General features: G+C 61.9%; 51 protein-coding genes and 3 tRNA genes (1 of these 54 only partly in view). 29 read left to right on the top strand and 25 right to left on the bottom strand.

Going from position 1 to position 56,862, the window contains the following annotated elements; all coding sequences use genetic code 11:
- From NKJ77_RS09450 to NKJ77_RS09440, 3 genes are all read right to left on the bottom strand, one after another.
- Positions 1-261 carry the 5' portion of a hypothetical protein gene (locus tag NKJ77_RS09450; RefSeq protein WP_023689055.1) on the bottom strand. The gene continues 51 nt to the left of window position 1, outside the view, so only the first 261 of its 312 coding nucleotides appear in the window; it begins with the start codon at positions 259-261; its stop codon lies beyond the left edge, outside the window.
- Between the two features lie 179 nt (positions 262-440).
- Positions 441-517, bottom strand: a tRNA-Pro gene (locus tag NKJ77_RS09445).
- A gap of 51 nt (positions 518-568) precedes the next feature.
- A complete protein-coding gene (locus NKJ77_RS09440) occupies positions 569-1,753 on the bottom strand; it encodes a flavin-containing monooxygenase (RefSeq protein WP_352535017.1) in 1,185 nt (394 codons plus the stop codon).
- 173 nt (positions 1,754-1,926) lie between these two features.
- On the opposite strand from NKJ77_RS09440, the gene NKJ77_RS09435 reads away from it, so the two are divergent.
- Together NKJ77_RS09435 and NKJ77_RS09430 are read left to right on the top strand one after the other, a co-directional pair.
- Complete coding sequence (locus NKJ77_RS09435) at positions 1,927-2,232, top strand: ETC complex I subunit (protein WP_023670294.1); 306 nt, start codon at positions 1,927-1,929, stop codon at positions 2,230-2,232.
- Between the two features lie 60 nt (positions 2,233-2,292).
- Positions 2,293-2,369, top strand: a tRNA-Arg gene (locus NKJ77_RS09430).
- A gap of 20 nt (positions 2,370-2,389) precedes the next feature.
- On the opposite strand, the gene NKJ77_RS09425 is transcribed toward NKJ77_RS09430, so the two are convergent.
- A tRNA-Cys gene (locus NKJ77_RS09425) sits at positions 2,390-2,463 on the bottom strand.
- A gap of 130 nt (positions 2,464-2,593) precedes the next feature.
- Between NKJ77_RS09425 and NKJ77_RS09420 the strand changes: the two genes are divergently transcribed.
- Both NKJ77_RS09420 and NKJ77_RS09415 read left to right on the top strand, forming a co-directional pair.
- A complete protein-coding gene (locus tag NKJ77_RS09420; protein WP_352535015.1) occupies positions 2,594-2,929 on the top strand; it encodes an antibiotic biosynthesis monooxygenase family protein in 336 nt (111 codons plus the stop codon).
- Positions 2,929-3,819 (top strand): alpha/beta fold hydrolase, encoded by an 891-nt coding sequence (locus NKJ77_RS09415; protein ID WP_023831112.1) that lies wholly within the window; start codon positions 2,929-2,931, stop codon positions 3,817-3,819. The genes NKJ77_RS09420 and NKJ77_RS09415 overlap by 1 nt, the downstream gene beginning before the upstream one ends.
- 45 nt (positions 3,820-3,864) lie before the next feature.
- Here the strand turns inward: NKJ77_RS09415 and NKJ77_RS09410 are convergent, their stop codons facing one another.
- The 6 genes from NKJ77_RS09410 to NKJ77_RS09385 form a co-directional block, all read right to left on the bottom strand.
- Positions 3,865-4,479, bottom strand: a complete 615-nt coding sequence (locus tag NKJ77_RS09410) for a LysE family translocator (protein WP_352535012.1) — start codon at positions 4,477-4,479, stop codon at positions 3,865-3,867.
- A gap of 107 nt (positions 4,480-4,586) precedes the next feature.
- Positions 4,587-5,393 (bottom strand): ABC transporter permease, encoded by an 807-nt coding sequence (locus NKJ77_RS09405; RefSeq protein WP_023831110.1) that lies wholly within the window; start codon positions 5,391-5,393, stop codon positions 4,587-4,589.
- On the bottom strand, positions 5,393-6,226 hold the full coding sequence (locus tag NKJ77_RS09400) for an ABC transporter permease (RefSeq protein WP_023670301.1): 834 nt from the start codon (positions 6,224-6,226) through the stop codon (positions 5,393-5,395). The genes NKJ77_RS09405 and NKJ77_RS09400 overlap by 1 nt, the downstream gene beginning before the upstream one ends.
- A gap of 21 nt (positions 6,227-6,247) precedes the next feature.
- Positions 6,248-7,363 (bottom strand): ABC transporter substrate-binding protein, encoded by a 1,116-nt coding sequence (locus NKJ77_RS09395; RefSeq protein WP_023831109.1) that lies wholly within the window; start codon positions 7,361-7,363, stop codon positions 6,248-6,250.
- An 82-nt stretch (positions 7,364-7,445) separates the two neighbouring features.
- Positions 7,446-8,537: an ABC transporter ATP-binding protein gene (locus tag NKJ77_RS09390; protein ID WP_023701872.1), complete on the bottom strand. Its 1,092-nt coding sequence runs from the start codon at positions 8,535-8,537 to the stop codon at positions 7,446-7,448.
- A 103-nt stretch (positions 8,538-8,640) separates the two neighbouring features.
- Positions 8,641-9,537 carry a LysR substrate-binding domain-containing protein gene (locus NKJ77_RS09385; RefSeq protein ID WP_023684774.1) on the bottom strand — a complete coding sequence of 299 codons (897 nt, stop codon included), beginning with the start codon at positions 9,535-9,537 and terminating at the stop codon, positions 8,641-8,643.
- An 83-nt stretch (positions 9,538-9,620) separates the two neighbouring features.
- On the opposite strand from NKJ77_RS09385, the gene NKJ77_RS09380 reads away from it, so the two are divergent.
- Entirely contained in the window at positions 9,621-11,246 is a 1,626-nt protein-coding gene (locus NKJ77_RS09380; protein ID WP_352535009.1) for a zinc-binding metallopeptidase family protein, read from the top strand.
- Positions 11,243-12,175, top strand: a complete 933-nt coding sequence (locus tag NKJ77_RS09375; protein ID WP_023693913.1) for a dimethylarginine dimethylaminohydrolase family protein — start codon at positions 11,243-11,245, stop codon at positions 12,173-12,175. The genes NKJ77_RS09380 and NKJ77_RS09375 overlap by 4 nt, the downstream gene beginning before the upstream one ends.
- A 324-nt stretch (positions 12,176-12,499) precedes the next feature.
- Here NKJ77_RS09375 and NKJ77_RS09370 read toward each other — a convergent pair whose 3' ends face one another.
- The 3 genes from NKJ77_RS09370 to NKJ77_RS09360 form a co-directional block, all read right to left on the bottom strand.
- Entirely contained in the window at positions 12,500-12,661 is a 162-nt protein-coding gene (locus tag NKJ77_RS09370; protein WP_023831106.1) for an FCD domain-containing protein, read from the bottom strand.
- A gap of 237 nt (positions 12,662-12,898) precedes the next feature.
- Complete coding sequence (locus tag NKJ77_RS09365; RefSeq protein ID WP_023684778.1) at positions 12,899-13,321, bottom strand: hypothetical protein; 423 nt, start codon at positions 13,319-13,321, stop codon at positions 12,899-12,901.
- 128 nt (positions 13,322-13,449) lie between these two features.
- Positions 13,450-14,001: a cytochrome c gene (locus tag NKJ77_RS09360; RefSeq protein ID WP_245266103.1), complete on the bottom strand. Its 552-nt coding sequence runs from the start codon at positions 13,999-14,001 to the stop codon at positions 13,450-13,452.
- 560 nt (positions 14,002-14,561) lie between these two features.
- Between NKJ77_RS09360 and NKJ77_RS09355 the strand changes: the two genes are divergently transcribed.
- From NKJ77_RS09355 to NKJ77_RS09315, 9 genes are all read left to right on the top strand, one after another.
- Positions 14,562-16,046, top strand: a complete 1,485-nt coding sequence (locus NKJ77_RS09355; protein WP_023831105.1) for a tlde1 domain-containing protein — start codon at positions 14,562-14,564, stop codon at positions 16,044-16,046.
- A gap of 184 nt (positions 16,047-16,230) precedes the next feature.
- Entirely contained in the window at positions 16,231-17,016 is a 786-nt protein-coding gene (locus NKJ77_RS09350; RefSeq protein WP_023831104.1) for a ThuA domain-containing protein, read from the top strand.
- 103 nt (positions 17,017-17,119) lie between these two features.
- Complete coding sequence (locus NKJ77_RS09345; RefSeq protein WP_023831103.1) at positions 17,120-18,178, top strand: Gfo/Idh/MocA family protein; 1,059 nt, start codon at positions 17,120-17,122, stop codon at positions 18,176-18,178.
- Between the two features lie 21 nt (positions 18,179-18,199).
- A complete protein-coding gene (locus NKJ77_RS09340; protein WP_023689042.1) occupies positions 18,200-18,601 on the top strand; it encodes a GFA family protein in 402 nt (133 codons plus the stop codon).
- Between the two features lie 196 nt (positions 18,602-18,797).
- The gene (locus tag NKJ77_RS09335; RefSeq protein ID WP_023670314.1) at positions 18,798-19,463 is read left to right on the top strand and encodes a hypothetical protein; all 666 of its coding nucleotides are present in this window, start codon (positions 18,798-18,800) and stop codon (positions 19,461-19,463) included.
- A 7-nt stretch (positions 19,464-19,470) separates the two neighbouring features.
- Positions 19,471-22,149, top strand: coding sequence for an OmpA family protein (locus tag NKJ77_RS09330; RefSeq protein ID WP_352535005.1), 2,679 nt, complete (start codon positions 19,471-19,473; stop codon positions 22,147-22,149).
- A gap of 11 nt (positions 22,150-22,160) precedes the next feature.
- Positions 22,161-22,655: a Rab family GTPase gene (locus tag NKJ77_RS09325; RefSeq protein ID WP_023670316.1), complete on the top strand. Its 495-nt coding sequence runs from the start codon at positions 22,161-22,163 to the stop codon at positions 22,653-22,655.
- A gap of 3 nt (positions 22,656-22,658) precedes the next feature.
- Positions 22,659-23,729, top strand: a complete 1,071-nt coding sequence (locus NKJ77_RS09320; protein WP_023831101.1) for an adenylate/guanylate cyclase domain-containing protein — start codon at positions 22,659-22,661, stop codon at positions 23,727-23,729.
- A 144-nt stretch (positions 23,730-23,873) separates the two neighbouring features.
- On the top strand, positions 23,874-24,941 hold the full coding sequence (locus tag NKJ77_RS09315) for a cyclic nucleotide-gated potassium channel (RefSeq protein ID WP_023684786.1): 1,068 nt from the start codon (positions 23,874-23,876) through the stop codon (positions 24,939-24,941).
- Between the two features lie 208 nt (positions 24,942-25,149).
- Here NKJ77_RS09315 and NKJ77_RS09310 read toward each other — a convergent pair whose 3' ends face one another.
- From NKJ77_RS09310 to NKJ77_RS09280, 7 genes are all read right to left on the bottom strand, one after another.
- Positions 25,150-25,878: an amino acid ABC transporter ATP-binding protein gene (locus NKJ77_RS09310; RefSeq protein ID WP_023670319.1), complete on the bottom strand. Its 729-nt coding sequence runs from the start codon at positions 25,876-25,878 to the stop codon at positions 25,150-25,152.
- Positions 25,879-25,948: 70 nt separating this feature from the next.
- A complete protein-coding gene (locus NKJ77_RS09305; protein ID WP_023684787.1) occupies positions 25,949-26,623 on the bottom strand; it encodes an amino acid ABC transporter permease in 675 nt (224 codons plus the stop codon).
- The gene (locus NKJ77_RS09300) at positions 26,620-27,297 is read right to left on the bottom strand and encodes an amino acid ABC transporter permease (RefSeq protein ID WP_023831100.1); all 678 of its coding nucleotides are present in this window, start codon (positions 27,295-27,297) and stop codon (positions 26,620-26,622) included. The genes NKJ77_RS09305 and NKJ77_RS09300 overlap by 4 nt, the downstream gene beginning before the upstream one ends.
- Before the next feature lie 164 nt (positions 27,298-27,461).
- On the bottom strand, positions 27,462-28,250 hold the full coding sequence (locus NKJ77_RS09295; protein ID WP_352535002.1) for an ABC transporter substrate-binding protein: 789 nt from the start codon (positions 28,248-28,250) through the stop codon (positions 27,462-27,464).
- 108 nt (positions 28,251-28,358) lie between these two features.
- Positions 28,359-29,522 (bottom strand): saccharopine dehydrogenase family protein, encoded by a 1,164-nt coding sequence (locus tag NKJ77_RS09290; protein ID WP_023831099.1) that lies wholly within the window; start codon positions 29,520-29,522, stop codon positions 28,359-28,361.
- Positions 29,519-30,028 (bottom strand): Lrp/AsnC family transcriptional regulator, encoded by a 510-nt coding sequence (locus tag NKJ77_RS09285; protein ID WP_023670324.1) that lies wholly within the window; start codon positions 30,026-30,028, stop codon positions 29,519-29,521. The genes NKJ77_RS09290 and NKJ77_RS09285 overlap by 4 nt, the downstream gene beginning before the upstream one ends.
- Before the next feature lie 102 nt (positions 30,029-30,130).
- Positions 30,131-30,862: a 3-keto-5-aminohexanoate cleavage protein gene (locus NKJ77_RS09280; RefSeq protein ID WP_023689036.1), complete on the bottom strand. Its 732-nt coding sequence runs from the start codon at positions 30,860-30,862 to the stop codon at positions 30,131-30,133.
- A 201-nt stretch (positions 30,863-31,063) separates the two neighbouring features.
- Here NKJ77_RS09280 and NKJ77_RS09275 point away from each other — a divergent pair, with 201 nt between their 5' ends.
- A complete protein-coding gene (locus NKJ77_RS09275) occupies positions 31,064-31,486 on the top strand; it encodes an OsmC family protein (protein ID WP_352535000.1) in 423 nt (140 codons plus the stop codon).
- A gap of 47 nt (positions 31,487-31,533) precedes the next feature.
- Positions 31,534-32,073 carry a carboxymuconolactone decarboxylase family protein gene (locus NKJ77_RS09270; protein WP_352534998.1) on the top strand — a complete coding sequence of 180 codons (540 nt, stop codon included), beginning with the start codon at positions 31,534-31,536 and terminating at the stop codon, positions 32,071-32,073.
- A gap of 46 nt (positions 32,074-32,119) precedes the next feature.
- Here the strand turns inward: NKJ77_RS09270 and NKJ77_RS09265 are convergent, their stop codons facing one another.
- A complete protein-coding gene (locus tag NKJ77_RS09265; protein ID WP_352534996.1) occupies positions 32,120-32,578 on the bottom strand; it encodes a hypothetical protein in 459 nt (152 codons plus the stop codon).
- 65 nt (positions 32,579-32,643) lie between these two features.
- Here NKJ77_RS09265 and NKJ77_RS09260 point away from each other — a divergent pair, with 65 nt between their 5' ends.
- Together NKJ77_RS09260 and NKJ77_RS09255 are read left to right on the top strand one after the other, a co-directional pair.
- Entirely contained in the window at positions 32,644-33,387 is a 744-nt protein-coding gene (locus tag NKJ77_RS09260) for a 2OG-Fe(II) oxygenase (RefSeq protein WP_352534994.1), read from the top strand.
- A gap of 378 nt (positions 33,388-33,765) precedes the next feature.
- Entirely contained in the window at positions 33,766-35,388 is a 1,623-nt protein-coding gene (locus NKJ77_RS09255; RefSeq protein WP_352534992.1) for an ABC-F family ATP-binding cassette domain-containing protein, read from the top strand.
- 45 nt (positions 35,389-35,433) lie between these two features.
- Here NKJ77_RS09255 and NKJ77_RS09250 read toward each other — a convergent pair whose 3' ends face one another.
- From NKJ77_RS09250 to NKJ77_RS09240, 3 genes are all read right to left on the bottom strand, one after another.
- Entirely contained in the window at positions 35,434-38,055 is a 2,622-nt protein-coding gene (locus NKJ77_RS09250; RefSeq protein WP_352534990.1) for a bifunctional diguanylate cyclase/phosphodiesterase, read from the bottom strand.
- A gap of 262 nt (positions 38,056-38,317) precedes the next feature.
- Complete coding sequence (locus NKJ77_RS09245; protein ID WP_023693888.1) at positions 38,318-39,211, bottom strand: hypothetical protein; 894 nt, start codon at positions 39,209-39,211, stop codon at positions 38,318-38,320.
- 244 nt (positions 39,212-39,455) lie between these two features.
- Complete coding sequence (locus NKJ77_RS09240; RefSeq protein WP_352534988.1) at positions 39,456-41,102, bottom strand: acyl-CoA synthetase; 1,647 nt, start codon at positions 41,100-41,102, stop codon at positions 39,456-39,458.
- 198 nt (positions 41,103-41,300) lie between these two features.
- Here NKJ77_RS09240 and NKJ77_RS09235 point away from each other — a divergent pair, with 198 nt between their 5' ends.
- The 4 genes from NKJ77_RS09235 (at position 41,301) to NKJ77_RS09220 (ending at position 47,570) form a co-directional block, all read left to right on the top strand.
- The gene (locus tag NKJ77_RS09235; protein ID WP_352534986.1) at positions 41,301-42,422 is read left to right on the top strand and encodes a KamA family radical SAM protein; all 1,122 of its coding nucleotides are present in this window, start codon (positions 41,301-41,303) and stop codon (positions 42,420-42,422) included.
- A 150-nt stretch (positions 42,423-42,572) separates the two neighbouring features.
- Positions 42,573-46,382: a methionine synthase gene (gene metH, locus NKJ77_RS09230; RefSeq protein ID WP_352534984.1), complete on the top strand. Its 3,810-nt coding sequence runs from the start codon at positions 42,573-42,575 to the stop codon at positions 46,380-46,382.
- A gap of 192 nt (positions 46,383-46,574) precedes the next feature.
- A complete protein-coding gene (locus NKJ77_RS09225) occupies positions 46,575-47,165 on the top strand; it encodes a BA14K family protein (protein ID WP_023701844.1) in 591 nt (196 codons plus the stop codon).
- Between the two features lie 87 nt (positions 47,166-47,252).
- Positions 47,253-47,570 carry a DUF2934 domain-containing protein gene (locus tag NKJ77_RS09220; protein ID WP_352534981.1) on the top strand — a complete coding sequence of 106 codons (318 nt, stop codon included), beginning with the start codon at positions 47,253-47,255 and terminating at the stop codon, positions 47,568-47,570.
- A 218-nt stretch (positions 47,571-47,788) separates the two neighbouring features.
- Here NKJ77_RS09220 and NKJ77_RS09215 read toward each other — a convergent pair whose 3' ends face one another.
- Positions 47,789-52,360 carry an NACHT domain-containing protein gene (locus tag NKJ77_RS09215; RefSeq protein ID WP_352534979.1) on the bottom strand — a complete coding sequence of 1,524 codons (4,572 nt, stop codon included), beginning with the start codon at positions 52,358-52,360 and terminating at the stop codon, positions 47,789-47,791.
- A 273-nt stretch (positions 52,361-52,633) separates the two neighbouring features.
- Here NKJ77_RS09215 and minC point away from each other — a divergent pair, with 273 nt between their 5' ends.
- From minC to NKJ77_RS09185, 6 genes are all read left to right on the top strand, one after another.
- On the top strand, positions 52,634-53,461 hold the full coding sequence (gene minC, locus NKJ77_RS09210) for a septum site-determining protein MinC (protein ID WP_352534977.1): 828 nt from the start codon (positions 52,634-52,636) through the stop codon (positions 53,459-53,461).
- A 49-nt stretch (positions 53,462-53,510) separates the two neighbouring features.
- Positions 53,511-54,326 (top strand): septum site-determining protein MinD, encoded by an 816-nt coding sequence (minD, locus tag NKJ77_RS09205; protein WP_023670342.1) that lies wholly within the window; start codon positions 53,511-53,513, stop codon positions 54,324-54,326.
- Positions 54,323-54,595, top strand: coding sequence for a cell division topological specificity factor MinE (gene minE / locus NKJ77_RS09200; RefSeq protein ID WP_023684809.1), 273 nt, complete (start codon positions 54,323-54,325; stop codon positions 54,593-54,595). Before minD ends, minE begins: the two co-directional genes overlap by 4 nt.
- 337 nt (positions 54,596-54,932) lie before the next feature.
- On the top strand, positions 54,933-55,364 hold the full coding sequence (locus tag NKJ77_RS09195; protein WP_050588166.1) for an ArsR/SmtB family transcription factor: 432 nt from the start codon (positions 54,933-54,935) through the stop codon (positions 55,362-55,364).
- Positions 55,361-55,897 carry an SRPBCC family protein gene (locus tag NKJ77_RS09190; protein WP_023749880.1) on the top strand — a complete coding sequence of 179 codons (537 nt, stop codon included), beginning with the start codon at positions 55,361-55,363 and terminating at the stop codon, positions 55,895-55,897. Before NKJ77_RS09195 ends, NKJ77_RS09190 begins: the two co-directional genes overlap by 4 nt.
- A 165-nt stretch (positions 55,898-56,062) precedes the next feature.
- The gene (locus NKJ77_RS09185) at positions 56,063-56,644 is read left to right on the top strand and encodes a dihydrofolate reductase family protein (RefSeq protein ID WP_031209893.1); all 582 of its coding nucleotides are present in this window, start codon (positions 56,063-56,065) and stop codon (positions 56,642-56,644) included.
- Positions 56,645-56,862: the final 218 nt, after the last annotated feature.

The following is a 56,862-nucleotide window of genomic DNA, read 5'->3' as shown; positions in this document are numbered from 1 at the left end:
CCTGACCAGTTCGATATGGCAGCGGTGATGGCGATGGTGGCGCCGCCATTGGCCATCCTGGTTGTCGCTGTAGTCGTCGCCATAGTCGTCGCTATAGTCTTTGTGGCGCTGGTGATGGCGAAGAATCTGTATATCGCCATCGTCGGACGAATATTGATCGTCGTCATCGGACTGGATAGTCAGACTGGCGGCTTGCGCCGGTGCGATCAAAGCCGCCGTTCCGGCGAACGCGATCATCGAGGCGATGAGAAGGGTTTTCATTGTTTGCTCCTTGGGTTGAACATACACAACTCTCGGAGCGAACTGGTGTTCCAATGTAGGGTCCGATCGGCGAGCGGCTGCTGCTTGGGCAATGCGTGCCGCCATGCGCTACCGGCGAGGCAGCCATTGGCGACCTTAGGAGTGATACCTTGGGCAAGGACTGGCTTTGTGGGAAAAAATGGTCGGAGTGGAGAGATTCGAACTCCCGACCCTCTGGTCCCAAACCAGATGCGCTACCAGGCTGCGCTACACTCCGAGGCCCTGCGGCGTATACGGTTCCGGACCCTGTCGCGCAACCCCTAAAACATCAAACGGGGCTTGGCGGTATGCGCTCCCGCGCAATCCTGGCTGCGATCGCCTTGGCCTGGATGCGAGCATTGGCGAAACAGCCGCGGATGCTCGGCCGCATGCCGGTGAACCACAGGCCCGGCAGTTTCGGGTCGCTGTTGGCGCCGTTGAACAGCGGCACGCCTTTTTCGTCGAGCACGCCGAGCTTGCCCAACATGGCCTCGAGCCCGGTGCGGTAGCCGGTCGCGGCGATGACGATATCGGGCTGGATCGTCGCGCCATTGTCGAAAACGACCGTGTCTCGGGTAAATTCCCTCAGGGTTGGCAGCACGATGATCCTGCGGTCCTTGATGGCATCGACGGCGCCGTCATCGGTGGCGATGGCGGTATAATCCGACGCCAGCCGGCTTGCGCCGCCCGAAGGCGTCGGCGGCAGGCCGTAGGCCGTGAGGTCGCCGAAGGCCCATCGCTGCGTCGCCGCCATCACCGCATCGGCGAGCTTGAACGGCAGCCGCGCCAGGATCGGCGAGAACCGGTGGACGGCGATCTGGCCGAGGCGCTTGGGCAGCAGTGCCGGACCGTTGCGCGCGGACAGCCAGATCTGTCCCGCGTCGGCTGCCGCTAGGTGATTGAGCACGTCGAAGCCGGAATTGCCGGCGCCGACGACCAGCACTTTCTTGCCCGCATAGGCCTTGGCGTTACCGAATGCGGCCGAATGGATAATGCGTCCGGCAAAGGCCTTCATGCCTTTCCAGGCCGGGATGAAGGGCTGCCGGTCGCGCCCGGTGGCGATGACGACATGGCGCGCCAGCCGCGGCCCGGCACTGGTCCGCACAAGCCAGTGGTCGCCCTCGAAGCCAATCTCCTCGACCGCGATGCCGAACTCGACCGGCAGCCGGTGCATGGCGTGGAATTCGTTCAAATGGCCGATGATGGTGTTTCGGTGCGGAAAGGCAGGGGTGCCGGCAGGAAAGGAAACGCCCGGCAGCGCCGAAAGGTCGCGATGCGTGTTGAGATGCAGTCGCTCGTGCCGCCCGTGCCATGGCTCGGCCAGCCGGACTTCCTTTTCCAACACCATCACAGGCACGCCGGTCTTGAGCAGCGCATGGGCTGCGGTCAAGCCGGCTGCCCCGGCGCCGATCACGATCGCGCCGTCGAAAATCGCTTGGCTGTCGGCCTCGGCGTGCAAAATCCCTGCGTCCATGCCTCTTTGTGTCGCCATCATGACCATGACTTTTGATGCTACGCCAGTGTATCGGGCCGATGCCGCTGCCGAAGCGGCCTGGTTGCAGGCCGCTTCGGCCTTGCCGTCGGCAGTGTTGCACAGTATTGACTGAAATAAGGCGGCGCTACCGCCAACGCAGCTACGAGGTGCCCATGTCCGCGCGAATTTTCAGCCCAGCCAAAACCGCGATGCAGTCCGGCAAGGCCAAGACCGGCCATTGGGTGCTGGAATTCGATCCCGCCCAACGCAAGAAGATCGACCCGCTGATGGGCTACACCACATCGGGCGACATGCTGAGCCAGATCAGGCTGACCTTCGACACCAGGGAAGAAGCGGTGGCCTATGCCGAAAAGCAGGGGCTGGCCTTCCGTGTCGAGGAGCCGAAAGAGACCAAGCGCCGGCAGATTTCCTATGCGGAAAATTTCCGCTATGACCGCAGGATACCCTGGACGCATTGACCGGCGGTCAGCGCCTGGCACATAGACACCAGCCGGCCAAGATATCAAATGCCGGCCAGCGGTCCCGTAGCTCAGCTGGATAGAGCACCGGCCTTCTAAGCCGATGGTCACAGGTTCGAATCCTGTCGGGATCGCCAACAACTTCAAAGAGATAGTGTGGAGGCCTGAGTGGGAATTGAACCCACTACGTCGGTTTTGCAGACCGATGCGTCACCGTCCCGCCCTCAAACCATGGCTCCTTGTGCATTGACCGCGACAGCTAGTCAACTTGGCCGGCCTCTGCTCGCAGGTTCGGACCGCGATCCGGCTGCCACCAGTCGAGATGTTCGGAACGCGGCTCGCGTTCAGGCGTTTGTTGCTGATGGCACCGACAACCCCGACCATTGCGCGCATCTGGCGCGGCAGGACCTTGCCCGACAAGGCCGACGCCTATGAGCGCTACAATTACGAGGCTGGTATCAAGCCGCTGATGGAGAAAGCGCTGGGCGTGCAGACTTTTCGCGAGGACACGCCGACGCATTCGGAATTCATCACCATCTCCTATTGGGAGAGCGTCGAGGCGATGGCCGCCTTTACCGGCGGCGATCCGCAAAGCATCCACCATCTCGACCGCGACAAGGAGTTCCTGATCGAATTGCCGAAGGGTGTCCAGGTGCTGCGAATCCGTTCCAGCCACGGAATGGTTGGCGGCAGCTGATGTTTGCGGGCTTTGACGCCAGGACCGTTCAAATGGAGGAGACATCGATCTTCGTCAGGGCCGGTGGCTCAGGGCCGCCGCTGCTGCTCCTGCATGGCTTTCCCGAAACGCATGTTATGTGGCGGGACATCGCCGTGGCATTGGCGCCGCACTTCAGCGTGGTTGCCGCCGATCTGAGAGGCTACGGACAAAGCGGCTGTCCGGCTTCCGGAGCCAATCATGCCGCCTATTCCAAACGAGCGATGGCGCGCGACATGGTGCAGGTTATGGACGTTCTCGGCTTCGACCGCTTCACGGTTGCCGGCCATGACCGTGGCGGCCGCGTCGCCTACCGGCTGGCGCTCGACCATCCCGAAACCGCGTCGAAGGTCGCCGTTCTCGACGTCATCCCCACGGCCTCCGCCTGGGATCGGGCCGATGCCAGGCTGGCGCTGGCCTTCTGGCCGTGGAGCCTGCTTGCCCAGCCCGATCCGCTGCCGGAACGCCTTCTGGCTGCTGCACCGGATGTAGTCATCGACAATGCGATCGCCGGCTGGGGCTCGGCTCCAGATGCTTTTCCCGCTGAGGTCAGGGCCGCCTATATCGAGGCGCTGCGTGATCCCGCCCATGCCCACGCCATCTGCGAGGAATATCGCGCCGCCGCCGGCATCGACCGCGAGCATGACGCGCAGGACCAGGCTGACGGCCGTCGCATCAGATGCCCGCTGCTTGCGCTCTGGAGCGGCGAGGGCGGGTTGGAAAACTGGTATGCGGAGGAAGGTGGACCGTTGGCGATCTGGCGACAATGGGCTGATAACGTCGGAGGCGGCTCGGTCAAGGGTGGGCATTTCTTCCCGGAAGAGCACCCCGAAGACACGGCTGCAAGGCTGTCGAGATTCTTCGCAAGCTGACGGCGGACCGATTGCTAAATCCGGCCCTGTGTAGTCCTGTGTCGACTATCTCAGATGCCCGAGGGATTGCAGGATCAAAGTGCTCGAAAGACCAAGCAGGGCGATACCGTAAAACCGGTCGATCCACACGGCGTTTGGCCCAGCCAGAAGGCTTGCGGCCCGCGCGCCAAGGGCTGCGTAAAACGTCAGCACAAACACATCGGCAAGCGCGGCGATAATGGCCAGGATGCCATACTGGATCGCGATCGGCTCATCCACGCGGACAAAATGCGGCAGGATCGCGGGGAAAAGCAGCCAGGCCGCCGGATTTGTGACCGCCACCAGGAAGCAGCGCCCAATGAGTGCCTTGGCTGAATGGCGTGTTTCGGGAAGGTTAGGGTTGAACGAAGGTCGGGATGCGGTGCGCAGGGTACCGATGGCGACGAAAAGCAGATAGCCCGCGCCGAACATCCTGAGAGCCGAGAGATAGAATTCCGAAGCCAGCAGAAGAGCGCCGAAGCCCAGCGCGACGATGCTGATAAGAATGAAATCCGACAGTACGACGCCGGCCATGCCGAGCAACGCGCGTCGAAAACCGTAGCGGGAGCCGTTGGTGATGGCGAGCACGACGTCCGGTCCCGGAACCGCCATTCCGAGCACCGACACGAAGGCAAATGTCACCAGCGGCAGGTTTCCCATGACGCCGCGTAATGTACCCGGCGCTCACCGTCCGTAACGCCCTTCACACAGCGGCTTGGCGATCGCCGATTGTTGTTGGCCACCTTGGCTCAGTGCCCGTCGCGCATCTTAACCACCACAGTCCGCACCGCCAGCACCAGCACGGTGATGATGATCAGGATCACCGAGAGCGCGGCGATCGCCGGGTCGATGTTGTCGCGCAGGCCCATCCACATCAGCCGCGGCAGCGTGATGGCGTTGACCGAGGTGATGAACAGCGTGACGCCGATCTCTTCCCAGGACAGCACGAAGGACAGCAGCGCGGCGGTGACGATGCCGAACTTGATGTTGGGCATGATGATGCGCGTGGCGCGCTCCCACACGCCGGCGCCAAGGCCGCGCGCGGCAAGGTCGATGCGGCGGTCGAGCTGGCTGAGCGAGACCAGGATCAGCACCGTGGCGAAAGGCACCGTCATCACCGAATGCGCCATGGCGACGCCAAGCCAGGTGTCGTAGCCGAAGAACGAGCTCATGCCCGAGATCGACGTCAGCAGGAAGTAGAGCGTGATCGCCGAGACCACCGGCGGCACCACCATCGGCAACAGCACGAAGCCGACAAGGGTGGCCGTGAAGCGCGGCTGGAACATCCAGACGCCAAGGCTGAAGCACAGCGCCAGCACGGTGGAGATGACGCTGCTGACGATGCCGATGCGGATCGACAGCAGGATGGCGTCGAGCCAGCGCGGATCCTCGATCAGCGCGCGGTAGTGGCGCAGCGACAGTTCGCCCGTCGGCATAGCCAGCATGCGGCTTGGCGTCAGCGACACTGGGATGACCGCCAGCAGCGGCAGCAGCAGGAACAGTGCCACCAGCACGGCGAGGATCAGCGAGACGGGACCGGGGCGATAGGTCGGCATCAGATCAGTTGCTTCGGTCTGACATAGCGGAACAGCAGCGCCATGAGCGCGCCGACGAACAGCACCAGCACGACGCTGATCGCCGCACCCAGTCCCCAGTCGGGACTCTGGAAGATGCGGAGATAGATCAGCTCGGCGATCATCACGCTGCGGCCGCCGCCGAGGATCGCCGGCGTGACGAAGAAGCCGAGCGAGAAGACGAACACGATCATCGCCGAACCGATGATGCCGGAGCGCGTCATCGGCACGAACACGGTCCAGAAGGTGCGCATGCGGCTGGAGCCGAGCCCGCGCGCCGCGAGCAGCACGCGCTCGTCGAGGCTGCGCATGGCGGAGGCCAGCGGGAACACCGCGAAGGGAATGAGGAAATGCGTCATGCCGACGATGACGCCGAACTCGTTGCGCACCAGCGCCAGCGGCTCGGAGATGAAGCCGATCGATTGCAGCCAGGTGTTGATCAGGCCGCGGTTGGACAAAAGCGCCACCCAGCCGAAGGCGCGGGTAAGCACCGAGATCCAGAAGGGGACGAGAATGCAGAATTCAGCGATTATGCGCTGTGCCGGGCTGCCGCGCACCCACACCATGGTGATGGCGTATGCCGCCGCCACGGAAACCACGGTGACGATCAGCGCGATGCGCAGCGTGCGGATGAACACAGACTGCACCAGGGCATCGGTGGCGAGCGCGCCATACTGGCCGAGCCCCGGTGTCGGCAAGGTGACGCTCCACTTGACGACGCCGAGGAACGGCCAGGCGTAGGCCAGCACAAGGAACAGGAGCAGCGGCGCCATCAGCACCGCCGCGCCCATCCTGTCGGAGAGGGTGCCTCTCATCGAAGCTCCTGCCCGGCCTGGTCAGGCCGAGATGATCTTGGTGTATTCGTCGAGTGCTGCCCCGTAATTCTTGGCGTACCAGTCCATGTCGAGCGCGATCTGCTTCTTCATGTTTTCGGGATCGACCGGGTTGATGCGCTTCTTGTCGGCGGGGATCAGCGCATCGGCGGCCGGATTGGCCGGACCCTGTCCGAGCTTGTCGAACATCACCAGTTGCTTTTGCGGATCCTGGGCGCTGGCGATGAACTTCATCGCTGCGTCCTTGCCGCCGGGGTTGCCCTTGAGCACGGCCAGCGCGCCGGGCGAAATCAGGCCCTGATCCCAGATGAACTTGATCTTGCCGCCCGAGTCCTGCTCGATCAGCGAGGCGCGGGTCGACCACACGATCGCCATCGAGGCTTCGCCGTTGAGCAGCACGCTCTGGCTCTCGGCGCCGCCGCCCCAGTAAGCCACGACGTTTTCCTTGAAAGCGGCGATCCTGTCATGCGCTCGCTTCAGGTCGAGCGGGTAGAGCGAGGCCGGCGCGATGCCGTCGGCGAGCAGCGCTGCTTCCCAGCTCGACACGCCCCATTTGTAGAGCGAGCGCTTGCCCGGAAACTTCTTCACGTCGAAGAAGTCGGCCATGCCGGTCGGCGCGTCCTTGCCGTATTTCTCCGAGTCATAGGCGATGACGTAGGAGAAGAAATAGGTCGAGGCCGCGTATTCCCAGCCGAAGCCTTCTCGCATCTTCTTCTTGTCGACGACGGCGTAGTCGATCGGCTCGAGCGCACCCTGGGCGCCGAGCGTGATGGCCGAGAACGGGTCGACGTCGACGAGATCCCAGGTCGGCGCGCCGCTCTTGAACTGTGCGGCAATCGCGCCTTCGGTCGGGCCCGAACCGTCCATCTTGACGGCGATGCCGGTCTCCTTGGTGAAGGCCTGGCCATAGGCGGCGTCATAAGCGGTGAGGGCATCGCCACCCCAGTTGACCAGCACCAGCTCCTTGGCCTGCGCAAACGCACCGGTCGAGCGCAGCAGCATCGGTGTGCCGGCCAGCACGAGGGCTGCAAGCTGGGTGAATTGCCGGCGCGAAATCTCGCCGCGCACAGCCCGGGCGGTCAGCCCGTCCATGGCTTGTTTTTTGCTTTGGTTTGTCATTTTAGTTCCCCTTTTTCGTTTTGGTTCCGGTGGTTATGGCGCGCTCCAGATTCTTTGCTGGAAGACTTCGCCGTTCTCGTCGTCATCCTCCGTCCGGAAGGAGGAAACCCTTTTCCGCCGGCCATGTCAGCCAGACGGAATTGCCTTTGCTGAGTGCAGCCGCCGCGACCTCGTTCGGCACCGAGACGGTCACCTTGGCGCCCTGGCGCGTCGTCAGATCGAGTTTGGTCGCCGCACCCAGATAGGTCGAGCCGATGGCGGTGGCGGCAATGCCGTTCTCGCCGGCGGCGGCTTCGCGCGCGATCGACATATGCTCGGGCCGGATCGCCAGGATCGCATCGCCACGGACTTTCTCGGCCTTGCAGAGCATGTTGACCGCGCGGTCCTCGCAGAGGCCCGTCGAGCCATTGTCGGCGGGCTTGACCCCCTTCAACGGCAACATGTTGATCTCGCCAAGGAACTCGGCGACGAAGCGGTTGTCCGGCCGGTCGTAGACCTCGTCCGGCGCTCCGACCTGCAGCAATTTTCCGTGGTTGAAGATGGCGACGCGCGACGACAGCGCCAGCGCCTCGCTCTGGTCGTGGGTGACGAAGACGAAGGTGGTGCCGGTCTCCTGATGCAGCCGCTTCATCTCGGCCTGCATCTGGCCGCGCAGGCTCTTGTCGAGCGCCGAGAACGGCTCGTCGAGGAGCAGCACGCCGGGTTCGAACACCAAAGCGCGGGCCAACGCCACGCGCTGCTGCTGGCCGCCGGAAAGCTGCGCCGGCAGTTTCGTCTCATGGCCCTTGAGGCCGACGCGCTCGATCATCTCGGCAACGCGGCGCTTGATCTCGGAAGCCGATTTCTTGCGTACCTTGAGCGGGAAGGCGATGTTGGCCTCGACCGACATGTGCGGGAACAGCGCATACCCCTGGAAGACCATGCCGGCGGCACGCTGTTCGGCCGGCCGCTCGGTGATGTCGATGCCGTCGCTGAAAAGCTTGCCGGCGGTCGGTTGCACGAAGCCGGCGAGGATCATCAGGAATGTGGTCTTGCCCGAGCCGGAGGGACCGAGCAGCGTCAAAAACTCGCCGCGGCCGATATTGAGCGTCAGGTCGTCCAGCGCCCGGAACGAGCCGAAGCTCTTGCCGATCCCGATTGCCTTGATCTCTGCGGCCCGGCCGGGTTGCTGCATCCTGCCTCTTCCTTGGTCGTGGCTTGAGCGTAGGGCAGGGCCCCGGCTCACCGCAACCGAATAGTTTTCGCCTGATCGGCAAATTTGATTCACGGATGGGAGGCTAGTACGGGCTGATCCGGTTCTCCGACAGCTTCGACCTCAACCACCCATTGAACGCTTCCAGCACCGGGTGGCTGGCCTTGGCATGTTCCGACACCAGGAAATACGAGCGCGGCGAGGGGATCGCGATGTCGAAGGGGCGCACCAGACGGCCTTCGCTCAGCGCCCGGCGGCTGGTCAACTCGTCGCCCATGGCGATGCCCTGGCCGGCGATCGCCGCGGAAAAAACGAGGTTCATGTCCGAGAAGAAGATGCCGCCTTCGGTGTCGGGGTTTTCCACCTTGGACAGCGCCAGCCAGCGCGCCCAGTCCTCGGTGTCGCCGAGATGCAGGAGATTGGCGCGCAGCACGTCGGCCGGTTTTGAAAAGCCGCCGACCTTGTTGAGCAGTGTCGGGCTGCAAAGTGGCGTGAACGAGATTTCGCACAGCAACTCCACCGAGCGGTTCGGCCAGTTGCCGACGCCGAAGGCAATGAAGGCATCGGCGTCCGGATTGCTGACATCGTCCAGCCGCCGCGGCGTCAGGATCGACAGCGCCACATCCGGATACATTTGCCGGAACTCGCCGATATGCGTGCATAAAAACAGAGAGGCGAAGCCCGGCGTGCAGGAAACGGCGAACGAACCGCCGACGCCGGTGCCGGCCTGGCGCGTCACCGCATCGCCCAGCACCGTCAGCGCCTTTCTCACATCGGCGGCATAGCGCTGGCCGCGCGGTGTCAGCGCCACGCCCTTGCCGATGCGCTCCAGCAGGTCGAAGCCGAGGTCGCGTTCGAGGAGCCGCAACTGATGGCTGACGGCGCTGCGGGTCAAATGCAGTTCATCGGCTGCGCGCCAGACGCTGCCGTGACGGGCAAAACTGTCGAGGGCGCGCAACGCCTGTGTGGAAGGTATTCGCAAGAGGCCTCAGGTGAACCGAATTTGCATGAACCGGAAAAACATATCACTTTTTGCAATGCCGCTTCACTGCTTTCTTGGGCCGCATGGAGAAACCGGTGACGACTTCGGCGCAAGCCACCGCGCTTGCCTGTCTCGATAGCATCCAGCCGTCGCTGTCGGCGTGGACGCGCACCATTTTCGATTTCGGCGAAACAGCCTGGCGCGAATACCAGTCGGCGGCCTGGTATGTCGCGCGGCTGAAGCATGAGGGCTTTTCGGTCGAGGAAGGGTCGGCCGGCATGCCGACCGCCTTTTGCGCCCACTGGACGAATGGCCCGGGGCCGACCATCGGCATGTACGGCGAATACGACGCGGTGCCCGGCAACTGCCAGGACGCGGCAACGGTGAAGCGGTCGCGGCCGGGCCTCGGCAGCGAGGCCGGCGGCCACACCGATCCGCATTCCGGGCTTGGCATTGCCGGCCTCGGCGGACTTCTCGCCACCAAGGCGGCAATGCAACGCCACGGCATCGAGGGGACGCTGCGCTTCACCGGCGAGCCGGCCGAGAAGGTCAGGGGCTCGAAGCCGATCCATGCAGCCAAAGGCTATTATGACGGCCTTGCCGGCATGATCTCGTTCCATCCCTTCTATATGCTGCCGCTCTGCAACACGGCGCGTTGGGACACGCATTGCGGCGCGGCCTACGCGATGATCTACCGTTTTGTCTGCGACGAACCCGAAAACTGGGTTCGCGCAAGCGATGGCGCGCCGATCCCGCAGGCGCATTCGGCGGTGCGGGCGCCCGGTGCCAATGACGCGCTGATGGCGATGTACATGACCTCCAAGGCGCTGCGCGATTCCATGCTGCCTCACCAGGGCGGCTGGTCGATCAGCGAGGCGATCCTCACCGCCGGGCAGGCGACCGCCGACAATCTGCCGGCGGGGCTGGCCGAGATCCAGTACATGATCCGCGTGCCGACCATTGCCATGGCAGAGCAGGTCACCGCGGTGCTCGACCGTAATGCGGCCGCGGCCGCGGCGATCAGCGGTTGTCGCTATGAGCGCCATTGGGTGTCGAAGTCGCGGCCGGGCCTCGCCAACCACGCCATGGCGGGGATTGCCTATGAGGCGCTGTCCACCGTCGGCGCGCCGAGCTGGGACGAGGCGGCGAAAGCGATCGGTCGCGAGGTCCAGGTCAATGCCGGCGGCACCGCGACCGAAAACCCTTTCATCGACGAGATGGAGCGGCTGATTTCGCCGCAAGAGGCCGAGGCAATCCTGCGCCGCGATTTGCCTCCGTCGCAGATCAACTCGACCTCCGACGACTACACCGACATGTCGTGGCACACGCCGACCGCACGCTTCTATGTCGCCCGCCCGGCGCTGCGCTCGGCGAATGGCCATGCCTATCCATCCTGGGCGATGAACGCGCTGGGCGGTATCTCGGCCACCATCGACCCGATGGTCATTTGCGCCGCCAAGACGGTTGCGCTTGCAGCCCTCCGCCTGCTCGAGGACAAGGCCGCGCGCGATGCGGCCATGGACGAATTCGTCACCCGCACCGGCGGCGGCATTGGTGGCTCCAACTGGATCGCGCCGCTTTGCGACTACGACCCGCCGATCGATTTCCGCTGGCCGGAATATGTCACCACCGCGCGCGGACGCGATTGGTGGATTCCGAGCAGCCAATCCAATCAAAGCTGCATAGTCAAATCGAGGAGAACCTTATGACCGTCCATGATCGCATCGTCGCCGAGCCGTTTTCGCTGCAGCGCCGCAACCCCGCCGGCGGCACCAAGCCGCTGACGTCATGGGGCTTTGCCAACGAGACCGACGTGCTGACAGACGTGTTGCTCGGCTCGCCAAACTTCCTGCGCCACCTCTCGACCAGCTCGCTGTCGCGCAAGCATTTGCGCGAAGCGCCCTGCAACGTCCAGATCGCGCAGGCGCAGCACAAGGACCTCGTCGCCGCCTACGAGCATTTCGGCGTCAACATCCACTGGCACGAGCCGACGCCGGAACTGCCGATGCAGGTCTATTCCAGAGACTCCAGCGTCATGACGCCCTACGGCGCCTTCATCACCGCCATGGCCAATTGGTGGCGGCGCGGCGAGAACTATGCCGCCATCCGCACCTATGAAAAGCTCGGCATCCCCATCTACGACATGGTCACGGCTGGCACCTTCGAAGGCGGCGACTTCAACGTCATCGAGGAGGGCGTGGTGCTGATCGGCTGCGGCGGCGCCCGCACGCAGGAAGAGGGCGCCCGCCAGGTGCAGGACTGGTTCGAAAAGGAAGGCTGGGAAACGCGCCTCGCCTTCATCGACGAATATTACGTCCATATCGACCTGATGGTGGTGCCGATCGCCGAGAAGCTCACCGCGGTGTGCCTCGCCTGCACCGAGCCCGGCATCGTCGACTGGCTGAAGGGCAAGGGCCACGAGATCATCGACGTGCCCTTCCAGGACACGATGGCGCTCGGCTGCAACTTCATGTCGCTCGGCAAGGACAGGGTGATCGCGCCGACGTCGAGCCAGTCGCTGATCGGCCAGCTCAAGGCACGCGGCTTCGAGGTTGCTGCCGTCGACATGAGCGAGATTTCCAAGACCGGCGGCGGCATTCACTGCATGGCGCAGGCGCTCAAGCGCGAGCCGGCGTAAGGGCACGAATTGCCGCCGGGACCTGTGACGGACTGCTGCCAGATTTGACAAAACAGGCCTGGCAGAGGAAATTGATGCCATTAGAGGAGGGATTCTGTGAAGAAAATTTACGAAAAGCCGAGTCTGGCCAAAGCCGGCAAACTCGGATCGCTGGTCGCTTCAAACCCGTCGAAGCCCGCCCCCTGAGCGCAACCAGCCGCTGAAGGCCGAAATTCGGTCGTCCTGGTTACCGGCGAGCGGATCGCGCTGTATGATTGAAGGGAGCCCGCCGGCTTTGAACGGCGGGCTTTTTGCTTTGCGCCAGAGCGCCGCCGCGTCAACTGGCTAGCCCAGTCTTCCCGACCCTGAATTGAACTTGCGCCGGGCGTTTTCCAGATGCGCGCTCATCGCCTGGCCGGCCGCTTCCGGGTCGTGGCGCTCGATCGCCTCGAACACCGCCTGGTGGCCGGCAAAACTCCTGCGGTTTTCGATCTCCGTATTGGCCACGTGGATGCGCTGGTTGATCAGCCATTCGACCTAGCCGATGATTTGAAAACCAAGCCAGCTTTCCCAAAAGATCATGCCCAAACAAAGCCATAGCGCGAAGACCACATGCGCGCCGTTCCCGCCCGCCCGGCGATCAGGGAGTGGCTGGCGTGAGATGGCCGCGCTGACGACGGAACGAGATCGCCTCGTCTGGCCGGCCGGACTCGCGACGGCGTGGTCCGGCCGGAACTCCATCTGCTATGCGGGTATCAATACGGCGATGCGATGCACGCCGACCTCCTTGCTTGTATTCGTCGCTTCATCGGTCTTGCCCTTGGAGCAGGTGTACATATCACCCGTCTTGAGCTTGAATTCCTTGTCCGCTTTCTTGATCGTGAATGCACCTGAGGTAATGGTGCACACCATGTCGTTGTCCATCACGGTTTGAGGAGCATGTGCTCCGGGCTGAAACACAACGTCGATAATTGCGATGCTCTTGTAGGCGGGAATGTCAGCATTGCCGGTGCCGACCTCCACCACCCTGACACCGGGCGCAATCTCCTTGCCCTCTTTCGGGCCGTATTTCTTGATTTTTGCCGATGCCGCCAAGGTGAACAAAGGCGCTACCGCGGCGGTCGTCAGACCGAGGGCAATTGCAGACCTGCGATTCATGGTTTTCATTGCATCCTCCCGATGCTCGTCATGCATGGATATGCACGACCGCGATATATTAGCACAAACGAATTTACTTGTATGCAAAGTGACTGTGGCGCAGGCCAGCAAGAAATGCTCCGCCGGATAATGTCGCTTCACTGTACCTTTTGCCGGAATTTCGAATGACAGGTCGAGCAATCCTGCAGGATGAGATGCAGGATATGCTCCGCCGGCAGTTTGGTCGGATCGGCTTCCTCTGGAATCGAGCGCTTGCCGAGCAGGCTGCCGCCGCCCATCGCCAGGCCGGTGCCCATGCGCATGTCATCGGTGATGACGGCCGGCGCGCTTTCGGCCTTGGCGGCCAGAGCGTCGGCCAGCGTTCCGATATGATTTGCCAGGGCCTCGAATTCCGCCCGTGACTGATCGATCTCCAGCCTGGCCTGCGAAGGCGGTCCAAGCGAGCCGCTCGGAAATTCGGCAATCAGGGCAGGGCCGGTGCGCGCGCGCAGCGTGTCCGCTGCCGCCTTGAAGGCTGCCGCGTCATAGGCTTGCCTGCGGTCGAACATGCCGGCAATGGTTTTCGCAGCCGCCGCCATCTCCTTCATCGACGCCTGGCGGGCCGCGACGATCGGTCCGCTGCCGACGGAGGCGGCCATCGTAAGGGCACAGACCAGCCACAGCAGCGCCGCTTTCACAGTCCATCTCACGGCGCCATGTCCTTGCCCCATCCATCCGTGCTCAGCCAGCCGCAGCAGGGGTTCGACCTGCAGTCGGATTCTTCGGTCGTGATGCCGGTTCTCCTCGGTAAATTTCCGTCGCCGGAGGTCTCCGTCTCTGAGCAGATAGACCTTCCAGCCACCGGAAGGTCAACTGATTGAGAAGGCCGATCAGCGGGCAATCAGCACAGGCTTGCAGCAAGCTGACGCAGCGTTTCCTTGACTTGGATCGCAAAAACGGGCAGCAAGGCGGGGGTGAGGGAGAGCATTCTACCGTGGCGCAGACCATGGAGTGCTCTTTTTTTCGTATCAGGCGCCGCATAATCGGTGGCTGATGGAGGGATTGGTTAACCAACTTTGTCCATCTTTTGATTCAATCGGCAACAGACGCGAAAGGTGCAGGGGGCACCAGCGAACTGTGGATGTCACGGATGCGAGGGTCGCAAGCCTGCATGCCGATTGAGAGTGGTTGTATGGCGTTTTTGCGTTTGAAAGACCGGGGCGATACTCCTGAACGGGGTTTGACTTCGAAGAGATCCGGCCAGCGCTGGATGGTGGTGCCGGTTGTCGGCGCGGCCTTGGCGCTGTGGTCGGTGGCAACCATGGCCGGCCTCTATTCGCTCGGTACCTCGCTCACCGCAGCCTCCAACAGCCTTCCGCACAGTCTGCTTCTGCGGAACGCAGCACTTGCCGATTCGCGCCGCAGCCTCGCCAATTCGTGGGCGCCGCGGCTTTCGGCGCAAAAATCACAGGCCTCGCTGCTCAGCCAATGCGACGCCGGCTGCGCGCATGCCGCCGCGAACTTCGCGCATGACGGCAAGATGGCGCGGCTGAAGCCGGCCACGCACGCTGTGGCCCCGAGCAGTGTCGCCTCAAACATTGCGCCAAACACCAGCGTCGCTCTCGCCACTTCGCGCGGCATGCGCTTCGACGGCGTGGTGGCCAAGGCAGAGCTGTCGCCGCAAAAGCTGGCTGCCGCCTTCGCCAAGGCCTCGAATGCGCCCTTCATGCTTGCCAGCCTTCCGGTCGCTGCCCGTTTCGCCGAAGTCCGGCTGCCCGATCAGCATGGCCCCGCTTCGGAACGCTTTGGGCCGGAAGTGGCTGAGATCGAACGCTCGTCGCGCCTGGCGCTGGCGCTGGCCAACAGCTTGCCGGAAGACGCTGACATGCTGGCGCCGCCGCCCGCCGTTGCAGCAATCGCCGGAGGGCAGGATCCTGAGCAGGCCGAGGTTCAGGTCGCTTCGCTGCCGCCGCAGGACGATCTGCCCGACAACATTGCGTTGCCGGGTTGGCGTCCACGCGCCGAAACCGCTCAGCCTGCAGAGCCTCGGCAAGCCAGCAAACCCAGGGCAGCCAAGCCACAGACCGACAGGACGGCCGAGAGCCCCGCACCCCAGTCGCCGGGAAATTCGTCGCCGCGCTCGCCACGCAGTACTTCGGAGGTCGCCGCACTGCCTGGCGTGCCAGACAGCCAGAGCATCCAATCAAGCCGGATCAAGCCTGGCAAACGGTCGAAGACACAGGCCGGCGAGATGCTGGCCTATGCCAAGCCGGACGCCCCGGCGGGCGGCGTCGGCCGCGCCTTCAAGGATCTGTTCGCCACGCCCGGAATGGGCGGCGGCGTCGCCGTCTACGATATCTCGGCCAAGACCGTCTATATGCCGGACGGCTCGCGGCTGGAGGCGCATTCGGGGCTGGGTTCGATGGTCGACCAGCCGCGCTTCGTGCACAAGAAGAATGTCGGCCCGACGCCGCCCAACACCTATGATCTGCGGCTGCGCGAATCCCGCTTCCATGGCGTCGAGGCGCTCCGTCTCACTCCCGTCAGCGGCGGCAACAAATACGGCCGCGACGGCCTGCTCGCCCACACCTACATGCTGCGCGGCGGCCGTGCGGAATCCAATGGCTGTGTCGTCTTCAAGGACTACGCCCGCTTCCTTGCCGCCTACAAGAAAGGCAAGATCAAACGCCTCGTCGTCGTGCCGCGCCTGACCAAGCCGCTGACGCGGGTCGCTCAGGAAGGCCGAGGAGCGTAAGGCAGTAGGCAGTAGGCAATAGGCAGTAGGCAGTAGGCAGTAGGCAGTAGGCAGTAGGGCCCAGGAGCGTCCATCGCCTGTTGATTGTTTTTCTGCCCCTATTGCCTATTCCCCACTGCCTATTCCCTTTTCACCCCCAGGCAGACTATGAGTGACCGCTGCGGGTCGGCTTCACGAGGACATCATGACAATACGCGCTGTCGTTTGGGGCGAGAACATCCATGAGCGGACCAATGAGGTGGTCGCCGCCCTCTATCCCGAAGGTATGCACACGACCATCGCCAAGGCGCTGAACGCCGACAATACGATCTCCGCCTCGACCGCCACGCTCGAGCAGCCGGAGCACGGCCTGCCGGCCGGCCGTCTGGCCGAGACCGACGTGCTGGTCTGGTGGGGCCACAAGGACCATGGCGCCGTTGCCGACGAGATCGTCGAGCGCGTCGCCCGCCGGGTCTTTGAAGGCATGGGGCTGATCGTTCTCCATTCCGGCCATTTCTCGAAAATCTTCAAGCGGCTGATGGGCACGCCCTGCACGCTGAAATGGCGCGAGGCGGGCGAGCGCGAGCGACTCTGGGTGACCAGTCCCAGCCATCCGATCGCCGAAGGCGTCGGCGAATATTTCGAGCTCGAGAATGAAGAAATGTATGGCGAGCAGTTCGCCGTGCCCGAACCGCTGGAGACCGTCTTCATCTCCTGGTTCCAGGGCGGCGAGGTGTTCCGTTCTGGGCTGACCTATCGCCGCGGCGCCGGCAATGTCTTCTACTTCCGCCCGGGCCACGAGACCTATCCGACCTATCACGACGCCAATGTGCACAAGGTGCTGCGCAATGCGGTGAAGTGGGCGCACAATCCGCAGGGCACCAAGTCGGCGATCCTTGAGGCGCCGAACGTGCCGGTCGAGAAGGCGCTGGAGCCGATCGTCGAGCGCGGCGGCAAGCTGCACGCTTCGGGCGAGGCCGGCTTCCGCTAAAGCAAAATCCAGGAAAAAAGGCGTAGCGGTTTTCCGCATGGGTTTCCTAGACCGTATCTGCGCCATATGATTGAATCGAACCAATTCGCTCGGAGTGCAGAGAATGCGGCTTTTGATACTGGGTACCGGCTGGATGGCGCAGGAGCATGCCCGCCGCTTCGGCGGTATCGACGGCGTCGAGATCGTCGGTGCTGTCGACGTCGATGAAAAGCGCGTTGGCGAATTTGCCGACGGGTTCAAGATACCGAAGCGATTCACATCGCTGGAAGACGCGCTGGCGTGGGGCGAGTTCGATGCGGTCGCCAACGTCACACCGGACCGCATTCACCACCCGACCACCATGGCGTTGATCGCGGCCGGCAAGCCGGTGCTGTGCGAAAAGCCGCTGGCCGAAGACTTCGGCAAGGCAAGCGAGATGGCCAACGCGGCTGAGGCAGCCGGCATCGTCAACATGGTCAACCTCACCTATCGCAATGTCGCTGCCTTGCAGAAGGCGCGACAGATGGTGCTGGCCGGCGAGATCGGCACCGTCCGCCACGTCGAGTCCTCCTATTTGCAGAGCTGGCTGGTGTCGAAATTCTGGGGCGACTGGCGCACCGACCCGAAATGGCTGTGGCGGCTGTCGCGCGACCACGGCTCCAACGGCGTGCTCGGCGATGTCGGCATCCACATCCTCGATTTCGCCAGCTATGGCGCCGCACTCGACGTCGACCACGTGTTTTGCCGGCTGCGCACCTTCGACAAGGCGCCAGGCAACCGTATTGGCGAATACGACCTCGACGCCAATGACAGCTTCGCCATGACGCTGGATTTCTCCAACGGCGCCTTTGGCGTCGTTCACGCCAGCCGCTGGGCGACCGGCCACATCAACGAATTGCGCCTGCGCATCTATGGCGACAAGGGCGGCATCGAAGTCGTGCACAATCTCGAGGGTTCGGAACTGAAGGCGTGTGTCGGCGAGGATATCGAGAACGGCAAATGGCAGGTGCTCGACGCCGGCACGGTGCCGACCAATTACCAGCGCTTCGTCGATGCGGTTCGCAGCGGCGTGCAGGCCGAGCCTTCATTCCACCATGCCGCCGAACTGCAGAAGGTGCTGGATCTGGCCATGGTTTCGGAACAGAAGCGGACGGAACTGAGGGCCAGCGCCGATACGCAGTGATGTGAAGGGGAGGAAGAAACTATGGTCTCGCGCCGCGCGCAATGTCTCTGCGGCCAGCTTTCAGCCGTCTGTTCGGGCGAGCCGGTGCGCATCTCGGTCTGCCACTGCCTCGACTGCAAGCGCCGCACCGGCAGCGCCTTCAGCTACAATGTCCGGTTTGCGCAAGCTGATGTATCGATCGAGGGGCGGGCGAAGCAGTTCACGCGCACCGGCGACGAGGGCGGCCGCGTCATCTACAATTTCTGCCCGGAGTGCGGCGCCGCCGTCCACTATCGCATCGACACGCAACCCGGCGTGATCGCCATTCCCGTCGGCGCCTTCGCCGACCCGTCGTTCCCGCCGCCCTTCCAGTCTTTTTACCACGAAAGCCGTCGCTGTGAGTGGGTCGAGATCAACGCCGAGCCGCTGGCGACGTTCGACTGAAGGCCGCTTTTTGGATACCCGGAACCGTCCGCACGCTCCGCGCCTTCAAGAGGGCATCGCCCCTGATTGCCATTGCCGGGCCGTTAGCCATCGCGCTCGGCTGCCCCATGAATAGGCATAAGTCAAGACGAATCCGGCTTGCGGCCCGATTGCTGACATGCTTACCTGACGGCATGTGTTCAATGGGGGTATATGGATGGCTAAGGAATCTTCGAATTCCGCTTCTTCAGAAAAGAAGGCGGACGTAAATCTGATAGGTAACACAGAAGGAAACGGGCTGAACTTCATGGGAGTTCAGGCCCGCGAAAACGGAACCGCCGGCGACGCCGTCGGTGTCGACAAGATCCGTGACCTGCTGTTCGGCAACCAGATGCAGGACTATGACCGCCGTTTTTCCAAGCTTGAAGAACGGGTGTTGCAGCGCTTCAAGGATGTCGAGTCCGAGGCCAAGCGCAATCTCGAAATGTACGAGTCGAATGCAAAGAAGCAGATCGATTCGCTTGCAGGGCAATTGCGGAGCGAAAAAGATTCACGAGCCGATGCCGACAAGGAGATCGACCGGAATCTTCGCGAGCAAAACCAGGCTCTTGAAAAGCAGGTGCGCACGTTGTCGGATCAGTTGAGCGCGCTCGAGCGCGACGTTTCGGACCGGATAAATCGAAACGATCATTTGCTGCGTGAGGAAATCAAGCAGAAGAATGAAGGCGTTCAGATGCTGATCGAGAAGATGTTTGCCGACCTCAGCAACGTCAAGACCGACCGAAATCTTTTGGCTGGCCTGTTTGTCGAGGTTGCAAAATGTCTCAATCAGGATCCCGTCGGGAGCAAGAGCAACTCGGACCGCAGCTGGAAAGTGAGTTGATGGGACCTTGACGTCCACCGTCGACCCATTCAACCTTCCGCAAAGAACAGCCTCGAACGATACAGAGATTGATCGCGAGGCTCTGGCTCGTCTTTTGATCGAAATTGCCCGGAACGTTGATCCGGACTACCGTGCGCAGTTCGAGGCGGTTCCCACCGCCGATCCGCGCATGGAAACGCTGCGGCAGTTGCTGGTCAGCCGCGAAATCTCGGAGCTTTCACGCGTTACGCATCTGCTCGACGAACCCGAGCAGCTTGCGGCGGCCGTGGGCGACGTTCTTCCCAGTGCTGCCGGACGAGCGCCTTACGCGCAACTCGGCGAGGCGCTTGCGCCAGCTGTCGAACGGGCTGTGCAACGGTCGATCCAGAAGAGCCCGCGCACGCTGACGGACATATTGTACCCGGTGTTTCTGCCGGCAATTCGCAAGTCGATCGGGGAAAAGATCGACCAGACCTTTCAGTCGCTGAATGAAACTCTAAGGCACATATTCACCTGGCACGGGCTCAAGTGGAGACTTGAAGCCTGGAGAACAGGGGCAAGCTTCTCGGCAGTTGTTCTGAAGCATTCCCTTGTCTACCGTGTGGAACATGCCTTTCTCATTCATCGGAATTCCGGCCTTTTGATAGCGCATGTAACTGCCGACAATGCGACGAGCGAAGATCCTCAGCTCATTTCTTCGATGCTCAGTGCGATTCAGGATTTTGTAAAAGACTCATTTAACGAGAAAGAGCAGAGCGGCCTGGACACAATCCGTTTCGGCGAGCTTCGTCTCTGGTCGGAAGTTGGACCGTTTGCGACACTGGTTTCGGTGATCCGGGGAAATCCGCCGGAGGAATTGCATGAAATCGTTCGCGATGTTTTGCTTCGCATCCATGAGCAATCCTCAGAGGCTTTAGAGCAGTTCGACGGCGACGGTTCGCGGCTGGCCTCCGTAGAGGCGCAGTTGCAGACCTGCGTCGAGCTCAAGCAAGAGGAATCAAACGACGGATTTCCGTGGCTGGTGGCGGCCGTTGCCCTGTTGCTCTTGAGTCTGGCAGGCGGTTGGTACTTTCTTTCCTGGCAATCAGCGCAGCGCTGGCAGGCTTATGTGTCGCGCTGGCAGGCTTACGTGTCGCGAGTGGAGGCCCAGCCGGGCATCATCGTTGCCGAACAGCAGGTACGCGATGGCCAGTTCTATATTGCCGGCCTGAGGGACCCGCTTGCCGTCGACCCGCAGTCGCTGTTGTCAGGCACGGGAGTCGATCCGGCCGGGGTTCATCCGCAATGGCAATTTTATCAGAGCCTTGAGCCGGAGTTCGTGCTGAAGCGGCTGACGGCGTCGCTGGCTCCGCCGGATTCAGTGCGACTTTCGATTGTCGATGGCCGCATCGTCGCCGAGGGTGAGGCTCCCGACACCTGGATCAGCCGGGCGCGCGCGGCGGCCCAGCAGCTTTCGGCAGGCGGGCCGGTCTTCGATATCTCGGGGGTTCGTGACGTAAGCCCCCAAGTGCGCGAGGCGGAGCGCTGGCACGCCTATGTGTCGCGACTGGAGACCCAGCCGGGCATCATCGTTGCAGACCAAAAGATAAGCGACGGCCAATTCTATATTGCCGGCCTGCGAGACCCGCTTGGCGCCGATCCGCAGTCGCTGTTGTCGGGAACAGAGGTCGATCCCGCCCGGGTTCATGCGCAGTGGCAGTTCTATCAGAGCCTTGAGCCGGAGTTCGTGCTGAAGCGGCTGACGGCGTCACTGTATCCGCCGGAAACAGTACGACTTTCGATCGTCGATGATCGCATCGTTGCCGAGGGTGAGGCTCCCGACACCTGGATCGATCGCGCGCGCGCGGCGGCCCGGCAGCTTTCGGCAGGCGGACCCGAATTCGACATCTCCAAGGTTCGTGACGTGAGCCCCGAAGCACGCGCGGCGGAGCACTGGCAGTATTATGTGTCGCGACTTGAGGCCCAACCGGGAATCATCGTCGCCCAACAAACGGCGAGGGGCGGACATTTCTATATTTCCGGCTTGAGAGACCCGCTTGCCGCCGACCCGCAAGCCCTGCTGTCCGGAACGGACGTTGATCCTGCCCGCGTTCATGCACAGTGGCAATTCTATCAGAGCCTTGATCCGAAGTTTGTGGTGAAGCGGTTGACGGCGGCGCTGTCCCCGCCGAAAACCGTTCAGCTCTCGATCATCCAGGGTCGCATTGTGGCCGTGGGTGAGGCTCCTGCCGGCTGGATCAACCGCGCGCGGGCCGCCGCTGAACAACTTTCGGCGGACGGAGTGGTTCTGGATGTCTCGCAGCTGCGTGAGCTGAACCTCGCAGAACTTAATCATTTGAGGCAGGCGATCCAGACGACCGATATTTTCTTCTCTTCCGGCAAGGTTGTGCCGGGACCGGAGCAGACGCCGGTTCTCGACAGGTTGGCGGATCAAATAAAGGAATTCGCCCAGAGTGCCCGCAATTCCGGCGTAACGGCGCGGTTCATGTTGACCGGGCATTCGGACACCACGGGCCGTGAGACGGCCAACGCGTCGATCAGCGCCGCCCGCGCCGAGACAGTTCGTGCGCTTCTCAACAAGCGCGGCGTTGCTCCCGAACTGCTGCTGGTTCGGGGCGCGGGCACTTTTGAGCCGGCTGTACCTGAAAACAGTCTAACCGGTAGCTCCACCAATCGCCGGGTTTCGATTACCGTAAACCTGGACTAGCGGAGCCCAACATGTTGCAAAAAAAGATCTGCATGCTGGGCGGTTTCGCTGTCGGAAAGACGAGTCTGGTCCGCAGGTTTGTGCAGAGCATCTTCTCAGAAACCTACTTGACCACCGTTGGAGTGAAAATCGACAAGAAGAGCGTCGCGCTCCCGGACAAAACCGTGGATCTGATTTTGTGGGATTTGGCCGGCGAGGACGATATCGGCTCATTCCGCGTCAGCTATGTTCGCGGTGCAACCGGGCTCGTGCTTGTCGTTGATGGAACCCGCGCCGCTACTCTTGCCGTGGCACTCACGCTGCGCGAACGGGTCGAGGCCGAATTCGGCGCCATGCCGTTCGTATTGCTGTTCAACAAGTCCGATCTGGCCGATCGGTGGGCGATATCGGATGGTGAGATCAACGAGTTGAGGCAACGTGGATGGCAAATCTATCTAACAAGTGCGCTTTCGGGCGAGCAGGTCGATGACGCCTTTCGTCAACTTGCCTTGATGGTCACCAAATAGACCATGCATGAATTGCCAAAAGAAGTCAGAAATTGGTTTTTCAATTTCTTCTTCGACGGGCACGCTGTCGCTTATCTGAAAATCGACGCTGAGCTTTGCATAGCTGCCAAGGGCGGTAATGTTGAACATTACGGGCTGTCATCGCTTCGCATCGGCAAGCCTGTTGCGGAGCAGCTTGAATTCATGGAAGGTTTGCTGCCTTGCCCGGAGCTTCCGTTTCGCATGGACATGGTTGAACTGCCCGGCGGGCGTGTCGCCGACCTCCATTTTTTTGCTGACAATGCGTTCGTGTGGCTTCTTTTTCTGGACGCCACTGCCGAACGAGACAACAGGCAGCGGCTTCAACAGAAGGCCTATGAAATGACGCTCCTGCAAGAGAGGGAGCGTCAACTCAACGAAAAATTGCAATCGACGAACGAGGCACTGAGAAAGAGCCAGGAGGGATTGGCGCGTGAATACCAGCGCGCCGAAACCCTGCTCCTCAACATTCTTCCGGCGTCCATCGCGGAGCGGTTGAAAGCGCAAAAGAAAATTGCCGACAACCATGCGGAGGTGAGTGTGCTTTTTGCCGACATCGTCGGCTTTACCGAAAGAGCGCGCAGCGTCGGAGCGGTGACGACGCTCGCTATTTTAAACTACTTCTTCAAGGCGGCGGATCGGCTCTCTGAGCGATACGGCTGCGAAAAGATCAAAACAATTGGCGATTGTGTGATGGTGGTCGCCGGCCTGCCCACGGCGCGATCCGATCATGCAAAGGCCCTCACGCGCTATGCGATTGAGCTGCGCAAAGCGGTCAAGCGGGAACGCTTCGCAGGAGAGCCGATAAGGCTGAGAATTGGAATTCACTCAGGACCGATCGTCGCCGGCGTCATAGGCAAGAGGCGGTTCGCCTATGACCTGTGGGGTGAGACCGTTAATCTCGCCTCACGTATTCAAACGTCCGCGGAGCCCGATGAAATCCGTATTTCCGATGCAACTTGCCAACTGCTTGGACCGAAATTTGCTTGCGACCCACTCGAGGAAACGGAATTGCGCGGTGCGGGTCGCGTGCGAATGTGGCGGCTCCCGAGCTGATCCGTCGCCTGCGGTGCGACCGTGGAGCGCCGATAGCGGCGCCCGAAAGCCATTGGCGTGACCTGATCTTGCGATCGCAAAGCACCCTTTGCGCTTGCCCGGAAGGCCTCTATTCTGGAGCACAGTGGCCGCTGGTGGGATAGAATGTCGGTACTGCCTTTTCTGAGAATCTACGCACCGCTAAATGCGGTGCTCGCTGCGCCTGGGCTTCTGGCGGTGGCTGCGCTCACGATGCCGAACATGTCCGGACGAAGCAGACTGGCTCTGGCTGCTGTGCTCGCTGTCATTTGGGCCGCCTATCTTCTGCAGATGGCCGAGACCCTGCTCAAGCGCTGGGCGGGAGACCTCAGGGACAGGACGCCGGCAATCGCGATCGATGTGCTCGCGGTTTTGGTTCCAGTCGCCGCATTTCTGCTCGACGGCACGCCCGACCGGAGCCTCTACTGTGCTGTCTGGCTGCTGAAGCCGCTGCGCGACTCGACCTTCTTCCCGCTGCTTGGCAGGGTTCTGGCCAACGAAGCGCGCAACCTGGTCGGCGTCACCACGGTCTTCGGCCTGGTTCTGTTCGGTGTCGCACTCGCGGCCTATGTCATCGAGCGCGACGTCCAACCGGAAAAGTTCGGCAGCATCCCCGAGACAATGTGGTGGGCGGTGGTCACGCTGTCCACTACCGGCTATGGCGACGACATTCCGCAAAGCTTCGCCGGCCGCGTCCTTGCCGGGGCTGTCATGATGTGTGGCATCGGCATCTTCGGGCTCTGGGCCGGCATTCTTGCCTCCGGCTTTTATCAAGAAGTCCGTCGCGAGGATTTCGTCCGCAATTGGCAATTGATTGCCGGCGTTCCGTTGTTTCAGAAGCTTGGCCCGGCCACGCTGGTCGAGATCGTGCGCGCGTTAAGACCCCGCACGGTGCCGGCGGGCGCCGTGATCTGCCGCAGCGGCGAGACCGGCGATCGGATGTTCTTCGTCGTGGAGGGCCGCGTCAGCGTCGCGACGCCGAACCCGGTGGAGCTTGGCCCTGGCGCCTTCTTCGGCGAGATGGCGCTGATCAGCGGCGAACCGCGTATGGCGACCGTCACAGCCGCAACTTCTGTCTCACTCCTGTCGCTGCACGCGGCGGATTTCCAGATGCTGTGCAGCAGCAGCCCGGAAATTGCGGAAATCATCCGCAGGACAGCGCTCGAGCGGCGCGGCGCGGCGCCGGTGGCTTGACCGTACAGCCGACGGTGGCCCGGCTGGAACTGGATGGTACGGCTCTATCGACCACGCGCGAAGGTTCTGGACGGCACGTGGAAGGTCCCAGAGGCGTAGCCGGAGACCTAAACGTAGCCGATCCACTCTACCGGCGGCTCGTTGTTTGGCGCTGTGCGTCGACAGTTCCTGCCCCGCGGCCTTTCGGACGACCGGCTTTGGCTAAACTCTAATGCCTTAGAATCTTGCTTAGAAAAGCCCGGCTGCGGTCGGTCTTCGGGTCGGAGAAAAACGCTTCCGGCGTGCCGCTTTCGACGATGGCGCCGGCGTCCATGAACACCACGCGCTGCGCCACCTTGCGGGCAAAGCCCATTTCGTGCGTTACCACCATCATGGTCATGCCTTCCTCGGCCACCGCGACCATGACGTCGAGCACTTCGGAAATCATCTCGGGATCGAGCGCCGAGGTCGGTTCGTCAAACAGCATGATCTTGGGGCGCATGCCGAGGCAGCGCGCGATGGCCACACGCTGCTGCTGGCCGCCGGACAGCTGTGACGGGTAGGCGTTGACCTTGTCGGCGAGGCCGACCTTGGCCAGCAAGTCGCGCCCGGCCTGCTCGGCCTCGGCGCGGGGGATCTTGCGCACATGGATCGGCGCCAGCGTGACGTTTTCCAGCGCCGTCTTGTGCGGGTAGAGGTTGAACGACTGGAAGACGAAGCCGATCTCGGTGCGCAGCTGCGTCATGTTGGTGGCGGGGTCGCCGAGGCGCTGGCCGTCGACGACGAGGTCGCCATCCTTGATCGCTTCCAGGCCGTTGATGCAGCGGATCAGCGTCGACTTGCCCGAACCACTTGGGCCGCAGACGACGACCACTTCGCGCGGCTCGACGCTGAGCGTGATGTCCTTCAGCACATTGAGCGAGCCGAACCATTTGTTGACGCCGCGAAAGTCGATCATGCCCGTTTTGGTCAGGTTTGTCTTGGTCGGGCTTGGATTGGTCATGGCGGTCAGCCCTTTGGGTTCGATGTCACAGCTGCACCTCGCCATGCGCCGCGCCCATGCGGCGCTCCAGCCGGCGGGCGAGCATGATCAGCGGATAGCAGACGACGAAATAGCCGACGCCGACCAGGAAGAAGACCAGCAGGCCGTTGGGCACACGCTGCACCACAAGCCAGCCGACGCGGGTGAGGTCGGTCAGCCCGATCGCCGAGACGACGGAGGAATCCTTGATCAACAGTACATATTGCCCGACCAGCGGCGGCAGCACGATGCGCATCGCCTGCGGCAGCACCACCTGGCGCATGCGTTGCCAGCGCGACAGGCCAGACGCCAGAGCTGCCTCAACCTGGCCGGTCGGCACCGAGCGGATGCCGGCGGCGACGATCTCGCAGATGAAGCACGCGGCGAGGTTGGTGAGCGCGATGATGCCGGCCGTGAAGGCATCGAGCTCGATGCCGAATTCCGGCAGGATGAAGAAGATCAGAAAGATCTGCACCAGAAACGGCGTGCCGCGGATCAGGTCGACCCAGGCGCCGATCACGCTCGAGATCAGCCGGTTGCCGCCGGTGCGCAATATGCCGAGGCCGAAACCAAGCAGCGTGCCCAGCACCAGGCTGATCGCCGACAGCATCACGGTCATCCCGAGGCCGCGCAAGGCGAGGGGGTAGCTGCCGGCCAGGCTTTGCAGCTGTTGCCAGATCATGTGCTGCTCCTTGCCGGCTGCAGACGAAGCCAGCGACTGGACAGCCCCGCCAGTCCTTTGAGGCCGTAATAGAGCAGCAGATAAAAGGCGGCGATGGTGATGAAACCTTCCGCCGGCATGAAGCGGTCGGACGCCAGCAACTGGCCGGCGCGCGTCAGTTCGGAAACCGAGATCAGCGACAAAAGCGCGGAATCCTTGACCAGCACGATCGCCTGGCCGAGCAGCGGCGGGATCGTCACCTTGAAGGCTTGCGGCAGGATGACCAGGCGCATGCGCTGGACATAGGTCATCCCCGAGGCGACGCCGGCCTCGACCTGGCCGCGCGGGATCGACAGGATGCCGGCGCGGATGATTTCCGCGACATAGGCGCCGCTGTTCAGCGACAGAGCGATGATGCCGACGACCAGCTCGGGCAGGACGAAGCCGAGACGCGGCAGGCCGAAATAGAGGAAGTAGAGCTGCGCCAGCAACGGCGTGGCGCGCACGGCATCGATATAGCCCTTGGCCAGCACGCGAAACAGCTGGCCGCGCTGCAGGTTCATGGCGGCGAGCACGATGCCGACGGCCAGCGCGCCCGCAAAGGACAGCGCCGACAGCCACCCGGTCGTGATCAGACCCTGCCCGAACAAAGGCAGATATTCGATGATGGTGCGGAAGCTGAAATTTTCGAGCATGGCGGTGAATGGTGAATGGTGAATGGGCAGTAGTGAGTAGTGAGTAGTGAGTAGTGAGTAGTGAGTAGTGAGTAGTGAGTAGTGAGTAGCGTCCGGAATGGCCATTCACCATTCACCATTCACCATTCACTACTTCCTACTCACTACTCCCTGCTTACCTCTGCTTAGTGATCCTTCTTCCAGGCGTCGGAATTGACCCAGTAGTCGAGGTTCTTCTGCAGGCGTCCGTCGATGCTGACCTGGTTGAGGAACAGGTTCATCCAGATCAACAGGTCCGGCTCGTCGTAGCGGGTGGCGAAGGCAAGCGGCTCCTTCGACAACAGGTCCGGCATGATGGTGAAGGTGCCGGCGGGATAGGCTGTCGACTGACCCTTGACCGCCGAGACGTCGTTGACGCCGCAATCGGCTTGGCCGTTGTTGACCGCGTCGAGCAGCAGCGGGCCGCCGCCCTTGTAGCTCTTGATGTCGGCATCCGGGAAGGCGTTCTTGGCTTCCTTTTCGCCGGTGGCGCCCAACAGCACGGCGATCTTGGTGCCCTTGGCCTTGCAGTCCTCGGTTGTCTTGAACTTGCTGTCGGCCTTGGTGAAGACGGTGCTGCCCGTATACATGTAAGGTATGGTGAAGGCGACCTTCATGCCGCGCGCCAGCGTCGGCGTCATGTCGGCGACGAGCAGGTCGGCCTTGCCCGAAAGCAGCGCCGGGATCAGCCCGTCCCAGTCATAGTCGAGGAAGGTGATCTTGACGCCCATTTCCTTGGCCATCAGCTCGGCGAGTTCGACCGAACTGCCGGTGCGCTCGCCGGCCGCGCCGACCAGCGAGAAGGGAGGTCCTTGCGTCTGTACCGCGACGCGCAGTTCGCCGCGCTTGGTGATCTCGTCGAGCGTTCCGGCACTGGCAGCAGCGGTCAGGCCCGCAAGCGCAAGTCCGGCGATGAAAAGCTTGGCAATCTTCATTTGGCATTCCTCCTGTAATCGTTGTTGTTCCACTTTGTTATTCCACCCTTTTGGGTGTTTTTTGAGCGGCGGCACCGTTTGCCGGCGGCAGCCACCGTTCGAAAATCCTCAGTCCCAGGCCACCGTCTCGGCAACCTTGATGCCACGCCTGGCCAGCTCGTCGAAGAAGGGTTCGTCCGGCACATGCAGCAGCGGGTTCAAAAGCCCTGGTGTGGCGATCTCGCGCCGCGCCAGCATCTGCGCCACGATGCTGGCGGGATAGCCGACGCCAAGGCTCATGCCGAACAGGCCTGATGCCAGGTCGCGTTCGATGATCAGGTCCGACGTCACCGTTTTGGCGCGGCCGCCTTCGAGACCGGAAAAGACATTGCGCATCACGCAAAGGTCCTTCTCGTCGGCGCCATATTGCAGTTGCGGGCCGAGCAGACGGCCGAGAAATTCGCGTGGGCTGGCGCCGGTGCCGGGCACCTTGTCTTCGGAGAGGAAACCGAGTTCCTTCAGCGGCGCCCAGAACGCCGACCATCCCGGCCAGCGCAGCGTATAGCGGCCCGAGCGTTGCAATCCCTTGGCGGCTGCCAGCATCTCGACATAGTGCAGAGCGTCGCCATTGGGGAAAGCTTCCAGCCGGCCGAGGCCCGCGACCTCGATCTCGTGGATGAAGGCATTGTCGTGCTGTCGGCCGGCCGGCACTTCGACGCGCTTGCCATGCTCGATCATCACGCTGTCGCGGTTCTGGCTGACCAGAACCATGTCGAAATTCCAGCTCACCTTGTAGCAGAGCGGCTTCGCCATCGCCTTCGGTTCGGGGATGCCGCCGCAATAGGAATCGATCGAGGAGATCCTAGAGAACTGCTTTGCGGCGCGCGCGTAGAGCACGAGGTCGATGCCGGGGTCGAGCCCGCATTCGGTCATGATCGAAACGCCGGCCTGTTCAGCCTCCGGCGCCAGGTCGGCAATCGCCTTGCCGTAGTTGGTGGTGACCAGCGGCGTGCGCGTTGCGATCGCGGCCTGCACCGCCTCGCGCATCAATGGCTGCGGCAGCAGATCGATGGCGGCGTCCACATCCGCCAGCACGGTGGCAAGCGCCGGACCGATCGCGCCCTCGGGCATGACGAAACGCACGCGGGAAAGGTCGGTCAGCCCGGCAAGCCGGGCAGGGCCGTCAGCCGACGTATCGACGCAGACGACTTCCTCGACACCGGCGCTGGCGACGAGATCGGCGATGGCCGCCCGTCCCTGCAGGCCGAGGCCGCCGAGAACAGCTATTCTCATGCCGGCTCCTTGCGTGACGGTGTTTCTTCCGACCAGCAGCCTTCGGGAAGGCTGACCCATTTGTTGCATGAAGCCATGACGACGAAGGTTTCGCTGCGCACGACTTCCCCGGGAATGCCGGCGCCCGGAATCAGCTCGCTGGTGATGCGGTAGAGGTCGGCGACATCGCCGGCGACGGTCACGTCGACGATGATGTCGAAGCGCCCGGTAACCACCGAGGCCGAGTTGACGAAAGGCAGTTCGGCAATGCGCTGCGCCAGTTCCCGGGCGCGGCCACGTCCCTGAGCGTTGATGCCGACAATGGCCGAGATCAGCTCGGGGCGTTCGGTCAGATTGAGCAGCCCGACGATCTTCAAGAGGTTGCGGTCGAGCAGATTGCGCAACCTTGAGCGCACCGTCGGCACTGAGATCGCCATCGTCTCGGCGAGCCGGTTGATGCCGGGCTGGGCATCTTGCGACAACAGCTTTACCAGCCGTCGATCGGTTTGATCGAGATGCTCACGCAAAAGGCAAGGCTTTCATAAAGGAGAAAAATGTGGTGGAATTTCTTCCTGATATGAAAATAGCCTACGAGATATTTATAATAACAGCAAGAGGTGAGTTTGTTGCTACGCTGATCGAATCGACTGGAACATCGCTACCGCCGCAGCTGTCAGCGCCGCATTGCCGGATGCCGCCGCGCCATCCGGCAGATGCTTCCCATCCTCCAGCCCGACGCGCGTCGACCAGTTGCGATCCGCGGCACGGCGCACGAACGGCCACACCGTCGCGTTCTCGCCATGCAGCAGGATGGCACGGCGAATGCCGGCGCGCTCCAGGACCTGTTCGATGCCGCCGGCGACCGCAAAAGCCTCGTCTAGCGTCTGCTCGGAAATCTCGATCAGGACGCGCAGCACGCGCCCGCCATGGTCGAGGCTGACGAGGCGCTCGGCGTCGGCGACCGAGGCCAGACCCGCCTCGATGCCGATGCCGCGCTGGCGCAGGCTCTCCATGACGATGGGTGCCGCCGCCTCGCTGAGATTGACGGAGGCATAGTCCGGCAATTCGCGCCAGCCGGCGATGGCGACCAGCGTGCTTGTATCGTCATTCTCGATCCAGGCGCCGGTGGAGACGCCGATCAGCGTACCGGGGCAGGCACGGCGCAGCCCTGCGATGGTCGGATCCATCGCTGCCGGCGCAAGGCTCTCGCGGCGGTCCGCGCTGCGGGCATGGACATGCAGCTCAGCTGCGCCCGCGGCAATCGAAGCCGCCCCGTCGCGCGCCATAGCGTCGGAGTCGAGCGGCAGTGTGGGGTGAAAATCGGCGGCGCGCGCGCCATTGATGCAGGCCTGGACGATCATGGCTCTCGCGATCCTGTTGCGGATCGCGCGAGCCTACCGCAGGGCAGGGCGGAGAGGGAACGGGCGTGGTGAAGATTGCTGACAGGGTGCCGCTTCTGCGGAGGTTGCGGTATCGGCCCAGGACATACCATATAGCGGGACAGGACACGCCACGGGCGATCCTTACCCCTTTGCCGGGCTGCCGGCTGAAAGGTTTTTGCGATGGCTGAGTTGAAGGTCAGGACCCGCGTCACCGGCGCGACGGCGACGCTGCAGCCCGGCGGCTTGCCTTCCATCACCACTCCGACCGGCGGTGCAGTCGATGTCGTCACCGGCGTCAGCGCGCCGGGCTTCAATCCGCTCGACCTGCTCTACGCCTCGCTCGCCGCCTGCATGGTGCTGAGCGCGCGCATCGCCGCCTCCCGCCTCGGGGTTGCCGCCGCGCTTGGCGAGGTGCGCGCCGAGGTCAGCGGCGAGAAGGCCAAGGACGAGCCGTCGCGCGTCGAAAGGCTCAACATCAGGCTCGACATCTCAGGCGATCTCGACGCTGCGACCAAGCAGCGGATCGTCGAGGACGCCGAAGCGATCTGCACGGTGTCCAACACGTTGCGCGCCGCGCCGGAATTGCACGCCACGCTTGGGTGAGCGGCGTCGCAGGAATCCTCGCCCCACCGCCAACCAAGGACCGACCCATGGCCATGATTTCGCCGATCGACTACGCGAAAGCGTCCGACGACATCCGCGCCGAGCACGACAGGGAGCTTGGCCTGCGCGGACGCATGACCAACATGAAGCGCATCCTGCTGCATTCACCGGCGGCCCACCGCATCTATGCCGAATGGTTCACGCTGCGCGATCTGCTCAAACCCACACTCGACGACCGCGCCATCTGGCTGTTGTCGCGGGCGATCTCGGAGGGATGCAACGCCGAGATTCCGCTCACCTTCTTCCGCCGCGCGCTGATCGATGGTGGCCTTGATCCCGAGGCAATCCAGCCAACCTCCGACGAGGCGTTGCTGATCGAATTTGGCAAGGCAGTCGCCGCCGATGCCAATGTCATTCCGAACGACATCTGGGCAGCGCTGAAGGCTCGCTATGACGACAAGCTGCTGGTCAACCTCGTCGCCTTCGCCGGCATCATGGTGGCGACCTGCCTGTTCACAAACGCGGTGAGGGTCGATCTGGACCCTGAGTTGGAGGCGTATCGCCGCAAGGGTGCCGATCCGGTCTGATGCGATCGATACGCAGTCGATCTGCAGTGGATATCGCCCGGAAGGATCAGCCGTAGTAGCCGGCTCCAAACAGCAAAAGTGTTTCCACCTGGGAGTCCGCTTCTTTTCCTATGTCTGTCCAGATGCTGATGCCGAGAGCATTCGAAATCGCGCTATCGATCTCGACCTTCACATTGGGGTCGGTTTGTCTCAAGAACCTCAGCGCAACCTCCATGGAAATCGGAAACAGCGACGCGCCACCCAGTTCCAAGATCGCAGGCGAGGTGAATTCTAGCGCTTCGAGTGCGCCATCGGCCTTGTAATAGGCGAATACTCCAAGGTCCGGCCAATAGTCGGCCGGAACGCTGGTTGGGCTCCGCCGGAAGACCTTGAGCTCTCCTGAAAAGAAGGATCTGACAGTCGCCTTAGACGATCCGAGAGGAAGCCCTTTGACGCCATTTAGCGGTTCGATCGAAAGATGCATGTACACAGTTAATCGCTGCCGGCAGCAGATGACAATGTTCATCGCAGGAATCGGGTGGCCCAGGCGCCTCGTTCGCCCCACTTTGACCGCAAGGAAAGGAGGCATCGATGACCATCCATTCGATAAGCACCAAACGCGCAGCCCATTCGGCCGAAGCGCGCGTCGCAGCGCAGGACTGGAGTGCTCTGATCGGCGAACTGAACAGCCACGGCAGCACCGTCATGCCGGCGCTGCTTTCACCCGAGGAGTGCACCGAGATCTCCGGTCTCTATCCGCATGAGGACCATTTCCGCAGCCATGTGGTGATGGCCCGCCATGGCTTCGGCAAGGGCGAGTACCGCTATTTCCGCTATCCGCTGCCGGATCTGGTCGGTGGCCTGCGCACCGCGCTCTATCCCAGGCTCGCCGGCGTCGCCAACGACTGGAACGAACGCATGGGCGCGGCACGGCGCTATCCCGATGACCACGCCGCCTTCCTCCAGCTTTGCCACGAAAGCGGCCAAACGCGGCCGACGCCGCTTCTCCTGCAATATGGCCCCGGCGACTTCAACTGCCTCCATCAGGACCTCTATGGCGATCTCGCTTTTCCCCTGCAGGTGGCGATCCTGTTGTCGCAGCCCGGCGAGGATTTCACCGGCGGCGAATTCGTCCTGACCGAACAGCGCCCGCGCATGCAAAGCCGTGCCGAAGTGGTGCCGCTGACCCGGGGCGATGCGGTGATCTTTGCTGTCCACAACCGCCCGGTGCAAGGCACGAAAGGCCATTACCGCGTCAACCTCAGGCACGGCGTCAGCCGCCTGCGCTCCGGCAGGCGGCATACAGTGGGGATCATTTTCCACGACGCGAAGTGACAATTCGTCGGACACAGCCAAAGCACCTCACTACCGCTGCTTATTGACATGGCGAGTTCGGCGGAACAGTCTCCGCTTGTGTAAGAGAGGGGAATTTATGAAACGATCCTATGAGAAGCCGACACTCGTCAGACGGGGCAAGCTCGCCTCGCTCGCCGCCCAGCAGGTGCCGTCAATAGAAGCGGAAGTGCCCGCACCGAACTGAGTACAGAAGCTGGTTCAAAAACAGCCCGTTGCGCAAAATCGCGCGGCGGGCTGTTTTGCATTCTGGAGGTGCGGACCGCAGCGGCTTTTGCGCGCGGCGTCAAATGGGCGCTTCCTCTGGCGCGGCCGATCGCGTAAGGGCCGGGGAAAATCCTCCAAGGTTCTTCCAGTCGCATGATCCGTCTTGAAAGCATCAGCAAACAGAACGGCCGCCAGCTTGTCTTCATCGAGGCCTCGGCCTCGCTACAGAAGGGCGAGAAGGTCGGCCTTGTCGGCCCGAACGGCGCCGGCAAGACGACGCTGTTTCGCATGATTACTGGCCAGGAGCAGCCCGACGAGGGCCAGGTGCAGGTCGATCGCGGCGTCACCATCGGCTATTTCAGCCAGGATGTCGGCGACATGGCCGGCCGCAGTGCTGTGGCCGAAGTGATGAACGGCGCCGGGCCTGTCAGCGACGTGGCGGCCGAAATGGCCGAACTCGAGGCGGCCATGGCCGATCCCGAGCAGGCCGACCGGATGGATGAGATCATCGAGAAATATGGCGAGGCGCAGCACCGTTTCGAGGAACTCGACGGCTATGCGCTCGATGGCCGCGCCCGCGAAGTGCTCGACGGCCTCGGCTTTTCCCAGGAGATGATGGACGGCGATGTCGGCAAACTGTCCGGCGGCTGGAAGATGCGCGTGGCGCTGGCCCGCATCCTGTTGATGCGGCCCGACGTCATGCTGCTCGACGAGCCGTCCAACCATCTCGATCTCGAAAGCCTGATCTGGCTGGAGCAGTTCCTGAAGGGTTACGAGGGCGCGCTGCTGATGACCTCGCACGACCGCGAGTTCATGAACCGCATCGTCAACAAGGTGGTCGAGATCGACGCCGGGTCGCTCACCGCCTATTCCGGCAATTACGAATTCTACCAGCAGCAGCGGGCGATCGCCGACAAGCAGCAGCAGGCGCAGTTCGAGCGCCAGCAGGCCATGCTGGCCAAGGAGATCGCTTTTATCGAGCGCTTCAAGGCGCGGGCGTCACACGCCGCCCAGGTGCAGAGCCGGGTGAAGAAGCTCGACAAGATCGATCGTGTCGAGCCGCCCAAGCGCCGTCAGATCGTGAATTTCGATTTTCAGCCGGCGCCGCGCTGCGGCGAGGATGTCGTGACGCTGAAGAACGTCCACAAGGGATATGGCAGTCGCTCGATCTATGAGGGGCTGGATTTCCAGGTCCGCCGCCGCGAGCGCTGGTGCATCATGGGCGTCAACGGCGCCGGCAAGTCGACGCTGCTGAAGCTGGTGGCCGGCGCGTCTGACCCGGATGCCGGCACAGTTGCTCGGGGGCCGAGTGTGAAAATGGGCTATTTCGCCCAGCACGCCATGGAGGTGCTGGAGGGCGAACGCACCGTGTTCCAGACGCTGGAGGACGCGTTTCCGCAAGCCGGCCAGGCGCCGCTCAGGGCCCTCGCCGGCTGCTTCGGCTTTTCCGGCGACGAGATCGAGAAGAAATGCCGGGTGCTGTCGGGCGGCGAAAAGGCGCGCCTGGTAATGGCGCTGATGCTGTTCGACCCGCCCAACCTGCTGGTGCTGGACGAGCCGACCAACCATTTGGACATCGCCACAAAGGAGATGCTGATCACGGCGCTGTCGCAATACGAAGGCACGATGCTGTTCGTCTCGCACGACCGCCATTTCCTGGCCGCACTCTCCAACCGCGTGCTGGAATTGACACCCGAAGGCATCCACACCTATGGCGGTGGCTACACCGAATATGTCGAGCGCACCGGGCAGGAAGCGCCGGGCCTGCGCAGCTGACGCAGTTCGTGCGTCCGCATTTGCGTCCAGCAAAGCCAGGATTTGTCAGCTCGCCGCCAGCCATTTGCGCGACTGCGCGAAGGCCTTGAAGGCTTTGGCATCCATCGGGTAGCCGAACAGGAAGCCTTGCAGGATGTCGCAGCCAAGCTCTTTCAGGATGCGCGCATGCTCCATCGTCTCGACGCCCTCGGCGATCACTTCGATCCCGAGCGACTTGCCGATGTCGATGATGGACGACACAAGCTGCCGCTGTGCGGTTGAGCTGGTGATGGGGGTAACCAGCTGGCGGTCGATCTTGAGGCGACGGGGCCGCAACTTCAACAGCGAGACGATCGAGGCATGCCCGGTGCCGAAATCGTCGATCTCGACGTCGATGCCGAGCCCCTTGATGTGTTCGATGTTCCAGCTGACCAGCTCGTCGTTTTCGTCGAGGAAAATCGACTCCACCAGTTCGAACGACACGGTCCCTTCCTTGATGGGAAGCTTGCGCAAACCCTTGATCAGGTCCCTGTCTTCCAGGCGCCGTGCGGAAACGTTGACCGAGACGCGCGGGATGTTGAGGTGGCTGCGCGACCAACGCTCGAAATTATCGAGCGCCTGCTCCAGGACGGTGCGGTCGATAAGCGCCACGACATTGAGTTCTTCAGCCACCTTGATGTAGGCGTCGGGGGTCAGCATGCCGCGTTGCGGGTGATCCCAACGCGACAGCGCCTCGACGCCGACGATCTCCAGCGTCTTGGCGTCGAACTGCGGCTGATAGTAGACGATGAATTCGTTCCGCTCGAGCCCGCCCAGAATCTCATCGGCGGTCTGCTTGGTCCGCACGATCTCGCTCTGCAGCTCTTCGTTGAAAAACTCGTAGCGGTTGCGGCCGCGGCCTTTCGCCCGGTACAGCGCCAAATCGGCATTGACGAGCAACTGCCTTGCATCGACGCCGCTATTGGCCGCAATGCCGATGCTGACGCCGAACCGGCACTGGTGACCCAGATAGTCGACCGGCTGGCGCATCGCATCGATAATGTGGTCGGCCAGCGCGGCGAGTTCCTTGTCGTCGCGTCCATGGCTCAGCACGACAAACTCGTCGCCGCCGATGCGCGCAACGAAATCGGCACTGCCGACGCTGGCCTTGATGACTTTCGAAGCATGCACCAGCAATGCATCGCCCGCTGCATGGCCGAGCGTGTCGTTGATCTGCTTGAACCGGTCAAGGTCGAGATGCAGCAACGCCGCACGGCCGTCGGCTTCGCGGTTTTCGGCAAGCATCTCGTCCAGATACCGACGGTTGGGCAGACCGGTCAGCGAATCATGCATCGCGACATGCTCGATGCGGGCTTTGGCCAGGTTCAGTTCGGCATTTTTCGATTCTGAAAGGCGACGTTCACGCATGAGATTCTCGTTGAGCAGCACGTCGCCTGTCACATCCCATTCGGCGCCGATCATTTTTGGCGTGCCGTCGATGTCCCGGAAGAAACTGGCGCGGGTGCGCACATGGCGAATGGTGCCGTCCGGCCGCAGGAGCCGATACTGCGAAGAGTAGGGGCCTTGTGTTGCAACAGCCGAATCGAAATCTGCTTTAGCCCGTTCGAAGTCTTGGGGATGGATCGCCAGCGCCCAGTCGTCATAGCTACGGGTCTTGCCGCCGCCGGGTTTGCCATAGATTTCGTTGATGCGGTCGTCCCATACGAGTTCGTTGCTGACGGTATCGTGCTCCCACACGCCTATAGCAGAGGCTTCCAACGCCAGCTCCAGCCGCCGGGACAGGCGCCTCAACTCGGCGTCACTTTTCTGCCGCTCACCGAAAAGACGTCCTGCCACGAGGATCGGCAGCACCACCAGCGCGCCGGCAAGCGCCATGAGCAGACGCAACAGCCACTCATTTTTCGGAGCGGTCGGCCAGCCGCCCTTCGGTATGGCTGAAATTTGCCAGGAGCCTGAAGGCAATTGCACCTCTGCCATCACCGGATTGCCGGACACGACATTATCGCCGCCGAAGAACAGTTCCCCGCCGCCGCCGAGCGCATCCTTGCCGATAAGCGCCACATCGATATCCAGATCAGGGTCGGTCAGTCCGCTGGCAGCGTAGAGCCGATCGACATCGATCACGGCCGAGACGATACCCCAGAAACGGTCGCCGCCACCCGCCGTCGGCACGAAGACCGGGATACGGCCGATGAAGCCACGTCCGCCTTGCGCCAGTTTGACCGGCCCGGCGAGCACCAGCGCGCGCTGGTCACGGGCGCGAAGCGCGGCCATGCGTTGCGTATCGCTCTTGCGGTAGTCCAGCCCGATGGCTTTTTCATTGCCTTCCAGCGGATACATCAGCGCGATGACGAGGTCGGGGGCGCCGGCAATATCGCGCAACTGCGATTTTTGCTCGAACAGATTACGGGCGAGTGCCGCAAATCTTTGCTGGCCCATATAGGGCTCGGTAACGATTGTCGAAACGAGACCCTGAACCAGCTGGAGATTGCCGCCTATGTTGCCTTCGAGCTTGGCGCGTATGATGTTGACCTTGGCCAGGACGTCGGCGCGCGCCAGCTGATCGGAGACCTCTCTGTTCCTCTGGTCGGCAACCAGGGCGCAGACGAGAAGCACGACAAAGGCAATCGCCGCCGGCAAGTTGGCGGAAGAAAAAACGGCCCGTTTCAACCGGCCGGAATTGAGCATTGCACCTGCCAACTCGATCCGAAGACCTTTCCAGGACAGTAGTCCTTCGGTCGACCATAGTAGCTAAAGCTTAAGTTTGAGCTTCGAGACGAATCCGAGAACAAGCGGTAAGCTTTTGGCTGCCAGGGTCCAGCCGAAATCTGAATGAGTGTCCGAAAGTAGGACGCCAGGTTGCAGCGTTCTGCAACCCAGCGGCGAAGTCATATTCGCCTCAGATTGCAACAAGCCGCCTGATCTTGCCGCGCGGGCCCTTGCGGGAGGCTTACTTCCCAGCCATTTGATCGGCCAGCGCCTGCGCCTGGGCGAGCAGCGCCGGGAAAGCCGGGTCAGCCGGCAGGCGCTGCGCCATGCAGGCCCGGTAGTCGCTGTCGCCCTTGTCCCAGGCGGCGTTGGAGGACTCGAACGCTTTTTCGTCCTTCAGGTCCGATGCCTGGTAGGCCTCCTGGAATTTCTGCGCGGCGGCGTCCGCAGCAGCCCACACGGCGTCGCAGGCGGCGATCTTCGGAACGGCAGGGGCTGCCGGCGCTGCGATAATTCTCACGCTGTTGCCTTTGACGAGCGTAACGATGACTTCCTGCTCATAGATCGGCCCGACGTCCTGCGTCCAGCCGCCGAGCCGTGCGAAGGCGATGTCGGCGCCTTCGGGTTTCTTCAATGGAAAGTCGAGCGTTCCCTCGAAGGCGGCGTCGCTGTTGATCGCCTGGGTATAGAAGGCATCCAGCTTAAGCGCCTCATCGATGCCGGCGGGCAGTTTGAAACTTTCGTCGGTCTCGGCGGTTCTGGACTGGAGCCAGCGCTCCAGCAGCCCTCGCGTCGTTGCCACTAGGCTGGGGCCGTCGTCGCCCTTGGTGTATCGCAGCCCATCGAGCATGCCATAGCCGATATCGGAGTCGCTGAGGCTTTCGATATTGATTGTGCCGGTTGGCGGAAAGTCCTTGACCGCCAGCGGCCCGATAATGCCGGCAAGACGCTGCTGGAGGTCGGCCAGCGCCTTCTCGTTCTCAGCGTCGATGGTCTCGATTGCCGCGTTCGCACTGTTCAGCGCTGCGATATCAGCAATCGCCTTGTCACGCGCGGCCACATAGTCGTCCTCCGGCGAGGCCGCGAAAGCCACGCTGCTCACCAGTGCAAACAGAAACGTCCAGACCCACCGCATGATATAAACCCTGCTCTACGTTCGATTCCAAGGATACATGACAACATTGGGCTGAAAAAAGACGCCGTTGGAGCTGCAGATCTCCCCACATGAGGGGGAGATGGCCGGCAGGCCAGAGGGGGTCGCCGCGCGTGAAGCGCTGACTCCTTTTGCAGCGCGAGACGACGTTAGCGCTTCACGCGCAACGCCCCCCTCTTTAGCCTTAGGCGACATCTCCCCCTCGAGGGGGGAGATTGGCGCCTAATCACGCCTTGCGCTTCTCCACCTCCGCCTTCCTCAGCAGGAAGCGCTGGATCTTGCCGCTTGGGGTCTTCGGCAGTTCCGTGATGAACTCGACCTCGCGCGGGTAGGCGTGCGCCGACAGCCGTTTCTTGACGTGCTGGGCCAGCTCTTCGGCGAGCTCCGAATTGCCCTTGTAAGCCGGCGCCAGAACGACGAAGGCCTTGACGATCTCGGTGCGCTGCGGATCGGGCACGCCGACGACAGCCGCCTCGTTGACCGCCGGATGCTCGATCAACGCGCTTTCGACGTCGAACGGGCCGATGCGATAACCGGCCGAGGTGATGACATCGTCGGCGCGGCCGATGAAGGAAACCGAACCGTCCGGCTCGTACTCCACCGTGTCGCCGGTGCGGTAGTAGCCGCCCGTGGTCGCCGGCGTCTCGGCTTGGTGATAGCCGTCGAACCAGCGCAGCGGCGACTTCGCGATGTCGACGGCGAGGATGCCGGGCTGGTTGGGGCCGAGCTCGTTGCCGGCCTCGTCCAGTACCACCATGCGATATCCGGGCATGGCGAAGCCGGCCGAGCCCGCGCGCACGACATGCGAGAGCCCATGATGGTTGTTGACCATCATGCCGTTCTCGGTCTGGCCGTAATGGTCGTGAATGGGCGCGGCGAGATTTGCGTCGAACCAGCGGATGACTTCCGGGTTGAGCGGCTCGCCGGCGCTGCTCACCACGCGCAGTCTGCCTTTGACACGGGCCGCAGCTTCCGCGCCTTCCGCCATCAGCAGGCGATAGGCGGTCGGCGAGCCGGCAAGGCTGGTGACGCCGAGCCGCTCGATGATGTCGTAAGTGCTCTTGGCGTTGAAGGCGCCTTCATGGAAGGTCGTGGCGATGCCGAGCTGCAACGGGCCGGTGATGGCGTAATAGAGGCCGTAGGCCCAGCCGGGGTCGGCGATGTTCCAGAAGATGTCGTCGGGCAGCAAGCCGATCGCGTCACGCATATAGGCGCCGAAGGCGAGCAGGGCGCGGAGCGGCACCGGGACGCCCTTGGGCAGGCCGGTCGTTCCCGACGTCGACATCATCATGAACAAATCGTCGCCCTTGCGCATCTCCGGCTGGCAGTCGGGCGAGGCGGTGCCAAGCGCGGCGCGGAAATCGATGTCGCCTGCAGGTAGCACATCGCCATTGCCAAGGATGGTGGCGATTTGCGCTGATGTCTCGACCTCGTCGAGCTTGCCGCGATTGGCCGGGTTGGTCACCACGATCCTGGCGCCGCTATAGCCGAGGCGGTGCTCGATGGCTTTCGGACCGAAGGCGGTGAACAGCGGCTGGTAGACCGCGCCGATGCGCCACGTCCCGAGGATCAGCGCCACCAGTTCGGGGACGCGCGGCAGCATGCCGGCGACGACATCGCCGGCACCGACGCCGGCGGCCTTGAGCACATTGGCGGCGCGCCCGGACATGTCGGCGAGATCGTCGAAGCTGAATTCGCGAAGCTCGCCGCCGGCCGAGATCGCGCGCAGCGCCAGCCGGTCTTCTCCGGTGTAGCGGCCGCAGCATTCGACATAGGCATTGATGCCGGTTCCAGGGTTGCCATACAACCGCGCGATCTCATCTTCGATGCGAAAGCGCTGAGCGGCATCCTCATAGCGCGGCATTTTGCTCATCGCGGTCCTCCCTAAGCGGCGCCCTCCCCTTGGAGCGCCTTATCGGTCAGATTGCCTGAAATTGCTGCGCTGGTCGATTACGGCGATAGTCGGGGGATGCGAAGGACCGCAGCGCAGCGACAATCCGCGCCGAGCCACTGCTGTTGACCGAACCATCCATCCGGCCGATAGCACCGCCAGAATTGCCCCGAGGCCCCAATGATCCCAAACTCAACTTTCGATGACGCGGCCACAGCCGACGAAGGACGCGACGCCGACACCGCGTGGCAGGACGACATCCGCGCCGGTGTGCGCCACGTCCGCGATCTCGCCTCGCTGCCGCTGTCACCCGCCGAGCACGCGGCGGCGCAGGAGGCGGCCGTACGCCACAAGGTGCGTGCCCCCAAAACCTATCTCGACCTGATCGACTGGAACGATCCCGCCGATCCGATCCGCGCCCAGGTCATTCCATCGCCGGATGAGCTGACGGAAACAGAAGGCGAGCTCGACGATCCGATCGCCGACCATGCCTTCAGTCCGGTGCCGCGACTGACGCACCGCCACGCCGACCGGGTGCTGTTGTTTGCGACCTACCAATGCGCGGTCTATTGCCGTTTCTGCTTCCGCAAGGAATCCCTGACCTCGATCGGCCGCGGCTATACGCGAGAAGCGCTCGAAGACGCCTTTGCCTATATCGAAGGCCATACCGAAATCCGCGAGGTGATCCTGACCGGCGGCGATCCGCTGTCGCTGCCGGACAAGGCGCTGGCCGAAATCCGCGCCCGCATCGAGGCGATCGCGCATGTCAGGCTGCTGCGCATCCACACGCGCGTGCCTGTCGTGCTGCCCGCGCGCATCACGCCGGGGCTGGTTCACGCCTTGCAGGGCCGGCTGATGGTCACAATCGTCACCCATTTCAACCATGCGCGGGAGATCACGCCGGCCACCGAATTGGCCTGCCGCGCCATGCGCCAGGCAGGCTTCGTGCTGCTCAACCAGAGCGTCCTGCTCAAGGGCGTCAACGACACGGTCGAGGTGCTGGAGGAACTCTGCCGCGAACTGATGTACCGGCTCGGCGTCAAACCCTATTACCTGCACCACGGCGACCTCGCGCGCGGCATGGCGCACAGGCGCACCACGATTGCGCAGGGACAGGCGCTGGCCGGCGCGCTGCGCGCCCGCCTGTCGGGCATCTGCAATCCGGTCTATGTGCTGGACCTGCCGGAAGGCGGCGGCAAGGTGCCGCTCGGGCCATGCCATGTCGAGGGGCGGGAAGGGCAGGATTGGCGCATCCGCGGCCAGGATGGCGAGGTGAGGGTATATCGGGACGTGGTGGTGTAGGCACGGCCCAGCGGCGACAATGACCGCGGCCGTCACATTGTCGATCGGGATGACCATCGCACCAAACTCTCGCCACTACGCGTTCGCCTGCATTCCGTATGTTGACATAAAGATATCCTTATGTGATGGTTGTCGCCTCAAGGATAAAAAATGTCGCAGAATTCTGCATCGCTGGACGCATTGTTCGGCCCCGTCGCGGCCAGACCCGATGGGTCCGAAGTGCTTGCGGCGCTCACCGCGGCGGCGCGCGAGCGCATTCTCATCCTCGACGGCGCCATGGGCACGCAGATTCAGGGTCTCGGTTTCGACGAGGAGCATTTTCGCGGCGAGGCATTCGCCGGCTGCGCCTGCCACCAGCAGGGCAACAACGACCTCTTGATCCTGACGCAGCCGAAGGCGATCGAGGAAATCCATTATCAATACGCCATCGCTGGCGCCGATATCCTCGAGACCAACACCTTCTCCTCGACCTCGATCGCCCAGGCCGATTACGGCATGGAGGATGCCGTCTACGCGCTGAACCGGGACGGCGCGCGACTGGTGCGTCGGGCAGCGGCGAGGGCACAGCAGGAGGACGGCAAGCGGCGCTTCGTCGCCGGCGCGCTCGGGCCGACCAACCGCACCGCCTCGATGTCGCCCGACGTCAACAATCCCGGCTACCGCGCGGTGACCTTCGATGAATTGCGCCTGGCTTATGGCGAGCAGTTGCGCGGCCTGGTCGACGGTGGCGCCGACATCATTCTCATCGAGACCATCTTCGATACGCTGAACGCCAAGGCGGCGATCTTTGCCTGCAACGAGATTTTCCTCGAAAAGGGCGTGCGCCTGCCGGTGATGATTTCGGGCACCATCACCGATCTCTCCGGCCGCACGCTGTCGGGCCAGACGCCGACCGCCTTCTGGCATTCGGTGCGCCATGCGAGCCCCTTCACCATCGGCCTCAACTGCGCGCTCGGCGCCAACGCCATGCGCGCGCATCTGGCTGAAATATCGGGCGTCGCCGACACCTTCGTCTGCGCGTATCCGAATGCCGGCCTGCCCAATGAATTCGGACGCTATGACGAGAGCCCGGACTTCATGGCCGCGCAGATCGAGGATTTTGCGCGGGAAGGGCTCGTCAACGTCGTCGGCGGCTGCTGCGGCTCGACGCCGGAGCACATCCGGGCGATTGCCGAGGCTGTCAAAAAGTATCCGCCGCGCGCAATTCCCGAGATCGAGCGCAAGATGCGCCTGTCCGGGTTGGAGCCGTTCACGCTGACCGACGAGATCCCCTTCGTCAATGTCGGCGAGCGCACCAACGTCACCGGCTCGGCCAGGTTCCGAAAGCTGATCACGGCGGGCGACTATGTTCCGGCGCTCGACGTGGCGCGCGACCAGGTCGCCAATGGCGCACAGATCATCGACATCAACATGGATGAAGGCCTGATCGATTCGAAGAAGGCGATGGTCGAGTATCTAAACCTGATCGCCGCCGAGCCTGACATCGCGCGGGTCCCGGTGATGGTGGACTCCTCGAAATGGGAGATCATCGAGGCCGGGCTTAAATGCGTGCAGGGCAAGCCGCTGGTCAATTCCATCTCGATGAAGGAAGGCGAGGAAGCCTTTCTGCATCACGCGAAGCTGGTGCGCGCCTATGGCGCGGCCGTGGTCGTCATGGCCTTCGACGAGGCCGGTCAGGCCGACACCAGGGCGCGCAAGGTCGAGATCTGCACCCGCGCCTACAAGCTGCTCACCGAACAGGCCGGTTTCCCGCCCGAAGACATCGTCTTCGACCCCAATGTCTTCGCGGTCGCCACCGGCATCGAGGAGCACGACAATTACGGCGTCGACTTCATCGAGGCCGCCGGCGAGATCACCGCCACGCTGCCGCATGTCCATATCTCGGGCGGCGTCTCGAACCTGTCCTTCTCGTTCCGCGGCAACGAGCCGGTGCGCGAGGCGATGCACGCGGTGTTCCTCTACCATGCCATCCAGCGCGGCATGGATATGGGCATCGTCAATGCCGGCCAGCTCGCCGTCTACGACACGATCGAACCGGGACTGCGCGAGGCGTGCGAGGATGTCGTGCTCAACCGCGCGCCCAGGGCCGGCGGCACCGCCACCGAACGCATGCTGGAGATCGCCGAACGCTTCAAGGGCACGGCCGGCAAGGAAGCCAGGGAGCGCGATCTCGCCTGGCGCGACTGGACGGTCGAGCAGCGCATTTCGCATGCGCTGGTCAACGGCATCACCGAATTCATCGACGCCGACACCGAAGAGGCGCGGCATGCGGCCGAGCGGCCTCTGCATGTCATCGAAGGCCCGCTGATGGCCGGCATGAATGTCGTCGGCGATCTGTTCGGCGCTGGAAAGATGTTCCTGCCGCAAGTGGTGAAGTCGGCGCGCGTGATGAAGCAGGCGGTGGCCGGATTGCTGCCGCACATGGAGGCGGAAAAACTGGCGAATGCCGCCAATGGGATCGACAATGGCGAGCGCCAGACGGCCGGCAAAATCCTGATGGCGACGGTGAAGGGCGATGTCCACGACATCGGCAAGAACATCGTCGGCGTCGTCCTGGCCTGCAACAATTACGAGATCATCGATCTCGGCGTCATGGTGCCGGCGGCAAAGATCCTGCAGACGGCGCGTGAGCAAAATGTCGACATCATCGGCCTGTCCGGCCTGATCACCCCGTCGCTGGACGAGATGGTGCACATGGCCGCCGAGATGGAGCGTGAAGGCTTCGACATTCCGCTGCTGATCGGCGGCGCCACCACCAGCCGCGTGCACACGGCGGTGAAGATCCACCCGCGCTATTCCAAGGGACAGACGGTCTATGTCAATGACGCCAGTCGCGCCGTCGGCGTCGTCTCGTCCTTGCTGTCGAACGAGACCAAGGGCGGCTACGTCGACACAGTGCGGGCCGAGTACGAAAAGGTCGCCGACGCGCATGCCCGCTCCGAGGCCGACAAGCAGCGGCTGCCGCTGGCAAAGGCCAGGGCCAATGCGCACAGGGTGGACTGGTCCGCCTATGAACCGCCGAAGCCGTCCTTCACCGGCGTGAAAGTGTTCGAGAACTGGGACCTGACTGAGCTCTCGCGCTACATCGACTGGACGCCGTTCTTCCAGACCTGGGAGCTGAAGGGGCGTTACCCCAAGATCCTCGACGACGAGAGGCAGGGACCGGCGGCGCGCCAGCTGTTCGAGGATGCGCAGGCGATGCTGAAAAAGATCATCGCGGAAAAATGGTTCGCGCCGCGCGCCGTCATCGGCTTCTGGCCGGCGAACGCCGTCGGCGACGACATCAGGCTGTTCACGGATGAGGCACGCTCGCAGGAACTGGCAACCTTCTTCACGCTGCGCCAGCAGCTGACCAGGCGCGACGGCAAGGCCAATGTCGCGCTGTCGGATTTCGTCGCGCCGGCCGACAGCGGCAAGTCGGACTATATCGGCGGCTTCATCGTCACCGCGGGGATCGAGGAGGTGGCGATATCAGAGCGCTTCGAGCGCGCCAATGACGATTATTCCTCGATCATGGTCAAGGCGCTGGCCGACCGTTTCGCCGAAGCTTTCGCCGAGCGCATGCACGAGAAGGTGCGCAAGGAATTCTGGGGTTACGCCGCCGACGAGACGCTGGCGCCGGATGAACTGATCGGCGAGCCCTATCGCGGCATCCGCCCCGCGCCCGGCTATCCCGCGCAGCCCGACCATACCGAGAAGGCGACCTTGTTCCAACTGCTGGATGGTGAGCGCAATGCCGGCGTCAGCCTGACCGAGAGCTATGCGATGTGGCCGGGTTCATCGGTCTCCGGCATCTATCTCGCCCATCCCGAAAGCTATTATTTCGGTGTCGCCAAGGTCGAACGCGACCAGGTCGAGGACTATGCGCGGCGTAAAGCCATGCCGCTGGCAGATGCCGAGCGCTGGCTTGGGCCGATCCTCAACTATGTGCCCGTGGATTATGCCGAGGCGGCGGAATAGCCGGGACGTGATCTTGCCCAATGGCTGCTCGACCGCTCCCTTGATTTTTCACCGTCGAAAAAAATCGCGCCGCACCCGGTTCTCGGCGAGCTGCCGGTTGTCGGTCGGTCAGACTTAGGTCCCTCGCGCCTGCTTTTCTGGAACAAGCCGTGATGTCCCGCATTTTATTGGCAGGGACACAAGGAGTGTCGAGTGAAAGCGATTTTGGGACTGGTCGGCGGCTTCGTGCTGACCCTTGCGGTGTTCGGCAGCGGGCTGGTTTTCGCAGCCTGGCTGCTTGCCGCCAAGCCTGTGCGGGAGGCAAGGCCCACCGTTAGCGTGGCGGAACTGTGGACCCGGAAAGCGCGGCCGGTGGACAAGACGGCGCAGGACTTCGAACGTGTGCCGCCCGAGCAGTCCGCGCCTGCCGACATCGCCGCCAAGGAGCCAGCCCAGGACCCGGCCAGGCAGCAGCCCGATCCCACAGTCACCGGCGCCATCGCGCGGACCGAACTGCCGCCGCCGCATCTCGCCTGGTGCGCCAGCCGATACCGCTCCTACGATCCCGACGACAACAGCTACATGTCCTATAGCGGACAGCAGCGCACCTGCGTATCGCCCTATCTCGCCGCCGACCGCGTCGCGCCGCGAGAGGCAAGCTACGTCGAGGGCGCGGGCGCCTACGCGGCTGCCGGCGGCGAACCGGACCATGTCGCCTCCTGCTTCAGCCGCTATCGCTCCTACCGTCCGGAAGACAACAGCTACCAGCCATATTCCGGCGGGCCGAGACGGCAATGCGAGTAGCCAGCGCGAAGGGCGCCGCCAACGATTGCGACCGCGCGATTTCTGGGATCGTCCGGATCGTCCTCAAAGCCCAGGGGAGGAACCACCATGGAAGACGACCGGCATCACAAGATACAGCAGCGCGCCTACCAGATCTGGGAGCGCGAAGGCACTGGCGACCCCGAGCACCACTGGCACCGGGCCGAGGCCGAGATCGACCGCGAAGCAGCCCTGCCGCTGACCGCCGACGACGCCCTGCCGCGCGAGATCGCCAGCACCGACGTCCTGACCGTCGAGGAACTCGCCGTGCGCACCGGCATATCGGGCGATGAGGCGCAGGAGCTGATCGACAGGCTGGGCACGGACCGCGCCGCGGTGGAGCAGGCGGCGCGGGGGATTGCGAACAAAAGGCGGGTGAAATCCTGATCAGGTAGGGAGCGATGATCCGCAAACTCAAAGTGGAAGATACTGCCTCTATTCGCGCAAGGAAGACGATAAAATTGGCAAGCACCGCAATTTTTTGCCACGCTTGCGTAACGGTAGAAGCAGAACTAAGCAGGGCACAGTATTTTAAGTGGATCGACGAGAGGTGAGGGCGGCTAACAAAAGATAGCTCATTTGCGCGCGGGTGAGGCAAAAAAGATCTAAGTTCGAAATGGGATCAATTTTCCTCGCCACTCGCCATCTTCTTTGAAATAGAAGCCAATAAAGTCGTTACGCGCAAACTGATCATCTCTCGCTCCGAGATGATTGGTTCCTAAGCCACCATCTTTTTCGACCCAAACCCTCCAAACGACCTTCAAATCGTGGCTGTTCGCAAACTTCTCGATGAGATCGCTTCGAATAACCGCAATACCAGCTAAAAATTCTGGAGCATCAGAGAATGCAGGAGATCCGTCCTCCGTTACAAAGAAATTCGACCACCCATCCTTGGGTCGGAGCTTCAGTTCCCCAAGCAATGCGGGATGAGGCGTCGAGAAATCTGTCTCTCCTGAAACACCACTCCTATCGAATTCGCTATATTTGGGTGAAAAGCCCTCGGCTATTCGCCCAAATTTGAAATTCGCTACTTCATACGGCAAAGAAAACGTCGGAGTCGAAGCTTGGTGTCTGAAACTCCGCTGGCCGAAGAGAGAGGGTGCAGACCAACCGCCATCGAACACGTCATGGCTATTCTTATTTAAGATTTTGGTTGTCAATTTCACCAATTTGCCCAAGTCTGCCTGATGGACGAGAATGAGTTCTATCCCATACTGGGCGCTTCTGAATGGATCACCCGACTCAAAGCCTTTCATGTAATCGGGGCTTCTGCGAAAGCTACGATGTAAACACCATTGTTGCCCGCCCTCATCGAATTGCATGAGAAATTGTGACGGGTGCGGAATATCGTCCAAATTTTTTGTCCAAGCCTTATTACTTTCGGGGCTGCCAGGAACAAAAGCCATGTCCGGTACACGCATTACTTTCGGCATGTAGGTCTCAGCGGGCTTGCTAAATGAGCCGCTCAAATACGTGGCATCGATATCTGCACGTTCGAAATTCTCAAGCAGAATTAGAGCGCTCGGTTTCTTCTCCCAGTCGACATACCAATGGTGGTCAGCAAGATAGCCAACTAGCTCGGCAAACGCGATGTGCTGGTACTTTTTCCCAATTCTCTCCACCTGATGGTCATGCCTACCATGAGAGTACCTCAAGCGCTTCGTTTCGATCTCCTCGTGTAGAGATTGCTGCCAACCAAGTTCTAGCGTTCGACTGAAAACCCAACATTGACCCTTCAAGAGCGGAAACATCGGTATTCCATTCTCTCTGAATCTGGATAGCGGCTCAAGGCGTTGGTATTCTTCCTCTAGTTCCTCGGGTAATAATTTTAAAAGTGAACCCTCGGTCTCCGCGTAAAGCTCTTCAAGAAACTTTCCATTATTTTCTTGGTTGGTATCTTCAGATTCCATAAAATCTGAGAACCTGTTCACTTCCTGCTGATCAGATAATCGGGCGAGTTCGGCATGGGTTTTTTTAGCGCTTGGGCCGAGGACCGCAACCTTGCTCCAGAAGAGTCGTATCTCCTCCTTGCGAGTCAGCGGGGGGTGTTCTCCCCGAGCAACCGCCGAGAAACTGTTGTCAATTCCGCCCATGGTATAACGACCGAAGTCTCCGGCCATCATAGGTGCTTTCCCATCAAAGGGTGTTCTGATGTAGCCGACAACTGAGCTGAAGATCGACCTAGCGCTTTCATGGTATGGTGCAATCTTCTCCAGAGACGGCCAGTCAGTTATAGCCTCTGACGAATATGGCGGAGCGGACCTCGATACCAGTTCGTCAGCAACGCCGACTTTATTAAATGCTGCATGGTCGACGATGATTTGCGCATAGCGTCGTATCCAAGCGTGGCGCTCCACTGGGCGCTTACCGAAAACCATGCGGTCGGCTGCGAGCGCGGCGGCTTTCAGAAACCCTATGTCTTCGCAATAGAGGACACCAGCCGAAGCGGCGGCCAAGATGCGCTCTCGGACGTAGGGATCGTCCCAGTCGGAGAACTCTTCTATCAGTATGGAAATCTCTTCGGGGAACTTAACGAGCAAGCTTGCCAAAGCCTTGGTCGCACAATCTCGTAATTCTCTATCTATGGTCGAGGTCATCAAAGCGAGTGCTGTCGCCACCTGATGAATCTTTTCCGCTTCAATTTCGGATTTTGGAGCAACCCAGGCCCAGTCGATCAGTTGCTGTACTGCTGGCCAATCGTCGTCAGAGGTCTCGGTTTTCCCGACCAGATAGACTGACCATTTAGCATCTCGTTCCCCAAGCGGTAATGACGCTAATTGCTTCTTCAAGTAAGATGCATTGAGGGGGCAGTCTGACAATGGTGCCATCTCGAGAAGTAGGTCAAACCACTCAGAATCATCTATCGATGGTCCCCTTTTTCCTTTTCTCTGCCTCTGCCGTTCGAGCAGGCCTACTGTTTCCTCTGATATGTCTCTACCCTGTCTCCATGACAGCGATGACACGAATTCTTCTATCGAGATGCGAACATTTTCAAGAAAATTTTCTTCTATTAAGGGCAGTTCTCGCCCAAACCGGGCAGGAGTAAGAGCAAGAAGTGCGATGCGCGGCCCGGCAAACTCATAGAATCGTTCCTCCGAAAAAAGATGCTCGAATTTTCCACTGGCCTTCAGTTCTGTTGCCAAGCCTTCCAAGGTCTTGCAATCTCTAATTATCGCGTCAGCAACGAAGTAATCACCGAACTTTTGAAATCCAAAAGATACACGCTTTCCGTTCTCTGAATCGGCCGAGGGGAAGTCCAAAAAAAGGCCCTCGTCTATCAGACGTGGTAACAGCCGCTCACTCTCTTTTGCCGGAGAGGCGAGATTAACAACATCTTCGCAAATCTTGTACGCTAATTCATATGCGACGTACTCACTTCTGGTTGCAGCCATCTCCGACGAAATATTCATCATTATCCGATGAATCTTCCCATCATTTAGGGAAATACGATCGAACCCCTTCGTGATCAGATTTTGCTCAACCGCGCCAAGCCAAAACGATATCAGTGTTGCAATGGAGTCCATGCCTCGTGGAAACGAGACTAGGCCCTTGGCTTTCATGAAATCCACAGCAGTCGAAAGGAACAGCGGATTGTAGAGGATTTCGTTCAAACCGAATATCGGAGCGGAGGGCCGCTCGATGCCGTTTCGGTCAAGATATTCTTTTGCCGCCTCTCCTAAATGACCTCTAAATCCGTGATGTGAAATCTGGGAAATGTTCAACCCGGGACGTATGCAGAGTTCTCGATAGGAGGAGCGGATGGAGACACAAAGCGCAATGCGGTTGAATTTCTTGATTTGCGCAATGAGGCTCGGCAAGCCGGCTTCCCATCCCCTTGCAAACAAGCTTTCATTTATGCCGTCGATTACAATGAAAGCCGGACTGCCATTTGCGAGTGCGGCGCTATGGAGCGCTGCTAGGAAGGTCTCGAATCTGAGATCGCCGATATCTAGGTACCGCAACAAATCCTGTTCCGGTCTGTCGCCATGATCTAGGACCCTGGCCGGAACAAATAGCGCAGGCGCCCCATTTCCTAGGTGCGTTTCCACTTCATTGGCGAGAAGGTGAGATTTTCCGATCCCTGCTTCTCCGTCCACCAGCAAAGTGGGTTGCTGCAGCAATTTGATTTCCGGCGGCGAAAACTCAGAGGCTGCCTCTCCGATCTTGGTAACGAGATCACTTAGTCTTCCACGCACCCCGTCAGCGTATACGAAGTTGTACTTCGTCTTGCCGGTCTCCGGATCGAGTTTCTCATGTTGTTCGTATTGGGCGTTTGTCAGGGCTCGCAGCGATGGGTCTTGATTGTCGATCTCAGCAATTTTGCGCAAATTCTCCGACAGCTGACTAGCGTATAAATCCCTGCCATCGCTTCCCGCCAAGGAGCGGCTAACTTCGTCAAGAAGTTTTGATAATTTCGCGCTATACTCCTTCAAAGCGTCGGTCACGCCATCCGAATTTGCGAGCGATTGAAGGACGGCTATCGCACCAGCCACGCCTTGCGAAACGCGCAGTAAACGACCTTCAAAGTTACCATCTCGGCGCAATACGCGGATCGTATTGCCTATTCTGACTTCGACATGATCGTCGGGGCGATAGCGCTTTCCGATATAAGCAAATGACCTAGCCAGCTGGTGTTGGAACCAATCAATGTCCAGAACATTCTGATCAAACCAATAAAGCCGCATTCCTGAATATATTGCGTCATTGCGTTGCAACTTACTGACAAAATAGCTTTCATCCCAAAGGATAACTGAAACTGATCTGTTTAGCGCGGAAGTTTCGTGGCCGCACCATTCCTTGAAGCGGTTCCAATTCTTTGTCTGTGTGTCATCGTCCCCTTCGGCATGCCCTGAGAAATTCCTGGGAACTGCGACATAGTAACGTTCCAATTTGGGAAAATTCGCTAGTGCGGCGCTAAACGATTTCTTGAGCTGTGCAATCTCAGAGGCCGCAAATGAACCAGGGAAGTATTTAGTTTGCCAGCCCCAAATACGACCGTCGGTAAACTTGACCAGTATCTCAACCCCTCCGTCAGCTCCAGGCCCGCGACTTTCGATTGACGCATAATTTTCCGGAGGATCTGCGAGCACCAATTGGCGGGTAAGCTCCTCAAACCCATCGTTTTGAGAACTCCGATGTTTGCGGATATTGCGGAAATTAATATCTGGGATATTCAAGTCAGCTGATTCCAGTTTGGGCGACCGAACGAATAAGTTAATTTCTTTTCCTAGCTATCAGGATTCTTCCGGGCTTAGCTACGAATTTCCACGTGACCGCAATGCGGCAGTTTGCGCCAAGGATTGTCGAATATTCCGACGACATTGCCTATGCGCTGCAGACCGTCGGCTCGCAAAAGGCCGTCCGTTTCAACCGCCTTCACTCCCCTCCCGTTAACCTTTCATTAACCATACCACCGCTAGCGTTTACCTCTCAGTAAGGAATCGCCCGCCGTGACCTTTGCCGCTCCCCTCGAGGCCAAATCCATTCGCTTTCGCGCCCGCTCCTTCGTCGCTTTCACGCTGACGCCGGAGGCGCCGTTGGATGTGTGGCTGGAGAGCCTGGATCGCTGGGTCGGCAACTCGCCGGGCTATTTCGCCGGGCGCCCGGTGGTGCTCGATCTGAACGTGCTGAAGCCGGATGTCGTCGCCATCGAAGCGCTGGTCGACCTGCTCGGCCAGCGCGGCATCCGCATCTATGCCATGGAGCTCGATGGCGGCACAGAGTTTGGCGCGCATCTGCCGCCGGTGCTGGTCGGCGCCAAGGAGGCAACCACCGACGGGCTGCTGCAGCCGAGCCGCAAGGCGGGCAGGGCGGAGGACGCCACTGCCTTAAGCGACATGAAGGCGGCCGGTGACATCAAGGCAGAGGCCGGCGATTTGAAGGCTGGCGATTTGAAACCTGCGGGCGATGCAAAGCCGTCGCATGACCCCAAGATTGCCACGCCGGACGCCGGCACGTTGATGATCCGCTCGCCGATCCGCTCGGGCCAGCTCATCTTCCATCCGCATGGCGATGTCATCGTGCTCGGCTCCGTCGCCTCCGGCTCCGAGATCGTCGCCACCGGCTCGATCCATGTCTATGGCACGCTGCGCGGCCGCGCTTCGGCAGGTGCGCAGGGCAACACCGCCGCCCGCGTCTTCTGCCGCAGGAACGAGGCCGAGCTTCTGTCGGTGGATGGCTGGTATTGCACCGCCGAGGAGATGGACCCGTCAGTCCGGGGCAAGCCCGTGCAGGCATTTCTCGACAACGGCATGCTGCGCATCGCCCCTTTCAGCTAATGCGCTCGCCCGACCAACGACAAAACGAACAACAACGGAGGCTTTATTGATGGGCAAGGTAGTGGTGGTCACCTCGGGCAAGGGGGGCGTCGGCAAGACGACCTCCACCGCGGCACTAGGGGCGGCTGTCGCCAAGACCGGCAAGAAGGTGGCGCTGGTCGATTTCGATGTCGGCTTGCGCAACCTCGATTTGATCATGGGCGCCGAACGGCGCGTGGTGTTCGACCTCGTCAACGTCATCCAGGGCTCGGCAAAGCTGTCGCAGGCGCTGATCCGCGACAAGCGGGTGGAAACGCTGTTCCTGCTGCCGGCCTCGCAGACGCGCGACAAGGATGCGCTGACCGAGGAGGGCGTCGCCGAGGTCATCGGCAAGCTGCGCTCGGTGTTCGACTATGTCTTCTGCGACAGCCCGGCCGGCATCGAGCGCGGCGCGCAGCTCGCCATGCGCTTTGCCGACGAGGCGGTCATCGTCACCAATCCGGAGGTGTCGTCGGTGCGCGATTCCGATCGCATCATCGGCCTGCTCGATTCCCGCACCTTGCGCGCCGAGGAGGGCGAGCAGATCGCCAAGCATGTGCTGGTCACGCGCTATGATGCGGGACGCGCCGCGCGCGGTGAAATGCTGTCGATCGACGATGTGCTGGAGATCCTGTCGGTGCCGCTGCTCGGCATCATTCCCGAGAGCCAGGATGTGCTGCGCGCCTCCAACCTCGGTTCGCCGGTGACGCTGTCGGAGCCGCTCAATGCCGCTGCCAAGGCTTACATCGACGCGGCCAAGCGGCTCGAGGGCGAACAGCTGCCGGTCATCGTGCCCTTCGAGCGCAAGGGCTTCCTCGATCGTCTTTTGGGAAGGAGGGCGGCATGAACCTGCTCGACATCTTCAAGCGGCGCACCAGCGCGCCGGTGGCGCGCGAACGGCTGCAAGTGCTTCTCGCCTATGAGCGCCGCAACCGCAGCCAGCCCGATCTCGTCTCCATCCTGCGCGAGGAGATCATGGCGGTGATCGCCAAGCATGTGCAGATCGACCAGGACTATCTGCAAGTCTCGATGGACCGCGGCGAGACCATGTCGACGCTGGAGATCGACATCCAGATCCCCAACAAGAGCGCAGTGCCGCTGGCCATGGCCGGGTGAGATTGAAGCTGCTGATCTCCCCCCTTGTGGGGGAGATGGCCGGCAGGCCAGAGGGGGGCGCTGTCCCGCTGGCCTGTCGATTACATGTAGCAACGGCTTTGCCAAAGATCTGGATTCGCTGAGACGTAGCGATCCTTCGCGCCCCCCTCTGTCCTGCCGGACATCTCCCCCACGAGGGGGGAGATTGCGCTCCTCGCGCTCGCCTGCGCCAAGCACCCCCACCCGGACCTGCGGTCCGACCTCCCCACAAGGGGGAGGTAGGGGGCCAGCGCCTCTCCCCAAAAAACATTCAACCAACTAGTTGACTATCTAAAATCTCGCCTCTATATTCAACTACATGGTTGAATTAGAGGCGCCCCAGATGGACCAGGTTTTTCACGCCCTTGGCGATGCCACGCGCCGGAACATGCTTAACCACCTCGCCGGCGGCGAGCGTACGGTGAGCGAGCTGGCTCAACCCTTTGCCATGTCGCTGGCCGCCGCCTCCAAGCACATCAAGGCGCTGGAGCATGCCGGGCTGATCCGGCGCGAAGTGCGCGGGCGCACCCATGTCTGCCGCCTCGAGGCCCGCCCGCTGGCCACCGCCTATCAGTGGCTCGGCCAATACGCGCGTTTCTGGAACAGCCGCCTCGATGTGCTCGAACAGCTTTTGCGCGAGGAGGCGGGGCGCAAAACGCCGGCAGCGCAGACAACGCCGGCACCGGCAAATCCAGAACCATCGAAGCCGGAATCACCCAGGCCAACACCTTCCAAGGGAGACGACCGATGAACCAGATGAACAGCTTCGACGGCTACGCCCAGCTGATCCAGCCGGCCACTTTGAGGATCGAACGGCTTTTGCCCGGAACCAGGGAGCGCGTCTGGGAATATCTGACGCAGAGCGATCTGCGCCGCAAATGGCTGGCGGCCGGCGACATGGAGATGGAGGAAGGCTCTTCCTTCGAGCTGGTCTGGCGCAACGACGAACTGACCGATCCGCCCGGCGACAGGCCGGCCAGCTTCAGTGGCGGCGAGCAGCGGATGCACAACCAGATCGTCGAGTGCGATCCGCCGCGCAAGCTCACCATCACCTGGAACGGCAGCGGCAATGTCACCTTCGAATTGGCGCAGCGCGGCGACGACGTTCTGCTCACCCTGGTCCACCGCCGCCTGCCGGACCGCTCGAGCCTGATGATGCATGCCGCAGGCTGGCACGTGCATCTCGACCTCCTGGTTGCCCGCGTGGCGGCCGAGAAGCCCGAACCGTTCTGGGACAGCTTTAGCCGTATCGTGGCGGAATACGACCGGCGCCTGCCGGCCTGACCTGACCTAACGCATCGCCCGGTCCAACCGGGCACCATCGATCCCTTGCGCCGGATGCCGGCGCAAGGGCCGGCGAAACACGCGCCTTCGCCAGATACCGCGGCGCGTCATCGGAAGTGAAACCAGGCAACGTGCTTGCATCCCGCAAGCCCGAAGGAGGAAGTCATGCGTAAATTGATCACCGGAATGAAGATCTCCATCGACGGCAAGATCGAAGGCCCCGAAGGCTTCGCCGACTGGGTCGACAACTGGTCGGAGGAATACGGCCTGATGCCTGAGATCGACGCCTGCCTGCTCGGCGGCGTCATGTATGCCGGTTATGAGCGCTACTGGAGCGCGATCCAACAGAACGAGCCGGACCAGCCATTGCCGATGACCGGCAGACTGGTCGACCCGGCCGAACTCGAATGGGCGCGCTTTGCCGCGAAAACCCCGCACTATGTGTTGTCGAACACCATGACGACGGCAGCCTGGGCCTCCACGCGCTTGCTGCGCAGCCTCGACGACATCGCGGCGCTGAAGCGCGAGCCCGGCAAGGACATCTACCTCATGGGCGGCGCCCGCCTCACCGCCAGCCTGATCGAGGCGGGGCTAGTGGATGAAATGCGGCTCATCGTCTACCCGCTGCTCGCCGGCGACGGCAAGGCGCTGTTCGGCACGGTGCACGCCCGGCACGGACTGGAACTGCGCAAGGCCGAGGCGCTTTCGGATGGACGTGTGAGCCTGGTGTATCGGCTGGCGAGCTAGCCTCTTTTCCTCTCCCTCCGGAGGGGAGAGGTGGCGCCGCGAAGCGGCGACGGAGTGGGGGAAGGCGCTCATGAAACCCACGGTCGCCGCCTCCGGCAAGCAGGCAATCGGGCGGATGTGATGGACGGTCGGGGGGGGCCCCGCCGCCACGGCGGAGAGCACACAAACACCCCCCCCCAGCCGCGGGGGGGTGAGAGGAGGAGGGTGGGGGGGGCGGG

Origin of the sequence: Mesorhizobium sp. M0052 (assembly GCF_040323255.1) — a bacterium.
Classification (GTDB): domain Bacteria; phylum Pseudomonadota; class Alphaproteobacteria; order Rhizobiales; family Rhizobiaceae; genus Mesorhizobium.
The sequence above is the reverse complement of the archived record's forward strand: the minus strand, read 5'-3'. Positions and strand labels throughout refer to the sequence as shown.

Excerpts from the sequence above, each read along its gene's own strand:
- NKJ77_RS09420 (WP_352535015.1), top strand. The coding sequence starts at position 2,594 with ATGGCACCGACAACCCCGACCATTGCGCGCATCTGGCGCGGCAGGACC.
- NKJ77_RS09245 (WP_023693888.1), bottom strand. The coding sequence starts at position 39,211 with ATGCGGTGGGTCTGGACGTTTCTGTTTGCACTGGTGAGCAGCGTGGCT.
- NKJ77_RS09400 (WP_023670301.1), bottom strand. The coding sequence starts at position 6,226 with ATGAGAGGCACCCTCTCCGACAGGATGGGCGCGGCGGTGCTGATGGCG.
- NKJ77_RS09190 (WP_023749880.1), top strand. The coding sequence starts at position 55,361 with ATGAACCAGATGAACAGCTTCGACGGCTACGCCCAGCTGATCCAGCCG.
- NKJ77_RS09320 (WP_023831101.1), top strand. The coding sequence starts at position 22,659 with ATGCATGAATTGCCAAAAGAAGTCAGAAATTGGTTTTTCAATTTCTTC.
- NKJ77_RS09345 (WP_023831103.1), top strand. The coding sequence starts at position 17,120 with ATGCGGCTTTTGATACTGGGTACCGGCTGGATGGCGCAGGAGCATGCC.
- NKJ77_RS09375 (WP_023693913.1), top strand. The coding sequence starts at position 11,243 with ATGACCGTCCATGATCGCATCGTCGCCGAGCCGTTTTCGCTGCAGCGC.
- NKJ77_RS09390 (WP_023701872.1), bottom strand. The coding sequence starts at position 8,537 with ATGCAGCAACCCGGCCGGGCCGCAGAGATCAAGGCAATCGGGATCGGC.
- NKJ77_RS09415 (WP_023831112.1), top strand. The coding sequence starts at position 2,929 with ATGTTTGCGGGCTTTGACGCCAGGACCGTTCAAATGGAGGAGACATCG.
- NKJ77_RS09380 (WP_352535009.1), top strand. The coding sequence starts at position 9,621 with ATGGAGAAACCGGTGACGACTTCGGCGCAAGCCACCGCGCTTGCCTGT.
- NKJ77_RS09310 (WP_023670319.1), bottom strand. The coding sequence starts at position 25,878 with ATGATCGACTTTCGCGGCGTCAACAAATGGTTCGGCTCGCTCAATGTG.
- NKJ77_RS09300 (WP_023831100.1), bottom strand. The coding sequence starts at position 27,297 with ATGCTCGAAAATTTCAGCTTCCGCACCATCATCGAATATCTGCCTTTG.
- NKJ77_RS09290 (WP_023831099.1), bottom strand. The coding sequence starts at position 29,522 with ATGAGAATAGCTGTTCTCGGCGGCCTCGGCCTGCAGGGACGGGCGGCC.
- NKJ77_RS09195 (WP_050588166.1), top strand. The coding sequence starts at position 54,933 with ATGGTTGAATTAGAGGCGCCCCAGATGGACCAGGTTTTTCACGCCCTT.
- metH (WP_352534984.1), top strand. The coding sequence starts at position 42,573 with ATGTCGCAGAATTCTGCATCGCTGGACGCATTGTTCGGCCCCGTCGCG.
- NKJ77_RS09335 (WP_023670314.1), top strand. The coding sequence starts at position 18,798 with ATGGCTAAGGAATCTTCGAATTCCGCTTCTTCAGAAAAGAAGGCGGAC.
- minE (WP_023684809.1), top strand. The coding sequence starts at position 54,323 with ATGAACCTGCTCGACATCTTCAAGCGGCGCACCAGCGCGCCGGTGGCG.
- NKJ77_RS09260 (WP_352534994.1), top strand. The coding sequence starts at position 32,644 with ATGACCATCCATTCGATAAGCACCAAACGCGCAGCCCATTCGGCCGAA.
- NKJ77_RS09365 (WP_023684778.1), bottom strand. The coding sequence starts at position 13,321 with ATGAAAACCATGAATCGCAGGTCTGCAATTGCCCTCGGTCTGACGACC.
- NKJ77_RS09220 (WP_352534981.1), top strand. The coding sequence starts at position 47,253 with ATGGAAGACGACCGGCATCACAAGATACAGCAGCGCGCCTACCAGATC.
- NKJ77_RS09355 (WP_023831105.1), top strand. The coding sequence starts at position 14,562 with ATGGTGGTGCCGGTTGTCGGCGCGGCCTTGGCGCTGTGGTCGGTGGCA.
- NKJ77_RS09350 (WP_023831104.1), top strand. The coding sequence starts at position 16,231 with ATGACAATACGCGCTGTCGTTTGGGGCGAGAACATCCATGAGCGGACC.
- NKJ77_RS09275 (WP_352535000.1), top strand. The coding sequence starts at position 31,064 with ATGGCTGAGTTGAAGGTCAGGACCCGCGTCACCGGCGCGACGGCGACG.
- minD (WP_023670342.1), top strand. The coding sequence starts at position 53,511 with ATGGGCAAGGTAGTGGTGGTCACCTCGGGCAAGGGGGGCGTCGGCAAG.
- NKJ77_RS09440 (WP_352535017.1), bottom strand. The coding sequence starts at position 1,753 with ATGGACGCAGGGATTTTGCACGCCGAGGCCGACAGCCAAGCGATTTTC.
- NKJ77_RS09325 (WP_023670316.1), top strand. The coding sequence starts at position 22,161 with ATGTTGCAAAAAAAGATCTGCATGCTGGGCGGTTTCGCTGTCGGAAAG.
- NKJ77_RS09340 (WP_023689042.1), top strand. The coding sequence starts at position 18,200 with ATGGTCTCGCGCCGCGCGCAATGTCTCTGCGGCCAGCTTTCAGCCGTC.
- NKJ77_RS09270 (WP_352534998.1), top strand. The coding sequence starts at position 31,534 with ATGGCCATGATTTCGCCGATCGACTACGCGAAAGCGTCCGACGACATC.
- NKJ77_RS09185 (WP_031209893.1), top strand. The coding sequence starts at position 56,063 with ATGCGTAAATTGATCACCGGAATGAAGATCTCCATCGACGGCAAGATC.
- NKJ77_RS09265 (WP_352534996.1), bottom strand. The coding sequence starts at position 32,578 with ATGAACATTGTCATCTGCTGCCGGCAGCGATTAACTGTGTACATGCAT.
- NKJ77_RS09235 (WP_352534986.1), top strand. The coding sequence starts at position 41,301 with ATGATCCCAAACTCAACTTTCGATGACGCGGCCACAGCCGACGAAGGA.
- NKJ77_RS09435 (WP_023670294.1), top strand. The coding sequence starts at position 1,927 with ATGTCCGCGCGAATTTTCAGCCCAGCCAAAACCGCGATGCAGTCCGGC.
- NKJ77_RS09240 (WP_352534988.1), bottom strand. The coding sequence starts at position 41,102 with ATGAGCAAAATGCCGCGCTATGAGGATGCCGCTCAGCGCTTTCGCATC.
- NKJ77_RS09280 (WP_023689036.1), bottom strand. The coding sequence starts at position 30,862 with ATGATCGTCCAGGCCTGCATCAATGGCGCGCGCGCCGCCGATTTTCAC.
- NKJ77_RS09405 (WP_023831110.1), bottom strand. The coding sequence starts at position 5,393 with ATGCCGACCTATCGCCCCGGTCCCGTCTCGCTGATCCTCGCCGTGCTG.
- NKJ77_RS09255 (WP_352534992.1), top strand. The coding sequence starts at position 33,766 with ATGATCCGTCTTGAAAGCATCAGCAAACAGAACGGCCGCCAGCTTGTC.
- NKJ77_RS09395 (WP_023831109.1), bottom strand. The coding sequence starts at position 7,363 with ATGACAAACCAAAGCAAAAAACAAGCCATGGACGGGCTGACCGCCCGG.
- NKJ77_RS09305 (WP_023684787.1), bottom strand. The coding sequence starts at position 26,623 with ATGATCTGGCAACAGCTGCAAAGCCTGGCCGGCAGCTACCCCCTCGCC.
- NKJ77_RS09315 (WP_023684786.1), top strand. The coding sequence starts at position 23,874 with ATGTCGGTACTGCCTTTTCTGAGAATCTACGCACCGCTAAATGCGGTG.
- NKJ77_RS09295 (WP_352535002.1), bottom strand. The coding sequence starts at position 28,250 with ATGAAGATTGCCAAGCTTTTCATCGCCGGACTTGCGCTTGCGGGCCTG.
- NKJ77_RS09250 (WP_352534990.1), bottom strand. The coding sequence starts at position 38,055 with ATGCTCAATTCCGGCCGGTTGAAACGGGCCGTTTTTTCTTCCGCCAAC.